General features: G+C 43.6%; 41 protein-coding genes and 1 pseudogene (1 of these 42 cut by a window edge). 13 read left to right on the forward strand and 29 right to left on the reverse strand.

Features of this window, described 5'->3' with window-relative positions; translation table 11 throughout:
• The 8 genes from TW84_RS15745 to TW84_RS15780 all read right to left on the reverse strand — a co-directional run.
• Nucleotides 1-907, reverse strand: the 5' portion of a protein-coding gene (locus tag TW84_RS15745) for a hypothetical protein (protein WP_045976586.1). It extends 239 nt beyond the left edge of the window; only the first 907 of its 1,146 coding nucleotides appear in the window; its start codon is at nucleotides 905-907; the stop codon falls past the left edge of the window.
• A gap of 120 nt (nucleotides 908-1,027) precedes the next feature.
• Nucleotides 1,028-1,912, reverse strand: coding sequence for an HpcH/HpaI aldolase/citrate lyase family protein (locus tag TW84_RS15750; protein ID WP_045976587.1), 885 nt, complete (start codon nucleotides 1,910-1,912; stop codon nucleotides 1,028-1,030).
• Complete coding sequence (locus tag TW84_RS15755) at nucleotides 1,909-3,009, reverse strand: cysteine protease StiP family protein (protein ID WP_052707933.1); 1,101 nt, start codon at nucleotides 3,007-3,009, stop codon at nucleotides 1,909-1,911. Before TW84_RS15755 ends, TW84_RS15750 begins: the two co-directional genes overlap by 4 nt.
• 5 nt (nucleotides 3,010-3,014) lie before the next feature.
• Nucleotides 3,015-3,764: an HAD family hydrolase gene (locus TW84_RS15760; protein ID WP_045976589.1), complete on the reverse strand. Its 750-nt coding sequence runs from the start codon at nucleotides 3,762-3,764 to the stop codon at nucleotides 3,015-3,017.
• Nucleotides 3,764-4,843, reverse strand: a complete 1,080-nt coding sequence (locus tag TW84_RS15765) for a phosphoribosyltransferase domain-containing protein (protein ID WP_045976590.1) — start codon at nucleotides 4,841-4,843, stop codon at nucleotides 3,764-3,766. Before TW84_RS15765 ends, TW84_RS15760 begins: the two co-directional genes overlap by 1 nt.
• Nucleotides 4,844-5,506: 663 nt before the next feature.
• Entirely contained in the window at nucleotides 5,507-6,820 is a 1,314-nt protein-coding gene (aceA, locus tag TW84_RS15770) for an isocitrate lyase (protein ID WP_045976591.1), read from the reverse strand.
• Nucleotides 6,821-7,042: 222 nt separating this feature from the next.
• Complete coding sequence (gene aceB / locus TW84_RS15775) at nucleotides 7,043-8,689, reverse strand: malate synthase A (RefSeq protein ID WP_045976592.1); 1,647 nt, start codon at nucleotides 8,687-8,689, stop codon at nucleotides 7,043-7,045.
• Nucleotides 8,690-9,329: 640 nt separating this feature from the next.
• Entirely contained in the window at nucleotides 9,330-10,235 is a 906-nt protein-coding gene (locus TW84_RS15780) for a hydrogen peroxide-inducible genes activator (RefSeq protein ID WP_045976593.1), read from the reverse strand.
• A 199-nt stretch (nucleotides 10,236-10,434) separates the two neighbouring features.
• Between TW84_RS15780 and TW84_RS15785 the strand changes: the two genes are divergently transcribed.
• Together TW84_RS15785 and dapD are read left to right on the forward strand one after the other, a co-directional pair.
• Nucleotides 10,435-11,043, forward strand: coding sequence for a peroxiredoxin (locus TW84_RS15785; RefSeq protein WP_019274128.1), 609 nt, complete (start codon nucleotides 10,435-10,437; stop codon nucleotides 11,041-11,043).
• 342 nt (nucleotides 11,044-11,385) lie between these two features.
• On the forward strand, nucleotides 11,386-12,417 hold the full coding sequence (gene dapD / locus TW84_RS15790; protein WP_019274127.1) for a 2,3,4,5-tetrahydropyridine-2,6-dicarboxylate N-succinyltransferase: 1,032 nt from the start codon (nucleotides 11,386-11,388) through the stop codon (nucleotides 12,415-12,417).
• Nucleotides 12,418-12,517: 100 nt separating this feature from the next.
• On the opposite strand, the gene TW84_RS15795 is transcribed toward dapD, so the two are convergent.
• The gene (locus TW84_RS15795; protein WP_045976594.1) at nucleotides 12,518-13,702 is read right to left on the reverse strand and encodes an NnrS family protein; all 1,185 of its coding nucleotides are present in this window, start codon (nucleotides 13,700-13,702) and stop codon (nucleotides 12,518-12,520) included.
• Nucleotides 13,703-13,928: 226 nt separating this feature from the next.
• Between TW84_RS15795 and TW84_RS15800 the strand changes: the two genes are divergently transcribed.
• Together TW84_RS15800 and TW84_RS15805 are read left to right on the forward strand one after the other, a co-directional pair.
• Entirely contained in the window at nucleotides 13,929-14,231 is a 303-nt protein-coding gene (locus tag TW84_RS15800; RefSeq protein WP_006959770.1) for a PTS fructose transporter subunit IIB, read from the forward strand.
• Entirely contained in the window at nucleotides 14,228-15,004 is a 777-nt protein-coding gene (locus tag TW84_RS15805; RefSeq protein ID WP_045976595.1) for a PTS sugar transporter subunit IIA, read from the forward strand. The genes TW84_RS15800 and TW84_RS15805 overlap by 4 nt, the downstream gene beginning before the upstream one ends.
• Here the strand turns inward: TW84_RS15805 and TW84_RS15810 are convergent.
• On the reverse strand, nucleotides 15,001-15,843 hold the full coding sequence (locus tag TW84_RS15810) for a helix-turn-helix transcriptional regulator (RefSeq protein WP_045976596.1): 843 nt from the start codon (nucleotides 15,841-15,843) through the stop codon (nucleotides 15,001-15,003). The two genes, TW84_RS15805 and TW84_RS15810, sit on opposite strands and share 4 nt — an antisense overlap.
• 339 nt (nucleotides 15,844-16,182) lie before the next feature.
• Between TW84_RS15810 and TW84_RS15815 the strand changes: the two genes are divergently transcribed.
• Both TW84_RS15815 and TW84_RS15820 read left to right on the forward strand, forming a co-directional pair.
• Nucleotides 16,183-18,078, forward strand: a complete 1,896-nt coding sequence (locus TW84_RS15815; RefSeq protein ID WP_045976597.1) for a fructose-specific PTS transporter subunit EIIC — start codon at nucleotides 16,183-16,185, stop codon at nucleotides 18,076-18,078.
• Nucleotides 18,079-18,199: 121 nt separating this feature from the next.
• Nucleotides 18,200-18,754 carry a gamma-glutamylcyclotransferase family protein gene (locus TW84_RS15820; RefSeq protein ID WP_045976598.1) on the forward strand — a complete coding sequence of 185 codons (555 nt, stop codon included), beginning with the start codon at nucleotides 18,200-18,202 and terminating at the stop codon, nucleotides 18,752-18,754.
• Nucleotides 18,755-18,785: 31 nt separating this feature from the next.
• Here TW84_RS15820 and TW84_RS15825 read toward each other — a convergent pair whose 3' ends face one another.
• From TW84_RS15825 to TW84_RS15840, 4 genes are all read right to left on the reverse strand, one after another.
• Entirely contained in the window at nucleotides 18,786-19,388 is a 603-nt protein-coding gene (locus TW84_RS15825) for an outer membrane beta-barrel protein (RefSeq protein ID WP_045976599.1), read from the reverse strand.
• Between the two features lie 494 nt (nucleotides 19,389-19,882).
• The gene (gene ahpF / locus TW84_RS15830) at nucleotides 19,883-21,475 is read right to left on the reverse strand and encodes an alkyl hydroperoxide reductase subunit F (protein ID WP_045976600.1); all 1,593 of its coding nucleotides are present in this window, start codon (nucleotides 21,473-21,475) and stop codon (nucleotides 19,883-19,885) included.
• Between the two features lie 198 nt (nucleotides 21,476-21,673).
• Complete coding sequence (gene ahpC / locus TW84_RS15835) at nucleotides 21,674-22,231, reverse strand: alkyl hydroperoxide reductase subunit C (RefSeq protein WP_045976601.1); 558 nt, start codon at nucleotides 22,229-22,231, stop codon at nucleotides 21,674-21,676.
• 378 nt (nucleotides 22,232-22,609) lie between these two features.
• Entirely contained in the window at nucleotides 22,610-23,518 is a 909-nt protein-coding gene (locus TW84_RS15840; RefSeq protein WP_045976625.1) for a LysR family transcriptional regulator, read from the reverse strand.
• A 104-nt stretch (nucleotides 23,519-23,622) separates the two neighbouring features.
• Here TW84_RS15840 and chrA point away from each other — a divergent pair, with 104 nt between their 5' ends.
• Nucleotides 23,623-24,768, forward strand: coding sequence for a chromate efflux transporter (gene chrA / locus TW84_RS15845; protein ID WP_045976602.1), 1,146 nt, complete (start codon nucleotides 23,623-23,625; stop codon nucleotides 24,766-24,768).
• 46 nt (nucleotides 24,769-24,814) lie between these two features.
• On the opposite strand, the pseudogene TW84_RS15850 reads toward chrA, so the two are convergent.
• Nucleotides 24,815-25,333, reverse strand: a pseudogene (locus TW84_RS15850) (tetratricopeptide repeat protein); the annotation flags it as partial.
• Nucleotides 25,334-25,453: 120 nt separating this feature from the next.
• On the opposite strand from TW84_RS15850, the gene TW84_RS15855 reads away from it, so the two are divergent.
• The 3 genes from TW84_RS15855 (at nucleotide 25,454) to TW84_RS15865 (ending at nucleotide 29,012) form a co-directional block, all read left to right on the forward strand.
• Nucleotides 25,454-26,191, forward strand: coding sequence for a helix-turn-helix domain-containing protein (locus TW84_RS15855; RefSeq protein WP_045976603.1), 738 nt, complete (start codon nucleotides 25,454-25,456; stop codon nucleotides 26,189-26,191).
• A gap of 133 nt (nucleotides 26,192-26,324) precedes the next feature.
• Nucleotides 26,325-28,010, forward strand: coding sequence for an AMP-binding protein (locus TW84_RS15860; protein ID WP_045976604.1), 1,686 nt, complete (start codon nucleotides 26,325-26,327; stop codon nucleotides 28,008-28,010).
• A 93-nt stretch (nucleotides 28,011-28,103) separates the two neighbouring features.
• Nucleotides 28,104-29,012 carry a LysR substrate-binding domain-containing protein gene (locus TW84_RS15865; protein ID WP_045976605.1) on the forward strand — a complete coding sequence of 303 codons (909 nt, stop codon included), beginning with the start codon at nucleotides 28,104-28,106 and terminating at the stop codon, nucleotides 29,010-29,012.
• On the opposite strand, the gene TW84_RS15870 is transcribed toward TW84_RS15865, so the two are convergent.
• Nucleotides 29,009-29,215, reverse strand: a complete 207-nt coding sequence (locus TW84_RS15870; RefSeq protein ID WP_045976606.1) for a DUF1127 domain-containing protein — start codon at nucleotides 29,213-29,215, stop codon at nucleotides 29,009-29,011. The genes TW84_RS15865 and TW84_RS15870 overlap by 4 nt on opposite strands.
• 98 nt (nucleotides 29,216-29,313) lie before the next feature.
• Here TW84_RS15870 and TW84_RS15875 point away from each other — a divergent pair, with 98 nt between their 5' ends.
• A complete protein-coding gene (locus tag TW84_RS15875; RefSeq protein ID WP_045976607.1) occupies nucleotides 29,314-30,246 on the forward strand; it encodes a LysR substrate-binding domain-containing protein in 933 nt (310 codons plus the stop codon).
• 409 nt (nucleotides 30,247-30,655) lie between these two features.
• Here TW84_RS15875 and fusA read toward each other — a convergent pair whose 3' ends face one another.
• From fusA to trmJ, 12 genes are all read right to left on the reverse strand, one after another.
• Nucleotides 30,656-32,743, reverse strand: a complete 2,088-nt coding sequence (gene fusA / locus TW84_RS15880; RefSeq protein ID WP_045976608.1) for an elongation factor G — start codon at nucleotides 32,741-32,743, stop codon at nucleotides 30,656-30,658.
• Between the two features lie 227 nt (nucleotides 32,744-32,970).
• On the reverse strand, nucleotides 32,971-33,399 hold the full coding sequence (ndk, locus tag TW84_RS15885; RefSeq protein WP_045976609.1) for a nucleoside-diphosphate kinase: 429 nt from the start codon (nucleotides 33,397-33,399) through the stop codon (nucleotides 32,971-32,973).
• Between the two features lie 52 nt (nucleotides 33,400-33,451).
• Nucleotides 33,452-34,750: an aminopeptidase PepB gene (gene pepB, locus TW84_RS15890; RefSeq protein ID WP_045976610.1), complete on the reverse strand. Its 1,299-nt coding sequence runs from the start codon at nucleotides 34,748-34,750 to the stop codon at nucleotides 33,452-33,454.
• Nucleotides 34,751-34,911: 161 nt separating this feature from the next.
• Entirely contained in the window at nucleotides 34,912-35,106 is a 195-nt protein-coding gene (gene iscX, locus TW84_RS15895; RefSeq protein ID WP_045976611.1) for a Fe-S cluster assembly protein IscX, read from the reverse strand.
• Nucleotides 35,107-35,278: 172 nt separating this feature from the next.
• Nucleotides 35,279-35,617 carry an ISC system 2Fe-2S type ferredoxin gene (gene fdx, locus TW84_RS15900; RefSeq protein WP_006959826.1) on the reverse strand — a complete coding sequence of 113 codons (339 nt, stop codon included), beginning with the start codon at nucleotides 35,615-35,617 and terminating at the stop codon, nucleotides 35,279-35,281.
• A gap of 12 nt (nucleotides 35,618-35,629) precedes the next feature.
• On the reverse strand, nucleotides 35,630-37,483 hold the full coding sequence (gene hscA / locus TW84_RS15905; RefSeq protein WP_045976612.1) for a Fe-S protein assembly chaperone HscA: 1,854 nt from the start codon (nucleotides 37,481-37,483) through the stop codon (nucleotides 35,630-35,632).
• Nucleotides 37,484-37,502: 19 nt separating this feature from the next.
• Nucleotides 37,503-38,018: a co-chaperone HscB gene (hscB, locus tag TW84_RS15910; RefSeq protein WP_045976613.1), complete on the reverse strand. Its 516-nt coding sequence runs from the start codon at nucleotides 38,016-38,018 to the stop codon at nucleotides 37,503-37,505.
• Nucleotides 38,019-38,073: 55 nt separating this feature from the next.
• Nucleotides 38,074-38,397, reverse strand: a complete 324-nt coding sequence (iscA, locus tag TW84_RS15915; RefSeq protein ID WP_045976614.1) for an iron-sulfur cluster assembly protein IscA — start codon at nucleotides 38,395-38,397, stop codon at nucleotides 38,074-38,076.
• Nucleotides 38,398-38,464: 67 nt separating this feature from the next.
• Nucleotides 38,465-38,848, reverse strand: a complete 384-nt coding sequence (iscU, locus tag TW84_RS15920; protein ID WP_045976615.1) for a Fe-S cluster assembly scaffold IscU — start codon at nucleotides 38,846-38,848, stop codon at nucleotides 38,465-38,467.
• Nucleotides 38,849-38,898: 50 nt separating this feature from the next.
• Nucleotides 38,899-40,113 (reverse strand): IscS subfamily cysteine desulfurase, encoded by a 1,215-nt coding sequence (locus TW84_RS15925; protein ID WP_045976616.1) that lies wholly within the window; start codon nucleotides 40,111-40,113, stop codon nucleotides 38,899-38,901.
• Between the two features lie 29 nt (nucleotides 40,114-40,142).
• The gene (gene iscR, locus TW84_RS15930; RefSeq protein WP_045976617.1) at nucleotides 40,143-40,649 is read right to left on the reverse strand and encodes a Fe-S cluster assembly transcriptional regulator IscR; all 507 of its coding nucleotides are present in this window, start codon (nucleotides 40,647-40,649) and stop codon (nucleotides 40,143-40,145) included.
• Nucleotides 40,650-40,767: 118 nt separating this feature from the next.
• Entirely contained in the window at nucleotides 40,768-41,493 is a 726-nt protein-coding gene (gene trmJ / locus TW84_RS15935) for a tRNA (cytosine(32)/uridine(32)-2'-O)-methyltransferase TrmJ (protein ID WP_045976626.1), read from the reverse strand.
• Nucleotides 41,494-41,671: 178 nt separating this feature from the next.
• Here trmJ and suhB point away from each other — a divergent pair, with 178 nt between their 5' ends.
• Nucleotides 41,672-42,475, forward strand: a complete 804-nt coding sequence (gene suhB / locus TW84_RS15940) for an inositol-1-monophosphatase (protein WP_045976618.1) — start codon at nucleotides 41,672-41,674, stop codon at nucleotides 42,473-42,475.
• A 171-nt stretch (nucleotides 42,476-42,646) separates the two neighbouring features.
• Nucleotides 42,647-44,173, forward strand: coding sequence for a phospholipase D family protein (locus tag TW84_RS15945; RefSeq protein WP_045976619.1), 1,527 nt, complete (start codon nucleotides 42,647-42,649; stop codon nucleotides 44,171-44,173).
• Nucleotides 44,174-44,214: 41 nt separating this feature from the next.
• Here TW84_RS15945 and TW84_RS24975 read toward each other — a convergent pair.
• Nucleotides 44,215-44,421 (reverse strand): hypothetical protein (locus tag TW84_RS24975; RefSeq protein WP_205622498.1); only part of this gene is annotated, 207 nt, incomplete at its 5' end.

A 44,421-nucleotide genomic window follows, 5' to 3' on the forward strand; every position in this document is an offset into this window, starting at 1 on the left:
TTAACTTTCTATCCCAACGCTTCAACGCTTCTTTATTTCCATCCCTAAATAGCTCAGGTAAATCCCTGTTTATTTGGCTATCTATTCCGGAGCGGCTTTCGATAATTAATGTGAGCGCAATAATATTTAGCCTTACTTCACTCTGTAATTTCGATAGTTCCTGACACCATTTTCGAAATTCATCCAAAGTTGTATGCGTTTCATTTAAATTATCAAATATTCTATTTATCCTAAGGTCAATACGGTCACTAACACTATCGAATTCAAACTTAAGCTTACGTATCTTTTGTTTCTTACTGCCTAAAAAACTAGATATTTTTGTCGATATTTTATTTGGATTAAATATGTTTATATCAATGCTTTTCGCTAATTCAATGATAACCTTACCCAATTCAAGGATTCGGTCAACTTTACCTATCTTTGCGTAATCGGACAAAAACCCCTGTACATCTTGGAATCGTTTTGAAAGCTGGCTACCAAACTCAATTTGACACGAAGGGTCATCGAAATTTATTGCAGACTTAATATTACTTATGATCAAATGCTCTCCTTTAGAAAGCACTAATCCGTTAAACTCTTTTTCACAGAGTAACTCAATTCTTTGTATCAGAGATTCATCAATATCGACAACATCACTCTGAATCGATTTAATTTTATTACTAAACAAGACTGATGGTTTTCTATCAACACCTTGGTTAGAGGAACCGTTTTCTGATTTGATCGAGTCTTTCAATGACTCTTCGCTTGCAGCTGACTCATCGTTTTTATTTCTCGAAGAGGCAACGCCAAAAAACTGCTTTACCTTTGGGCTACCCGAAGAAGATTGAAGTGACGAGGAGGAGTCATCTTCAAGGTTCTGGCTTTTATCCGATTTACTTGCCACTTTGTGATGAAAAGTCTTTATCATATAAAATATTCTTCTTCAGTAACAATCAACAAAATAGTTCACTTGATTGTTTATTATTTATAAATAATGATTAAATTTTTGATTGTAACTGAATTTAATCATTGGCTCCTAAAAGCTGCTTCAGTAATAATTAAAAGAATTCGCTAAGTGTTTCGTTCTTTGGGCCCAGTTTCGGTGGCACGCCGTTTCCATCATCTGTCCACTCATTTGATAAATTGCTGGAGAGCTTTGATCTAAGATTGACTCAGCTTGTTTTATGTAACCACTCGAGTAGTCATGAAAAAAATTCTCAATCACAGTGACTTGTTCTGGATGTATTGCCGTCTTACCAAAAAAACCAAAATTCAGATCCATACGAAGCTCCTTTTCAAGAGTCACTCTATCTTCCAAAAAATCAAAGACAGGTGCAGAAAGTTCATATCCATGAGGTCTAAACGTAATAATCAATTGCTCTATGATGATTCGCAAAGGCGTGTCATAGATAGTCTGTCCAGGCATTCGTTTAATCCCAAGAATATTGAATAAGTCGTTCCCACCTATTCTTAGGCATATAATACGGTCTTTGATTGAGTTGAGTTGCTCTCGAATTAGTACCAAATTTTTCGGACACATCACTTCTGAAGATTCAAGTGTCGGCATGACTTTAAATGGATGAGAAGAGGAGATTAAGACATCATGATATTCATTTAAGGTTGTTAGATCATACTTGGGCAATACAAAGCCATCAATCTTTTCAATTCCATCGAAACCCAATATTTCTTTTAGTACCAAAGCATTTCTTGGCCGAATAAAACGCTTAAATTTAGAGTTATCTTCTAACACTAACAATGCATTTCTTAGGTTATCTAAGCTCAGTTTTAGTTGATCGTCCGATACTGCATCTTCAGTACAAAACACCATACTCTTAGAGCCTAAACCGTTTGACATTATCTGACTTAACTTGTCATGAGTACAAGGTGTATATAAAGTAGCTCCAAGTGAAAAGTACATATTTTCTTGCATCATTCAGCACCTTTATTCATGGTTTTAATGATTGCGCAGGCTTCAAATAAAAGTTTTTTCTGTTCAACAACTGTAACATTTTTTTCTTTGGCTAATAGAATCAAGTGTTGTACCTTAGGGCTATCTAGAGAGCGTAATATTAATAGTGAAGGGACTCGTCTGAGCATTACTCGAGTTGACTCCGCAATCCCTGGTTTCATATAGTTAATATCTGATATAGCATGAATTCGCTTCATATTGTCTATAAAGGCCTTCATTTTCTCTTGACGCACAGTATTGTTTTCTAATACATCAGCGCTATGCTCTGATTCTTTATTAAACTCAAAGACAATCTGGTCAATAAACCATTGAGAGTGATCATCATCAGCTAGATGATGATTAACTACACAGCCATGAAATCTACCAGTGCTTTTAGATTGCCAAACGCTTCGCGATATCAACCCTGAGACGGTGGAATTGAGCATAGATGAAGGAATGGGGTAATCTTCATCAGTAGCACAAAAGTCAGCACAACCACCACTGTCTGAAATAACATACAAATCGTCTGGAATCAGGGTATTGTTGTCTAAATTATATCGCTCAATGGATGACTTTAGCTCTCGAGTTATCACCCCTTTCGCCGTCCAACCGTCAATAAAGGTGAGCGAATGTGATGCTATATTTTTATCTTTAATCAAGTAATCTAAGGCGTTGGTATCAATACCTCGATCTCGAATAATACTGATACTGTAATGACGAACCTCACGGTTATAGTGCAATTCCAATGCCTTTTTAAGCAATACTCCAATTGGCGTACCAGCTCTAGCCAAAGATACAAGAACTATCTCTCCTGGCCTATTTCTATCAATAATTTTAGCCAGCGTTAAGATATGTTGGGCTAGCTTTCTCTTGTACTTTTTCGTAAAAGTAAAGAAAAGTTCATTGTATTTATCTGTTGGCTTTACTTCTTTACTGAGCATTTCAGAGTAATGTCGCTTTCCTGATTGAATTAGCGTTTCTTTATCTTCTATGTCACAGTAAACGGGATCGATGATATCCAGCAAAAATTCACAATCTTCTCTGGTATAACTCCCGGTAATGGGTTCATTTAAGTTATGCATTTTCATTACCATGATACACTGTTAGAGATCTGACTATTGGTCGGCATCAATGCGAAGTCCGCTTTTTTCATAAACGGCAAATCTGACAAGCTATCTCCTAAACTGACCAAAAGAGTATTATTATCTAGGGAATGTGATTTAATTAAATACTCAACAGCGCGAGTCTTTCTCGTATAAGGTGGTAGTAATGCCATATTACGACCATTAATATGGATTTTAAGTTGTAGTTCAATGCTCTCTAATAGGCTGGAAACTTGATCAAATACTAAGTCATAATCCGTACCTTCCTGACATTTGATACAGATATAACAATCTAATTCACCTTCAGATACTACATAACTAGCCGCTGAAAATTCAGCGCTTTCGATCAATTCATTAATGCATCTACTCAAATCATGTAATGATGTTGACCAACAAGATAGAGAAAATTCATCACACTGATACTTCATCCATTCTTTATCAATATTTCCGTCGGCATCAACGATCAGTGCACCATGAGATACAATTTTCCAAGAGTTGAATAACTCTGTTAGATTTACTCTATTTAAAGTTTCGAGACTTCGCCCTGTAACAGGAATAATATTGCTGTTTGAATGGGAAAAGATATCTAGTAGCGCCTTCTGCTTTGGCGATATAAATGAACGCGGATTTCCATCAATATCCAATGCGGCAACAGCAAGTGTGGTCCCCGGAGGATGTTTTTTTTCCGTGGCAATCAAACAGTCATCAATATCTGTAAACAGTATCGTTTTCATCAATGTGTAACCAGTAAATTTTTCAGTGGATATAACTTGGCAAACTGATGGATTTCTCTCTGCGATTCATCTTCTATTAAATGCACAGCAGCTCGCTCTTGATCATCAAAATTGTAAATGTAATGTTCAACACTACGTTCATCTATCCGAAAAGCGCGCTTAGTTTCAATCGCATCCCCTAGCATTATTGGAGAACGGGATGTCGACTGAAACACAACATCTCCACCTTGTTGTTCTGCCTGCTCTGCAATGAGAAATGGCAGATACAAGTGTTCTCCATCACCAACCACAGTAATAGGTTTAGAAATATCAACCCTAGGTATGTCACCTTGAAAAGGCATCTCAATTGCAAAGCGGCCTAAATCCTTTCTAGAATTGGCTTTCGAAAGCCCCTTATCGACGTTGTCTGGTAATTTAAGTGCAAGGTTTGAGTCAGCATCAAATTCAAAACTCCCCTCCAAAAGTGATGTGAATTTTACAGAGGTAAACCAATCCTCGAATTGCTGTTTACTCGTTTCATCAAGCCAATTAACGAGTGAGACAATCACGACTTGTTTAAGATTGGGAAGCTTATCAAGTAATTTGTCTCCCAAAAGTTTGAGAGTTCGACCTGTAGAAATTTCATCATCAACGAGTATCAACCTCTGACAAGCAATAATCTGAGGAAGCAACTCCGCCTTCGGCTGATAAAAGATATGATCTACTGCGTGACTATGCGCTTCATCTAACGTAAACCATATCGGCTCCGGTGTATCCGTTCTTGTCGTGTGTTGGTAAAACACTGAAGCTGACTGCTTTTTAGACAAACTATCAGCAACACCTGCACCTAGCCCTGTCGCCGTTTCAGCCATACCAACCACAAATGTTGGGCAATCTTCATCGATTGGTTCAATCAGCATGTCGTAGCTGGCTCTCATTTCTTTCGGTTTAACGGGTAAGTGCTTACCTAGGACTTTGGAAACAAACAAGAAGCCTCTTTTAGGATTTTCTCTAGATGCAAAGGATAAAAGTTCATCGAGTGGAACCGTTTGCTGTTTCACTGATACATTTAACGTCCCATTTCTTATTTTAAATTTCATCGCGATTCACTACATTTCAATTCTGACAGGTTTATGATGATGCAAGGTAAAAGTCATTACCGTCGAATTTCCATTGTTAAAGACATTCAGTTTCTAATAATGGTCATTCTATGAAATGCAGAGTCAGCGCACTTTTCACACTAAATTTTTACGTCAGCATGCTCTCGACTCACTGACGCTAAGAAGCCCTATCCAGCGTCTAGGTTACTAGCCACCTTGACACTATTAATAGATTTGCATCTAAAAGTCTCAAACTTATAAGAAGTGATAGTTTTTGACCCTGCTGGGCAATTTTAGCGATGTCAATAGCTGAACGGTATTCGAGTAATGCAATATAGTTATTTTAACTATCAATTTAGTCAAAATGACTAAATAACATAGTAAATACACTTACTCTTTACCTATAAAATTGATATTAAAAGTCAAACTGATGAAAACAAGAAATAAAACTTCAACTCAATATTGGAAGGCTTATAACATTTTTTGTTTACAGAGGAGGAACGCCATAAAAACATCTATCCATCGCAAAAAAGCGACTGGCGTGTTCTTAGGCAATGGCGGTAAGAAATAAAAGAGTGGCTGATGTTCATCAGCCACTCTACGACAAGTCTATGGTTTTCCGTGTGGTTTGTCCCTAATATACCTATTCACGTACTAATGATACTAGAACTGATCCTCTTCCGTTGACCCCGTCAGAGCCGTAACCGATGAATTACCACCTTGGATAGTGTTGGTCATCTTATCAAAGTAACCTGTACCCACTTCTTGCTGATGTGCAACGAAGGTGTAGCCTTTCTCTGCTGCCTGGAATTCAGGGCGCTGTACTTTTTCAACGTAGTGGCGCATACCCTCACCTTGTGCGTAGTCATGCGCAAGTTCGAACATGTTGAACCACATGTTGTGAATGCCCGCTAATGTGATGAACTGATACTTGTAGCCCATGTCAGATAGTGCTTGCTGGAACTTAGCAATAGTTTCTGCATCCAAGTTCTTCTCCCAGTTGAACGAAGGAGAACAGTTATATGCAAGCAGCTGGTCTGGGTATTCAGCGTGAATCGCTTCTGCGAACTTACGCGCTTCTTCTAAACACGGTGTTGCCGTTTCACACCAGATGAGGTCAGCGTATGGTGCGTAAGCTAGACCGCGGGAAATCGCTTGATCAATGCCAGCACGTACGCGGTAAAAACCCTCTTGAGTACGCTCACCTTGAATGAAGTCTTTATCGTATGGGTCACAATCCGACGTTAGTAGGTCTGCCGCGTTTGCATCCGTACGAGCGATTACCAGCGTCGTGGTGCCTGCTACGTCAGCAGCGAGACGAGCTGCTACCAACTTCTGAACCGCTTCTTGAGTAGGTACGAGAACTTTACCACCCATGTGACCACACTTTTTCACTGATGCAAGCTGATCTTCAAAGTGAACACCTGCCGCGCCAGCGTCAATCATCGACTTCATTAGTTCGTATGCATTGAGTACGCCACCAAAACCGGCTTCTGCGTCTGCAACGATTGGTAGGAAATAGTCGATACCGCCTTCATCAGCAGGAGACTTACCGCCAGACCATTGGATTTGGTCCGCACGACGGAACGAGTTGTTAATGCGCTTAACCACTGAAGGCACTGAGTCAACCGGGTAAAGTGACTGGTCAGGGTACATAGTCGATGCAGTATTGTTATCTGCCGCTACTTGCCAACCTGATAGGTAAATCGCTTCAATACCCGCTTTCGCTTGCTGTACTGCTTGACCACCGGTCAGTGCACCCAAACAGTTTACGTAACCTTTCTTAGCATCACCGTTGACCAAAGACCACAGTTTGTCTGCACCACGCTGAGCAATTGTGTTGGCTGGCACCATTGATCCGCGCAGTTCCACGACTTCTTCTGCTGTATATGGACGTTTTACATTTTTCCAGCGTGGGTTGGTTGCCCACTCTTTTTCAAGAGCTTCGATTTGTTGGCGGCGAGTTAAATTCGTCATCGGTCTATCCCTCTATTGATGTGCGCTACTATTTATTGACAATACGGGCGCTGTTTTTATTTTTTCTCTGGCGGTACATCCATCTCCGCCTTAGAACATTCACGTTATTGTTTGAATATTTCGTCATTCCTTATAGTGAGGAACGAACGTAGTAAGGAATCTATATACGCTGTTTGAGATCCCCAACTCGGTCGTACCTCCCTCTTGAGGATGACAGAGTCGTTAGTCCAAGAAGTCATATCCTGGGACGGTTAAGAAATTGGTCAGTTCATCACTGGTGGTGAGCTTAGCCATTAGCTTGGCGGCTTGTTCAAATCGACCCGAGTCATAACGCTCTTGGCCAATCTCACTTTTCACCACTTCGATCTCTTCTGTTAAGTACTGCTCGAATAGCGGTTTGGTCACCGTTTGTCCGTTATCGAGTGATTTGCCATGCTGAATCCATTGCCAGATCGACGCTCGGGAAATTTCTGCCGTTGCGGCGTCTTCCATCAAACCGTAGATAGGGACACAGCCATTACCAGAGATCCAAGCTTCAATGTATTGGAGTGCCACTCGAATGTTGTGGCGCATGCCCTGCTCTGTTCGTTCTCCTTGGCAAGGCGCAAGCAGATCATTGGCAGTAATCGGCGCGTCATCCGAACGAGAAACATCAAGTTGATTAGTTCTCTCGCCCAGCACACTGCCAAACACTTCCATTGCCGTGTTGGCTAAACCAGGGTGCGCCACCCAAGTACCGTCATGGCCGTTATTTGCTTCCAATGATTTATCGTTTTGAATTTTGTCGAGAACCTTTTGATTCTCCTGTGGATCTTTTGCTGGAATGAATGCTGCCATTCCCCCCATTGCAAAAGCGCCACGACGATGACAGGTACGGATAAGTAAACGCGAATAAGCATTTAGGAACGGCTTATCCATGGTTACAACCTGACGGTCCGGAAGAACACGATCTGGGTGCTTTTTCAGTGTTTTGATGTAGCTAAAGATGTAATCCCAGCGTCCACAGTTAAGACCCACAATGTGCTCTTTAAGCGAAAATAGGATCTCATCCATTTCAAACACGGCTGGCAGTGTTTCAATCAGCACAGTGGCTTTGATAGTGCCTGTATCTAGACCAAAGTAATCCTCAGTAAAATGAAACACTTTGCTCCACCACTGCGCTTCTTTATGCGATTGCAGTTTTGGTAGGTAGAAGTATGGGCCACTGCCCTTTTTCATTAACGTGCTGTAGTTATTGTAAAAATAAAGCGCAAAGTCGAATAAAGCTCCCGGAATGATCTCACCATTAAAGGTCACGTGTTTTTCTTTTAGGTGTAAACCACGCACTCGGCAGATCAAAACCGCAGGATCATCCTTCAACTCATATTGCTTACCATTAACTGGGTTGGTGTAACTGATCTCGCCATCTACTGCGTCACGCAGGTTGATTTGACCATCTAACACCTTATCCCAAGCGGGGGACATCGAGTCTTCAAAGTCCGCCATGAACACTTTCACGTTCGCATTCAGCGCATTAATCACCATTTTACGGTCAGTAGGACCGGTAATTTCTACGCGGCGGTCTTGTAGATCTTGAGGAATCCCGAGAATTTTCCAGCTACCTTCTCTAATATCTTGTGTATCTTCGAGAAAGTCTGGCAGTTCCCCAGCATCGATACGTGCTTGCTTTTCTTCACGTTGAGCAAGTAGTGTATCGGTCTCGCTGGCAAACTGAGCACACAGAAGAGATAAAAAGGTTTGGGCTTCAACAGGGAAAATAGCCTGATGTTCTGGTGAAAGGGTACCAGTCACTTCAAGCATGCCTTCTTGATGTAAGGTTTCTTGGGCTTCGGCTGTTGTTTTTTCTCTATCTGGTGTGTTGGCAAGCATATTCTCTTCCTTTAACGCTCCGATACAACGATGACTGTTATGGGTTGTATCAGTGGTTGCTCTAACTTTTGAAGAGTTACATTTGTAACTATAAAACAACAACCAAATATCCTAATTGATCACTGTCTTCTTCGTTTTTTTGTCTTGTGAGCTCTACCTTGGCTAACCTAGTTTGCCTTTTCAATCTAGACATAAGCCTCACAGAACCTTTATTTAAACTACACCAACATGCGATAGAGCAAAAGTCCTAAAGTAGCCTATCGACTAAATTCAAAGTTTTATTCCGCTGCCTATAAGTTGTTGATTTTGATCACCAAAATGTAACCAGTTACGTAATTTAATTACAGTAAAATTAGAGCTGTAAAACCGTTTCAAACACGCGTTTAACTAACGAGTGAATTAGGCATCGCTTTAACAGACAGGGGATTTCGTGGCTATTACGGAGGCGGGTCAAACAGAATATTTTTAGTGAGCTGTAAAATTGACACTGTGAAATTTCACAATTTAATGAAAGCTTCATCAAGATTTCTTTGTAAAATTTTACAAGTCAAAGTTCACCAACAGAATAAAATGCTAAAAAGCACACTAAAACCAGTGTGCTTTTGGAAGGTACCAGCGAGATTTGGTCTAATACTTATCGCTAAAGCAGCTCTGACACGACTTGTGCCAGTTGATTAAAAGTATTCACTCTTGAAGAGCTAGGACGCCAAACTAGCCCAATATGGCGGTGTGCTTGCTGCCCAGGAGCATCAACAACCACTAAGTTCTGATTATCAATCAACCCGTGTTCGATGGCCATCTGGGGGATAAAAGTAGTTCCTAACCCATTGGCAACCATCTGAACTAAGGTATGTAAACTGGTTGCAGAGAATGGATTAATCTTCTCTTTCTTAGTCAGCTGGCAGGCAGAAACGGCATGTTCTGTTAGGCAGTGTTCTTTTTCTAGTAAGAACACAAATTCATCAGGTAAATCATCGTACTTAATCGGGGTCTGAATCGCGTCGGCCTGATTACGGCTGATGATCATCCGAAATGGATCATTGCCGACGATTTTGCTTTCCATGCCATCTATATCAACTGGCAAAGCTAAGATAAGTACATCTAATTCACCGTGGCGCAGTGCCGCTAGTAAATTGGTTGTGGTGTCTTCTCTTAGCAATAAATTCAGTAAAGGGAAGCGCTGGTTCACTTCCTGCACCAAATCACAGAGTAAAAAAGGCGCAATGGTTGGAATACAGCCAACACGCAATTGCCCTTCCATTTCATCTCCCTGACAAAGACGACCAAGTTCAACCAGATCTTGCCCTTTTGCCAGAAGTTCACGCCCTTGCTGTACTACCTGCTCTCCCGCCAGTGTAAACACTAATGGGCTTTTCTTATCTTTTTTTTCATAAAGAGGACAGCCAATCAACTCTTCAAGGTTTTGAATGCCCTTACTGAGCGTTGATTGGCTAACAAAACACCTTTCAGCTGCCTCACTAAAGTGACGTGTTTCGTGTAAGGTGATGAAGTAATGTAATTGCTTGAGGCTAGGCCACTTATTCATAATTCTGTATGTAACTCTGACTCATCCAGTGATCGGGGTAATAGTTTAGCTATTATCGTTTTTTTCGATTAACTCAATCTATTTATTTCGCTTTTTTCAATACTACAATCTGTACTATAGTTTGTCGCGCACAAACACGGACCAAACCAGAAACTCAACGCTTGGTTTGGAACTAACCATATATTTTAGGAGCAAAAAAATGGTACTAGTCGGTCGTCAAGCCCCAGATTTTACTGCTGCAGCTGTTCTAGGTAACGGTGAGATCGTTGATAACTTCAACTTTGCAGAGTTCACTAAAGGTAAGAAAGCGGTTGTTTTCTTCTACCCACTAGATTTCACTTTCGTTTGCCCATCTGAGCTAATCGCTTTCGATAACCGTCTAGCAGATTTCCAAGCTAAAGGTGTTGAAGTAATCGGTGTTTCTATCGATTCTCAGTTCTCTCACAACGCATGGCGTAACACTGCTATCGAAGATGGCGGTATCGGTCAAGTTAAGTACCCACTAGTTGCTGACGTTAAGCACGAAATCTGTAAAGCATACGACGTTGAACACCCAGAAGCGGGCGTTGCTTTCCGTGGTTCTTTCCTAATCGACGAAGAAGGCGTTGTACGTCACCAAGTTGTTAACGACCTACCACTAGGCCGTAACATCGACGAAATGCTACGCATGGTTGACGCTCTAAACTTCCACCAGAAGAACGGTGAAGTATGTCCTGCACAGTGGGAAGAAGGTAAAGCAGGTATGGACGCATCTCCAAAAGGTGTTGCAGCGTTCCTATCTGAGCACGCAGAAGACCTAAGCAAGTAATTTTGCTTTCGCACCCAAGCTCAACGGGTGTCTTGGTTGGACAATATAAAGCTAAAAAGCAAACGCCAATCAGTTTAAAGTAAAGTCTTTATTTAAAGAGCCCGAAACTCAGTTTCGGGCTCTTTTTATTTTGCTTCCACACTCAATGACTATTATCGCTCTCACAACTTCCCTATATAGATAAAAAGACAAGATATCGCTAAAGAGACAAAACGTATCGACCTAAAGACTTTATCTGTTTCTGCTCTTTAAAGTCGAAAAAGCTCTCTTTATGATGAACTCAACTGATTTGGAGGAAGAGATCACTCTTCCAGACTGACGATTACTACACGGAGATTCAACATGGCTTACTTTTCTCTAGCCTTTGGTACGGCAACCAAAAACCGCGATGGAAAAATCATTGAAGCATTTTTCCCGAACCCAGTTCTTAACCCGTCTGACGCACTGGTAGATGCAGTCGCAAAAGTAGCAGGTTACGAGCAAGGCAACCAAGCGATCGAAATCTCTGCGGCACAAAGTGCAGAACTTGCTGGTGCATTCGAAGCAAACGGTGATGCTGCAAACGCCTCATTCGCAGCTAAAGCAGCGGAGTCTTCACAACCGCTAGTACTTGTTGTTCTTGCAGCAGATGAGAAGCCAGCTTCTGTTGCTGAAGGTTTCCTGAAGCTTCAACTGATCTCTAACCGTCTAGTTCAACCTCACGGTACTGTACTTGACGGTATCTTTGGCCTACTGCACAACATTGCGTGGACCAACGAAGGCCCTATCGATCTGCCAGAACTGGCTGATCGCCAAATTGAAGCACGCCTAGCAGGCCGCAATCTATCTGTCGATTGTGTCGATAAATTCCCTAAAATGGTTGATTACGTGGTACCTGCTGGTGTGCGTATCGCTGATACTTCACGCGTTCGCCTTGGAGCTCACGTTGGTGAAGGCACAACCGTTATGCATGAAGGTTTCATCAACTTCAATGCAGGTACAACTGGTGTGAGCATGGTTGAAGGCCGTATCTCTGCTGGTGTTGTGGTTGGTAACGGCTCTGATATTGGTGGCGGTGCTTCAATCATGGGTACACTGTCTGGTGGTGGTTCAGTTGTCGTTTCTATCGGTGAAAGTTCACTGCTAGGCGCAAACGCAGGCCTTGGTTTCCCGCTGGGCGATCGTTGTACTGTTGAGTCTGGTCTGTATGTCACTGCGGGTGCTAAGGTTCGTATGCTGGATTCAGAAGGCAACGAAGTGGAAGTGGTGAAAGCACGCGACCTAGCTGGCGTGTCTGATTTACTGTTCCGTCGCAACTCAGTGACTGGTCAGATTGAATGTCTGGCGAACAAAACTGCAGTAGAGCTGAACTCTGAGCTACACAGCAATAACTAAGCTGGAAGCCGAACAGAAAAAGGGTTGATGTGTAAGCATCAACCCTTTTTATTTTTCTGCTAAGTGGATCGATCTGCACGCGAATACAGCCGTCACCTACTTAACCTGGATGACCGTCAACTCTCGCTTTTAGCAACATAGGGCCAAACTTAATCACATACAGAGTAAACGCCAGCACCCACAACAACCCGCTGATATCGATCATCAACATCATTTGAGCTGGCCAAAGAAACACACCAAGGCTACGAACTACCGCAGCAGCCGTCAGCATAGCGAACGCTAACGCCATATTTGGCCCCTGATAAATTGCTCGCCCAGTATGCCCCATGGTTACACGGGCTATCATCGCCAGTATCAAACCACCGAGCGCTCCAATCGCAAACAGATGCAACATATTGTGGCCCGCAAATGGGTTATCGAGTAAACCTCTTAATAATAGGCTGACCGGAATACACAAGTAAGCTAAGTGCAGTGCCCACACTAACGGCTCTTTAACGGTACGCCACGGCTGCCATCTCATCACACGTACTAAATGTGCTAAACCAGAAATGACCATCAGAGGAGGCCCTAGCTGAGCAAAAGTGACAGGGAAAAAGCTCACAATAAATAAACTGACCAGCGGTAGGTTTGCCGTCCATTCAAGCCAAGTCATCGGCTGTGGTTTCTCAAAGTTAAATCGCCGTGCTGTGAAGAATGGAATCACTCGCCCGCCCATCACCGACAGTAAAATCGTAAACCACCACAACATTGCCTGCCAGACCGCTGAAGAAGGAAACGGCGGCATCCCCTTAATGGTCGCGTAGCTGGCGAAGTTCGCTACAATAGCGAGAACAAACAAGGGCACAAAGAATAGATTTTTCCACCCTTTGGCTTTGATCACTCGAGTGCCAACTTCATACGCTGCAAAAGCAATAAACAGAGCCTCAATAGTTGAAATCAACCACAAAGGTGCAGGTGTCCAGAACAGCACGCGCGGAAGCAACCACAAACCAACCAGTACCGCCAATCTATGATGCTTGGTGCCATTGATTCCAGTCCAGTTTTGGACTGCGGTCAAGACAAACCCCACCACAATAGCCATCGAGAAACCAAACAACATCTCATGCACATGCCACCACAAAGCTGGCACTCTTAACGCCGCAGGCTGGCCGTTTTGAAACATCCATACCCACAAGGCTACAGCAATAACAGCATAAACGGCCCCAAGCAAAAAGAAGGGCCGGAATCCCAAACGTAAAATCGGCGGAATGGCTTCTTCGACTTTTTTGTCAGTAATATTGAGCACAATGGTCACTCCAAATATTGAATCTAAGTATCTAACAGCAATATTTATTCCAGTGTTAAATCAACTGAAATTCAATACTTTAAAAAAAATCATGTCTTTATGACTCCGAAAAATAAGGTCATAAAGACACATAAGAGTAATAGAGATACAAATTTTGAAGATATGAATCATTGACCCAAGTCGTCAGAAGTTGACAATAACCCTCCTGGACATAGTGAGGTTTTAGATGAAAATTGTTGCTGTTACCGCCTGCCCTACCGGTATTGCTCATACTTACATGGCGGCCGATGCATTGAGTAAAGCTGCACCTAAAAAAGGCTTGCAGATCAAGGTCGAAACTCAGGGTGCAATGGGGATTGAAAACCCTCTCTCCGCTCAAGATATCATGCGCGCAGATTTGGTTCTGATTGCTTCAGATATAGAGATAGAACAGCGTGCGCGCTTCACTGGTTGTAAAATCCATGTTGTTACCATTGAAGAAGTTTTGACCAATGTTGATGCCGTTCTCGACAGGTGCAAATCACTGTGATTGAGCGTCGAATTACGTTCGTTCTCCCCGAGGATGGATTTGCCAGTTGGAAAATCAATCGACTCAAGGCCTTGAGCGGGATGTTTCGCTCGGTGGTCGTGTTACTTAATGTCACCAAGTGGGAAAGAGCAAATATCGAGCACCCTTTGCAAATCATGTCGTTGGGCAGTCAGGAGTTCGATTTATGTCAGATACACATTGAAGGCTCCGATGCAGAATTGGCCTGCATGGTGTTTACTAATTTCATCAGCGATCAGTTCACCTTGGTCAATACTGCGCATAAGAGTAACCAATTAACCAATATTGCGCTGCTCAGCAATCTACCTACTTTTCATCTCGATTTTCCACTTAGCTACTTACACCATCACAGTGAGATTGACACTAAGTCAGCGGCATTCAGCCTCGCGACAAAATGCATTACCAGCTCAAACCCTGCTCTGATATGCGAACAGTTTGCTCAGCGAGAGCTGACCTCTTCAACCGCTATCGGGCATGGTATCGCCCTTCCTCACATCATGAGTGAAGCGATTGATATCCCAAGTATCAGCATTGTATCGCTGACAGAAGAATTAGACTGGAACTCTCCAGTTCAGGGTGGCGTCAGTATGATCATCGCTATCGCTCTACCACATAACGCTTCACGTGATGTCTTGCTAGCCTTTACGCGCCTGACTCGCTCATTGCTGGATCCAGACTATTGTCAGTTGCTGCGCACCAGCCACGAACCACAGGCGTTAAAAGCACTCCTTACTCATAAGTTGGCACAAGCCTAGCTCGCCCGATACTCGCTCGGCGTCATACCGACTTTGTTCTTAAACACCCGAAAAAAATAGTTGGCATCTGCGTAACCACAACGGTTCGCCACTTCCTGTAGACGGAAGTCATAGCGCTTGAGCATAAACTTAGCACGGTCAATTCGAACCCAGGTGATGTAGTCGGCCAGTGTCATATGCCCTTGTTGGCGAAACAAGCGCGACAAGTGATTGGGAGAAACGTTAAAACGCGAAGCGATCGATGTACGGGTAATCGCACGATGAAAATTCTCTTGAATATAAATACAAATCCCTTGGTAAAGATCTTCACTGTGGCTTTTCGAACGGCCATCAGGCTTTTGTAGCATTGATTGGCAGTAGCTGAGCAGAGCCACCAGCAAATGTTCATCCATCGGAGCTTTTTGAGGTTCCTGCGCTAACGCATTCAATGCCTGCAAAATATGATCGACAGCATGCCCAGTTCGGGTCGGTACAGAATATTTCTGGATGTCATAGAAACCGCTTTCCCCTGCACGTTTGCTCACCAAGCTAAAACCTAACTGGCGACGGCCAAACAGCAAACTCAGTACCGAGCATTCGTTCTCCCAGTTCGGTTTATTCCAACAGTTAGGAGGAATATAGAGTGCGTCTCCACTCAATACGCTAATGTCCGCAATTCCTTGTTCAGGATCTTCAAGTTGATTGAGGTACTCGCCACTTAAAACGAGCTCAAGCCGCGGAAAGTTCACCTGATAACTAAAAGCCGGGGGTGTGAGTTTGTCTGCAGCAAACCAGATACGACTAAAATGCTCCCGTTCATGAATAACATTATCGAGTAAATCATGGAATATATGACTCATAGCCCCTCTCAAATAATCACTTTTCGTGACTTCCATCAACAAAAAACATATAAAATCGAGGTTACTATACTCTAGTTTTTATGATTTGTATTTTTCCTTTCAAAGATATGAACACTCAATAAAAACAATAAATATATGATATTTAATGATTAATTGAAAACAAAATAAACTAATTACACTTAAATCAATAATTGAGTTCGATCACACTCTAAATCTATAGTTACAATAATCCAGTAAATGCATTTCTGGTACACTAAAAATCCTTGACTGAATAACCCACAATTATCCTCAGATAAAAAACAAGTTCCGCACAGATCGGAACCAATCGGGGTAAACGAGATGATCACAGACTTAATCAATCAAGAGTTGATTTGCTTAGATCTCCAAGCAACAACCAAGCAAGAAGTATTCGAAGAACTGATCGAACTGCTGAACAACAACCACCGCATCAGTGACAAAGCGCAATTCCTCAACGACATTCAGGCTCGAGAAGAGATTGGCAACACAGGCTTTGAAGATGGCGTTGCGCTGCCTCATGCTAAAAGCGCTGCAGTTTCCCAACCTGCTGTCGCGATTGGTATTAGCCGCCAAGGGATAGAATACGGCGCAGAAGACGGTCAGCCGAGTAAACTATTTTTTATGATTGCCTCTCCTGATGGAGGTGCCGACCACCATATCGAGGTGCTGGCTGAACTCTCTTCAAAACTGATCGAAGAAGGTTTTATCGAACGTTTTATGCAGGCCAATTCTGCTGAAGAAGCGTTAGAATTACTGCTCGCCAAACCACAAGATCTGCAAGATAACCCAGAAGCCGATCAAGGCTTTTTAATCGGTGTTACCGGCTGCCCAGCAGGCGTTGCGCACACATACCTAGCTGCCGAAGCCTTAGAAAAAGGCGCCGCTGAACTTGGCTATCAAATCAAGGTCGAAACCAATGGTTCTATCGGGGTCAAAAACACACCGAGCTCAGAAGAGATAGCTAATGCTGACGCTATCATTGTCGCCTGTGACAAACAGGTTGATATGAATCGTTTCGCGGGAAAAAAGGTCATCACGACAGGCGTCAAAGCCCCTATCAGCGATGCTAAGGGTTTAATAGAAAAAGCGCTACAAGCACCACTCTATACAGCGAGTGAAGAAAGCCAAACGACTGAAACAGCCTCTTCGAATGCCCGTAGCGATTTATACCGTTACCTGATGAACGGCGTTTCACACATGATTCCATTTGTGGTCACAGGTGGCCTGCTGATCGCTCTCGCGCTGGCCATTGGTGGCGAGCCAACGTCTGCGGGTATGGCAATCCCTGAAGGCAGCATGTGGCAAAAAGTTCTCGATGTCGGTGTGGTGTCGTTTACCTTAATGATCCCTATCTTAGCGGGCTACATCGCCTATGCGATTGCCGACCGTCCGGGTCTCGCACCTGGATTAATTGGCGGTTGGATTGCGAACAATGGTTCTTTCTATGGTGCAGAAGCTGGTACAGGTTTTATCGGCGCCATCGTTGCAGGCTTACTGGTTGGCTATTTTGTCAAATGGCTGACGAGCATCAACTACCATAAATTTATTCAGCCATTAGTGCCTATTATGATTGCACCAATCTTAGGTTCTTTGTTTATCTCCAGCCTGTTTATCTTCGTCATCGGTGCACCTATTGCAAGCTTAATGGATGGCCTGAACGCGATGTTAGTCAGCATGAGTACTGGCAGTGTGATTCTGTTGGGTATTGTCTTAGGTGGTATGGCTGGTTTTGATATGGGTGGGCCGTTCAACAAAGTCGCATTCTTGTTCTCTGTCGGAATGATCGCCAGTGGTCAGACGCAATTTATGGGCGCTATGGCGTGTGCGATTCCTGTAGCACCTCTTGGTATGGGTTTAGCCACTTTCCTTGGTCGCAAATTCAATCTATTTGAAGAATCAGAAATCGAAGCTGGTAAAGCGGCTGGCGCCATGGGCTTGGTCGGTATCTCAGAGGGCGCGATTCCATTTGCCGCGCAAGACCCAATGTCTGTGATACCTGCTAACGTGCTTGGCTCTATGGTAGCGGCCGTAATGGCATTCTCATTTGGTGTCACCAATAGCGTCGCGCACGGTGGGCCTGTTGTCGCATTGCTTGGCGCAATGAACCTACCACTGATGGCACTGCTTTGCATGGCGGCGGGTACATTCGTGACCGCCCTGACCTGCATTTCACTTAAGAAGATGCGTAAAGCGAAAGCACAGCTAGCAACTGCTTAATCATTTGAGCACTTTAAGCGCGATCCCCTATTTTGCGCGCTATTCAGACCCCGTTTTTACGGGGTCTTTTCTTTTGTGGCAAAAACCTTTAGGTTGTTTGTTGAACACAGAGGAAAAATACATGGCAATTTACATCTTTGGTTACGGCAGTTTAATGAACTCCGCATCGAGACAACTGACAGGAAAAACCGCGCAAGCTTTGCCCGCCATTGTTCATGGCTTCAAACGCTACTGGGGTAAAGTGGATGACAGTTATATCCTTTCACCACTGGTAGTAAATAAAGGCGAAGGATTAGTCAATGGAGTACTACTCGAAATCAGCGAAGATGAGCTGAGTGAATTTGATGTTCGCGAGCGAGGCTACCATCGAGTGGAAGTGCCCCATTCACAGCTTGAGTGTGATAACCCTTTTCATGCCAATGATCAGGTTTGGATGTATATCAAAGACAACCCAGAACCACCATGTAACCTGAGCCCTATCATGCAAACCTATATCGATACCGTATTAGCAGGCTGTCTGGAAATTTCCGATCAGTTTGCCAAACAATTTATTGAACACACCATCGGCTGGCACTTCCCGACGGAAGATGACCGGCATGCGCCTAAGTATAGCAACCTCGCGGGTGTAGAAGCACACCATTATCCACTGATTGATAAACTAATAAAGGGAGCATAATGCTCCCTTTTCAATTCGCTAATACAAGTGGTTAGAACTTATAGTCTAAGCCTAAGAACAAAGTGTCCATATCGAAGTCTGCATTATCGTACTCAGCCGTTGTTGTTCGATATCCAGCATTAATGCTCCAATTATTATTGAATGCGTAGCCTGCTTCAACACCATAAAGCACTGAAGAGCCAGAAGCCTCAGAACCGTTGGACTTGTTTTCACCACCAACACCACCGATTCCAAAGATTCCACCTAGATAGAAACCTGAATGGCCAAAGTAGTACTGAGGTTTCACATTCAAGTTGAACGCTGAAAACTCAAGGTTATTCACCGCAGTATCACCTTTCAGGGCAATATCAAAAGACCCGTAATGCGCGTACTCAGCTTCTAGACCAACCACAAATGAGTCAGCGATATGGAAGTTATAGCCAATTGCTAGCGCCGCACTGGTAGATGACACCTCACCTGCAGAGCTCGCCCCATCCCAGTTTGTCGCATTAACATCTGTATCAATTATGTCTACACCTAGATACCAGCCATCATTTAGGTAACCACGTTCTGCCTGCTGTGCATCTACGTTTTCCGCACCCACTGCTTGAAATGAAACTGCAGCGACTAGAGCTGCGAGTAACTTCTTTTTCATTATTATTCCCATATATTTTGAATATACATCACAAAATTTCTCGCGCGACTATAGGGAACTCAATAAAAAACAAAACCATCATTAAACGATATATTGATCAAGATCTCATTAATAAAACAAATACGAACAATTGTCGTACAACCTTAGTAGAAAGGGGGGGACAAGAGCACACAATATGACGACAACAATGCCAATATACCTAAGCAACACCCGGTGAGCAGACACTTGTTGATAGTTACGCCATAGCAGTTAACGTTTTGAGCATCACTAACCTCCACACTTCTCGATTGGCGGAATTGTGTCTTCGGCTTAATCTTAGTCACAATGCTGACTGAGCAGCGCAGTCACTGATTCATCATCGTTATACTAAATACTACTATCAGCGTAATGTTCACTGACAATGCAATAAAATGAAAAAACCACCATGTGGTAAAAGCTCATGGTGGTGTCGAAAAGCCGACAAATGTTTGCAAATGAGTATAGACAGTGACTTTCTATAACATTTCCGCTACCTTTTGGGGCTCAGGTGTACGAATCAAGTAGTCAAAGGCCCCTAAGCTTGCTTTCGCTCCTTCACCCATAGCGATGATGATTTGCTTGTAAGGAACAGTGGTTACATCTCCGGCAGCAAAGACACCTTTCATTGATGTTGCACCATGAGCATCAATTTCAATCTCACCACGTGACGATAGCTCAACATGAGTACCTTTCAACCATTCGCTGTTTGGCATCAAGCCAATCTGGACGAAAATGCCCGCGAGTTTAATTTGTCTCAACTCGCCAGTGTGACGATCTTTGTATTCCAGACCTGTTACACGGTTACCGTCACCCAATACGCGGGTAGTTTGTGCCATCTTGATGATGTCTATATTCGGTGTTGAGTTCGCTTTGTCGATCAGTACTTGGTCAGCACGTAGTGTGTCGGCAAACTCAAGAACAGTCACATGCTCTACGATGCCAGCGAGATCAATCGCAGCTTCAATACCTGAGTTACCGCCACCAATGACCGCAGTCTTTTGACCTTTGAATAGAGGCCCATCACAATGCGGACAGTAAGCCACTCCTTTATTACGGTATTCTTGTTCACCCGGAACCTTCATCTCACGCCAGCGAGCCCCGGTACTGGTAATGACAGAACGTGCACGTAAAACCGCACCACTTTCTAGCTCTAGATGGATATATCCGTCTGCTGTCTGTTCTGCATCGACAATATTCGCTGCACGCTGCTCCGTCATCACCTCTACACCGTAATCTTTGACGTGCTCCTCTAAGCTCGCCACCAGCTTAGGCCCCGTGGTTGTTTTCACTGAGATAAAGTTCTCTATCGCCATCGTGTCCATCACCTGACCACCAAAACGTTCCGCAACGATGCCAGTACGAATGCCTTTACGTGCCGCATAGATTGCGGCTGAGGAACCAGCAGGTCCTCCTCCTACAACAAGAACATCAAATGGCGCTTGTTGAGTCAGATTTGCCGCTTTTTTCTCTGCAGCACCGGAATCTACTTTATTGAGAATTTCAGCTAGTGACATGCGCCCTTGACCAAATAGTTCCCCGTTAATAAAGACACTGGGTACCGCCATGATATCTCGTGATTTAACTTCACCTTGGAATACCGCACCGTCAATCATAGTGGTTTTAATTAAAGGGTTAATCGCAGACATGGTATTCAATGCCTGAACCACTTCCGGGCAGTTTTGACACGATAGTGAGATAAAGATTTCAACATTCAAAGCTTGGCTTAATTGACTGATTTGCTCAATCACATCCGCTTCCAGCTTAATTGGGTGTCCACCACTGTGGAGCAGCGCCAATACAAGCGAGGTAAACTCATGTCCCATAGGTAAACCAGCGAAACCAATCGCAGTACCTTTTGTCTGGTTCACCACCTGCATAATTGGCTTACGTGAACTGGCATTATCATCACGTTTAATTTGAATTTTATCTGTCAGTGAAGCGATATCATCTGCCAATACCTCAAGTTTGCGTGCTGTTTCACTTTCGTCCAAGCTCAGTATGAGCTCAACGTCTGTTTTTAAATTTTCTAGGTATGCTTTAAGCTGCTGCTTCATCGCTTGGTCTAACATAGTCGTGCCTATCTGTTCATTCTATATAACAACAAATGCGCTCTTGCCGTGAAAAGGAATAGCAAAAAGGGTCGCAAGTTAGCGATGTTGTTTCTATTGATTTAAAGTTTGATGGCGGCACGCCAAGCCCTTTAGGAGCGCGGACATGACGTGCCTTTAATGAGGTAGAACGAAATGTTCTGACTAACCGCTAAAGTGTTAGATTTTGCCTACTAGGTCCAAAGATGGCGCGAGTGTCTCTTCACCTTCTTTCCATTTGGCAGGACATACTTCGCCAGGATTTGCTGCTACGTACTGTGCTGCTTTTACCTTACGCATGAGATCTTCTGCATCACGACCAATACCTTCCGCAGTGATCTCCATTGCTTGGATAGTGCCTTCAGGGTCAACGAGAAATGTTGCTCGGTCTGCCAGACCTTGACCTTCACGCATCACACCGAAATTGTTTGTGATTGTGCCAGTTTGGTCGCCAACCATGTAGTAGTTGATTTTACCGATCGTGTCTGAGCTATCATGCCACGCTTTGTGCGTGAAATGTGTGTCAGTTGATACAGAGTAGACCTCTACGCCGCGGCTTTGTAGCTCTTCGTAGTGATCGGCTAAATCACCTAATTCTGTTGGACACACGAAAGTAAAATCAGCTGGGTAGAAGAAGAATACGGCCCACTTGCCCTTTACATCTTGTTCCGTGATATCTACGAACTCGCCGTTTTTAAATGCTGTTGCTGAAAATGGTTTAATTTGTGTGTTGATCATGACTGTACTCTCTTATTAACTCTAGTGTTTGAACGCTGCCTTGCGTCGATGTAGATAGTTTGCCGTGACCTGGTTAATAGGTAAACTTGGACGTTTCTATTGCTCCAATAGGAAATGCCTATGGAGTTAGAGAGAAAAACCAGAGTGATGGAAGCAACAAAGGGAAGAGTAAATAACCTTACCGTCAATTTTTGGTAGTACCGCTATGACTAAGTAATGGTAAAGAAGGATCATCATCAATTAAGCTATCAGGGGCGATAGAAAATGAGCAAATCAAGTAGAATAATACGATGTATTAACGATACCGCTTAACTCCGCCTAAGTTGCACTGTATTCCGCTATCGGAGGACCGCCCTAACCCACTATCTATCAAGCCCCCTATTTCACAACACGTGTAATAATATTGCGCAACCAGATACTCTTTTCTTCATACTGGTTAGCACTAAGAAACAATAATTTAATGTCGAAATCTGGTACTTCCAAGGGAGCTGCAACCGCGGTTAAGCTGTAATTATACATTTCCAGTTGTGCAAACCTTTTCGGGATGATGCAAACCATCTTGCGGCCAATCAATAACTTCCGAATGGTCAAAAAATTTCGAGACGCTACCCCCACTCTTCGCTCGTGGCCCATTTTAGCCAGTTTTTTATCTACCTGAGTTTCTAAACTACCATCTGAGCTCACTAACGCATGTTCGACAGACACAAATTGTTCCAATGTCATAGGATTCTGGTGCTCAAAGGTAAGAGGGTCAAACAAACACAAATGCTGTTCAGAATAGAGATATTGCGAGGTGAAACGGCGACTATGGCCATCAATACTGCCAATGATTGCGTCGATATGCTCACTATCTGCTATCGCTTGGTAGTTGCTACGGTTAACATTAAAAAAACTAATTTGTGAGTGAGGCGATTCGTTTTTAATGGCATCAAATAATATCGGAGCAAAGAGCTGCTCAGCGTAATCGGTCAACCCAATTTTCCACACACCACTGTAGCTTTGAGGGTCGAAACCTTTCTTACTCAATACGTCGTTTTGAATGCTAGCCAAGAGATTATTCACAAGTGGAGCTATGTCATGGGAGCGCTGCGTCGGCTCCATACGCACCCCCACACGTTTAAAGAGAGGATCATCAAATAAAGTACGCATGCGTTGTAGTGTATGACTCATAGCTGATTGGCTGACATAGCACTCCTGAGCAGCGAGACTAACGCTTTTTGTCTCATATAACGCCTGAAAAGCGACCAAGAGATTGAGGTCAACACCTTTCCAACTAAACTCTCTCATCGTAATCCCATGCAGTTCATATGCTGTATTAAAACTATTAATTTGAATCATTTTAGTGCATTTCTTACAGTATGTGCAGTATTTGTTCTATGAGTAACCAGACAATGTTGTCTATTTTTAAAACCTTTTTTTGGCTTGGCTGGATAAGCTTCGGCGGTCCGGCAGCCCATATCGGCTACTTTCGCAATACCTTTGTTGAAAAGCTCAAATGGCTTGACGATAAAGAGTACGCACAAATTGTCGCTCTGAGTCAGTTTCTGCCAGGGCCAGGCTCCAGTCAGGTTGGCTTTGCTCTCGGTTACAAACGCGGCGGATTACCCGGCGCCTGCATGGCTTTTTTAGGATTCACCCTTCCATCAGTCCTTATCATGCTAGCGCTCGCTGTCCTCAGCAGTGAGCTAACGCAAATGTCCATATTCCAGAGTATTGTCCATGGTCTGAAGCTGTTAGCGGTTGTCGTTGTAGCAGATGCCACGTGGGGAATGTACAAGAGCTTCTGTAAAGATAGGCTATCGGTCACTCTCTGTTTAGTTACCGCCATATCACTATTGGTTTTCCCCAGTATTGCTACCCAAGTAGTGGTTCTGGTTATGGCCGCAGCTCTCGGTATAAAGTACCTGAGTAATCAAGAGCAAGAACCTCAGGCACATTTTGAACCATCGGTGTTTCCTCTTGTTCTATTTATCATACTGATTATTGGCCTGCCTTTTGTTGCTCAAAACTTACCTGCTCTGGAGTTATTCAGTAATTTCTTCCAAGCAGGCAGTTTGGTATTCGGCGGGGGACATGTTGTCTTGCCATTGCTACAGAATATTGTCGGTGATCAGCTCAGTCAGGATGCTTTCCTAACAGGATATGCTGCGGCTCAAGCAGTACCGGGGCCAATGTTCACCTTTGCTACTTACATTGGTTATGAGTTGTTACCCCATTCGCCTATTGTAGGTGCATTGATTGCCACTCTCGGTGTTTTTTTACCAGGCTTCTTACTGCTTTTAGGTGTACTGAAAAACTGGCAATCCTTAGCCAAGATGCCCAAAGTATCGGGCGCCGTAAACGGCGTAAATGCAGCCGTTGTCGGTTTATTGGTTGCCGCTCTCTATCAACCAGTCTTCAGCAGCGCGGTGATAAATTCAATCGACATTTCATTGGTTCTGGTTGGTTTTTATCTGCTTAGACAGTTGAACCTGCCTATTGTCTTAATGGTCATCTTCTTTATGGCAGCGGGCATTGCAGGTGGCTATCTTACTTAAAGACGAGGAAATACAATAAGCCAAAAGGAGAGCGTTAGCTCTCCTTTTATTGCTCAGCCACGGATGCAACTTCTGCTGCTTTTTCTTCCATTACCATTGCCAATGCTTTTTCAAGGTTTTCATTCGCTACCTTGCAATAAGAAGTTTTGCTATCAATGGTTTGCTGTAAGTATGGAATTGCCTTATCGGGCTTACCCTGCAAGATCAAAAAATACCCGACATTATTTAATGCTTCAGGTTTATCCATATGCTTAGAGAACACATTCTCAGCACGAGTAATCTCCCCTTTACCTAAATAAATCAACGCAAGGTTATTCAGTGCCTTTTCGTTGTCAGGATCTTTTTTCAATGCTTGCAAAACGAAACGTTGCGCTTTGCGATAATCTCCTGACATATAAAAGGAGTAGCTTACGTTTATCAAAGTCTTAATCGAGTCTGGCTTAATACTCAGTGCCTGCTTATAAAAAGCCTCGAAAAATTTATGCTCAGTATCTAGGTCGGCAATAACTCCGAGTCCCATGTAAGCGTATTCAGGAGAGTATTTATCGACTTTGAGGTCAACCACTTTTTAAAGTTTGACTCCGCTAGAGCCAAAATGGATAAACAAGTCATAGTTGAGATTATCCACCTCTCACCTAACCTTATTAGTAGATCACGGCAACAATCACTTGGGAATACGCTTTCTGTGGATGTGTTACATAAAGGATATTGGTTAGGCCAATCAATAAGTTACGTTGATAAAGATACGGTGAGGGATCTAGAGAGGTATTTTCATCTCCTCGACTACGGCTATGACGTTTCCGTATTGAGTGAGTCCGATATTGATTTCTGTTTTTTTTTCTATGAAGAAAATTTTGATTCTCTATTTCTAACCACTGCAAAGCTTTGTCAGAACTTACATAAGCATCTTGTCTTGCTCTATAGAGAACATCTGGACCCAGAAGTTAAGCAATTGGAAATCGTGTTTTCAACGCTTGATCTTAATGGAAAATCGGTAAAACCTTGGGCAGAAGAGCTCAGCAAGCAAGTCCACTACCAGTTCAATCAACACAAAGAGATCTTAGAGATCCATAAACTTCCGGCGATATCTGAGCAAAAGAATATCAGCAAAGACCTAGTCGAAATTCTTAGATACATTGACAAAAACCTTTCACGAACTATTCGTGAAGAAGATATTGCAGAATACTGTCATTACTCTGTTACCTATTTCTCTAAATTTTTTCATAAATCGATAGGAGTCAGCTTTAGAGACTACCTTACCATAAAAAGAATAAGTCTTGCTAAACAGTTACTTAGTGAGAAAAAGAAAGAGAAGATTTCCTTTATTGCCTTCCAATGTGGGTACAATGATGTGTCGTATTTCTCTCGTATTTTCAAGAAAAAAACAGGTCTAAGTCCAGCTATCTACCGCCAGCTCCATTAGTTTTAACGCCACGGTCACAAGTTCCTGTTCAACTCTTGCCTAATGCTTCCCTCTCTTAACTCCTGCATGCTAAAGTTAACAAGCTGTTAACAATAAAAATATCATAACTTTGCCAATAACATGGAGTTAGAAAATGATTCAGCCTAACGAGTTAAGCAAAACGACTTGTGCTCTCCCGCCACCAAATGAAATGATCCTTCGCTGGGCAGAGGAACGCCCGAATGAAGTGTATCTCAAACAAATCATTGATCGTCAATTTGTCGAATTCACCTATGCAGAGGTCGCTGACAAAGCACTGAAATTGGTTGCCGCACTGCAGGAACTAGGTCTGCAACCACGAGATAAGATTGCTTTAGTCTCAAAAAACTGCGCAGAATGGTTCATTTGTGATTTAGCGTTGATGCTGGGTGACTTTGTCAGTGTTCCCATCTTCCCAACAGCCGGAGCAGATACAATTGAATACTGCGTCACCCATAGTGAAAGTAAAGCACTGATTGGCGGTAAACTTGATGATGCTACCGCAACTCAACAAGTGCTGGATGCAATGCCAAATCTTATCAGCATCTCGCTCCCTTATGACACTGCCCCTCAATGTCAGCACAACTTTAATAACTTAATCGCTCAATCTCAGCCGAGTAAAGATCGACCAGAACATTATGATGACAAGCTAATGTCATTGGTTTATACATCAGGTACATCAGGCTTGCCCAAGGGTGCCATGCTGACCTATGGTGCTTTCAGTTGGTCAGTACAACAATTGATAAACCATATCGGTATTCAAGAAAATGACCGCCTGTTCTCTTATTTACCGCTGGCTCATATCACTGAACGAGTATATATCTTTGGTTCCTCTATCATGGGCGGGGTTACCACTGCATTCCCAGAGTCTCTTGATACTTTCATCGAAGACGTAAAAATGCAGCGCCCAACGCTGTTTATCTCTGTACCGCGTCTATGGACTTTGTTCCAACAACGTATTCAGGACAAACTCCCGCAGAAAAAACTCAATATTTTGCTCAAAATTCCTTTTGTCAATTCACTGATTAAAAAGAAACTCGCAGACGGTCTTGGTCTAGATCAGGCTCGTGTTTTGGGCTGTGGTTCAGCTCCCGTCTCGCCAGCATTACTGAGTTGGTACCATAGCGTAGGCCTCAATATCACCGAAGCTTGGGGAATGACCGAGTCCTTTGCTTACAGTACCCTCAATTATCCATTCAGAGCGGATAAAATTGGCTCAGTCGGTAATGCAGGTCCAGGAATCGAGCTTAAGATCGCGGATGATGAAGAGATCATGGTGCGCGGCAAGGGTCTGTTCTCTGGTTACTACAAAAATGATATCGCAACTCAAGAATCGTTTGATTCAGAAGGCTGGCTACATACTGGAGATATCGGTTTTATCGACGCAGATGGTTACTTGACCATCCAAGGGCGTAAAAAGGACACCTTCAAAACAGCCAAAGGTAAGTTTGTTGCCCCTGTGCCTATTGAGAAGAAGCTCTTTGAGTACAGTCGCGTAGAGATGATGTGTCTCATCGGCCTTGGATTACCCGCGCCTATCCTTTTAGTGGTACCTCACGATTTCCCTAACTTTGATCGCGCTCGCTACGAGAGAACAACGAAGAAAGTCGTCGAAAGGATGAATGCTGAATTGGAGTCTCACGAGCAGATCAAGGGAGTTCTGATGATCAAAGACCCTTGGAGTATTGAAAATGGCATCCTCACTCCAACTTTGAAAATCAAACGTCATGTCCTTGAGCAGAAATATCATGATGTAGGCCACAACTGGCCCAAAGGACAACTCGTTGTCTGGGAAGAGTAAAACATAAGGAGAGCGAAAGCTCTCCTTTTTTGCTTTTTTATCATTTGTCATTATGATGCTCAACAAAAAGGGAGCAAATTTAAAGGAATGAATATGGATGCAAGACTGCATCACCTGCCGGGCCTACGTTGTTTTGAGATAGCCGCAAGACTAAACAGTTACAGCAGAGCAGCAGAAGAACTCTTTATCAGCCAAGCGGCTGTCAGCCAAAAGATACGTCAACTTGAGGACGGATTGGGCTGTAAGCTTTTTGTCCGAGATGGACGGGAAATGCGCCTAACCGAGCAAGGAAAGATTCTCTTTAAGCATGTCTCTTTAGGTTTTGAAAACATTATCACAGGGTTAAACCAGATCCAAAGTGAGCCAATTGAAGGCCTGCTATGCGTCAACTCAACGCCCTCTTTTGCTTCAAGGTGGTTACTACCTAGGCTGTGGAAATTTTCCACTCAACACCCTAATATTCCGATTCGCATCCTTACCAGCTGTGACGCGCCAAATTTAAAACAAGGTGATGCAGATCTTGCTATCTGGCAAGGAGAACAACTCGATATAGAGAGTAACAAATCCTTCCACAAAGAGTTTTTATTTGAGGAAACGATTTATCCATTTTGTTCTCCTCATCTTGCCAAGTCGATCAATTTAAAAAAACCAGTTCAGCTTCAAGCATGCTGGTTGATTCATTATGAATCAGGTGGCTACCCTTGGGAGTCATGGTTCGCCCAAGCGGGTGTCAGTATGAGCGAGAACTCCGTTCGTTGGATGGAAGTCAGTACTTTTGACCATGCAATGAAAGCCGTGATGTCTGGTCATGGAGCTTGTCTTGCTTCTGATTCTCTCGCCAGTGATTACGTGGAGCGTGGGCTTTTAGTCAAACCTTTTGATATTGGCATGACACCGGGCATCCAGTTCAACCTTTTCTATAGTGACGACTCTCCACGCAAAAAACGTATTCAAGCGTTTGTTAACTGGCTGCAGAATGAAATCAATGAACATCAGAGTTAGTCATCCCAAAATGTCCGACGAGATTCACGTAACGCTTCTTTTTGCTCGACACCTATGTCACGTAGCATACGTTCAGACAGTTGTTCGAGCTGGTGGCGAGTACGATAATTTCGTCTCCATCTTCTAATCTTTGTTAAGAATTTCTGTTTTAAAGATAGACGAACTTCAATCGGATACATCAGAGAGTTGGTTGGATTTTCCATAACTTCACCTTGCGTTTAGTAATAATTGACTTAATAATCGGACAATATTGAATCGCTCTCAAACGATGGAATTTGACCTTTAGTTAAGGAAAACTTAAGTGAAAGATCGCCTCCCTCCTCTACAAGGACTGTATTACTTTTACACGGCAGCACAGTTGGGCAGTTTTAAAAAAGCGGCTGAACATCTGTTTGTCACTGCCGCTGCAATCAGCCAACAAATACGCCAACTAGAAGACTCTCTAGGAGTAGAACTCTTTGTACGCCAGCACCGAAGAGTACTCCTTACTGCAGAAGGGGAAATCCTCTATCAACACGCTCGAAAAGGGTTTGAACATATTCAAGATGGCGTTCGACAAATAAATACAGATCCGAATCCTAACCAGCTCTCCATTTCGACATTACCTTCCTTTGCCCAACACTGGCTTGTGCCGAGGATTGGCCACTTTAGACAGCAAAACCCAGATCTTGAACTGATGATTGAGCCCACCAGCGAGCTGGCTGACTTTCAAAACTCTAACCTTGATTTGTGCATTCGATATGGGCCTGGTGATTACCCAAACATCACTTCAGAGCTACTTATTGAAGAGTTGCTCTATCCTGTTTGTCATCCTATCTACCAAGAGCAACACGGCATATACGAACTCAGCGACCTAACTGGCGCGGACCTAATTGAAGATTATTGGCGTGACCTAGACTGGGGGATTTGGCTTAACAACGTGGGTCACAAAGCCTCTAAGCCAACACTGAAATACAATGGCTCCCACTTTGTATTAGAAGGTGCTTTAGCCGTTCAAGGCGTCGCACTCGCCAAGCATACCTTAGCTCAACGTTATATTGATGAAGGGAAGCTAGTCAGAATCGGTAATCTAGCGCAGCGTACCGACTACAACTATTTCTTGTGCGCACCACGCGCCTACTTTAAAAGAGAGAAAATCAAACGCTTCTGTGAGTGGATTTTTGCTCAAGCTGAAGAGTGTAAAAAGATCGATCATTTAGGGCTAGAAATCATCGATAGTCAAAGCCCGAGGTGAGCCAGAGCGGGAATTGGGAATTGGGAATAGGGAATTGGGAATAGGGAATTGGGAATAGGGAATAGGGAATAGGGAATAGGGAATAGGGATGATTTGCGGTGCTGAGGTTTTTTGCGCCAACCCTTTGTTTTGTCATCCCCGAGAGCGAGGAACGAGTGAGTTGGGGATCTATTGAAGCGAATTGGATACTTGATCAAATTCCCTACTCGCTCCTTCGTCACTCTATGGAATGACCCAATAATTCTCGAAGGACGTAGCCCGTTCTAGCTATCCGAAAGCGCAGCGTTCCAGCTCTCCATAGGACGAAGTCCGTTCCCGTTACCCATAGGGCTTAGCCCGTTCCCATAACAAAAAAAAGCCCCAGTCATTCGACTGGGGCTTTCAAAGCTATCTAGCGAACTCTTGAGAATTATTTCTTCTCGTTACGCTCTTTAACTTCTGCAATCACTTGCTCAGCAACGTTTGCTGGACATGGTGCGTATTGACCGAACTCCATTGAGAACTGACCACGACCAGAAGTGATAGTACGTAGGTGACCGATGTAGCCAAACATTTCCGATAGAGGAACGTCTGCTTTAATACGAACGCCTGTAGTACCAGCTTGTTGGTCTTTAATCATACCACGACGACGGTTAAGGTCACCGATTACGTCACCAACGTTGTCTTCTGGAGTGAATACGTCAACTTTCATGATTGGCTCAAGAAGTTGTGCACCCGCTTTTGGCATAGACTGACGGAATGCGCCTTTTGCAGCGATTTCGTAAGCAATAGCTGAAGAGTCAACTGCGTGGAAGCCACCGTCGAACAGCTCAACTTCTACATCTAGAGTAGGGAAGCCAGCTAGAACACCAGTTTCCATCATAGATGCGAAACCTTTCTCAACTGCAGGCCAGAATTCTTTAGGTACGTTACCACCAACAACAGTTGAAGAGAACGTGAAACCAGAGTTTGGCTCACCTGGGCGGATACGGTAGTCGATCTTACCGAACTGACCAGAACCACCAGACTGCTTCTTGTGCGTGTAGCTATCTTCAACAGCTTGAGTGATAGTTTCACGGTAAGCTACCTGTGGAGCACCTACTTCTAGCTCTACGCCGTAAGTACGCTTAAGGATATCTACCTTGATGTCTAGGTGAAGTTCACCCATACCTTTCAGGATAGTCTCGCCAGAGTCTTCATCAGTCTCAACCTGGAATGATGGATCTTCTGCAACCATCTTACCGATCGCGATACCCATTTTCTCTGTAGAGCCTTTGTCTTTCGGAGAAACAGCGATCGAGATTACTGGTTCTGGGAAGATCATTGCTTCTAGAGTACATTCATGCTTAGGATCACATAGAGTGTGACCAGTCTGAACGTTCTTCATACCAACGATAGCGATGATGTCACCTGCTTGCGCTTCAGTAAGTTCATTACGCTCATCAGCTTGCATCTCACACATACGACCGATACGCTCAGTCTTACCCGTTGCTGAGTTAAGGATAGTATCACCCTTCTTCAGACGACCAGAGTAGATACGTACGAACGTTAGTGCGCCAAAGCGGTCATCCATGATCTTGAATGCTAGTGCTTTTAGTGGCTCGTCTGCAGATACAGTCGCTACTTCGCCAGTTGGCTCACCTGTTTCTGGATCGGTTAGAGGCTGAGGGTCAACTTCCGCTGGAGCTGGTAGGTAATCTACAACAGCGTCAAGGATAAGTTGCATACCTTTGTTCTTGAACGCAGAACCACAGAACGTTGGGAAGAACGCTAGTTCACGAGTACCTTTACGGATACACGCTTTTAGTTGCTCAATAGACGGCTCTTCACCTTCCATGTAAGCTTCCATTAGATAGTCGTCTTGCTCTACAGCAGTTTCAACTAGCTCTTCACGGTACTGTTCTACATCATCAACCATGTCAGCTGGGATGTCTTTAACTTCGTAGTTCTCTGGAAGGCCAGTTTCGTCCCAAACGTAAGCTTGACGGTTTAGTACGTCTACAACACCAACGAAATCGTCTTCACGACCGATTGGCAGAGTCATTACTAGTGGGTTTGCACCAAGAACGTTTTTCACCTGGTCAACAACGTTGAAGAAGTCTGCACCCATACGGTCTAGTTTGTTTACGAAGATCAGACGAGCAACTTCTGAATCGTTCGCGTAGCGCCAGTTAGTTTCTGACTGAGGCTCAACACCACCAGAACCACAGAATACACCGATACCACCGTCAAGAACTTTAAGCGAACGGTATACTTCTACTGTAAAGTCAACGTGTCCCGGAGTATCGATAACGTTTAGGCGGTGGCCATTCCACTCACAAGTAACGGCAGCAGACTGGATTGTGATACCACGCTCAGCTTCCTGCTCCATGAAGTCAGTTGTAGACTCACCGTCGTGTACTTCACCAGTTTTGTGGATTTTACCAGTAAGCTTTAGTATACGCTCAGTGGTGGTAGTTTTACCCGCATCAACGTGCGCGAAAATACCAATGTTTCTGTACTTTGATAAATCTGCCATTGTCTTACTCTGTTTATAAGGTATAAATTGCGCGCAGAGTATATCACAATCTGTCAAGACTGATAGCTTTGCGTGCCTATGTGAATAAAAAAAACTTTTCTCACCAATACTAGCAGTAAATGGTGAGCCTTCGTGGTCAATTCAACCCGCAGCCCCAACCTTCTTAAGAACAAGAGTGCTGCTTAACGTATGGTTGCACAGCACATCAGATTAGGACTCGATTTCAATCAAGTGCGTGGGCAAATCTCTGCCTGTGGGAAGAAGAATTCAATCTCACGAGCGGCCGATTCAGGACTATCTGAACCATGCACAGAGTTGTGACGCATACTCAGCGCGTAGTCAGCACGAATCGTACCACATGCAGCTTCTTCTGGATTCGTTTTGCCCATTAATTCGCGATAACGAGCAATTGCATTTTCACCTTCAAGAACTTGGACCATGATAGGGCCTGAGGTCATGAATTCTTTTAAAGCAGGGAAAAAAGGTTTGCCTTCATGCTCAGCATAGAAACCACTCGCTTGCTCTTCGGTTAACTGAACCATTTTCGCTGCAATAATTTGAAGGCCCGCTTTTTCAATGCGATGATAAATTTCACCAATCAGGTTACGTTCTACTGCATCAGGCTTGATGATAGAAAAAGTTCTTTCTAGAGCCATAGGGTATCCTTTTATTTTCTTTGTTTTTCAGGAGGTCATTGACCTCTCACAATTATTTGTTTGCTTGCTGAATCAATAAGCCAGCCAGAGTGCGTACTCCAACACCGGTTGCGCCAGCAGCCCATTTATCTGTTGCTGATTTGCGATATGTAGCAGAACAGTCGAAATGTAACCAGCCCTTTTTGTAGTCCTCAACAAAGTAAGACAAGAAAGCAGCAGCCGTGCTGGCACCTGGAGAATAATCACCACTGCTGATATTAGATAAATCAGCAAAATTCGATGGCAACATTCCACGGTGGAAATCCGCTAACGGCAATGGCCATAGGCCTTCTTTCTCTTCTTTTGCTGCAGATAACGCCTGCTGGGAGAGTTCTTCATCAAAACTCATTAATGCATGGTAGTCATTACCTAGTGCGTTTTTAGCCGCACCTGTCAGCGTGGCACAATCAACAATCAATGCCGGTTTTTGCTCACTCGCATAAAGTAAGCCATCGGCGAGAACTAGGCGACCTTCTGCGTCGGTATTCAAGATCTCGACCGTTTTACCATTCTTGTAAGTAATGACGTCACCCAGCTTCAACGCTCGACCTGAGATCATGTTTTCAGCACAGCAAAGAATCAGTTTTACACGTTTGTTCAAGCCACGCATAATTGCCAGACCTAAGCCACCAGTGATCGTGCCCGAACCGCCCATATCTGCTTTCATTGCCGCCATAAAGCCTGAAGGTTTGATACTATAACCACCAGAATCAAAAGTGATGCCCTTACCCACAAGACATGCCCAAACGGGTGCATTCTCATCGCCTGTTGGGTTGTAATCGAGTTGCAGCATGGCAGATGTGCGCTCAGATCCGCGTCCTACCGCATAGATACCTTCCCAGCCTTCGGCCAGTAAGTCTTTATCTTTTACGATTCGAGCTTTAACCGTACCTTCTGGAGCGACCGACTTAATAAACTCAGCAGCCATAGTTGCGAGCTGACGTGGTGCGACTTCTTCAGCTGGTTTGTTAATGATGTCACGAGTGAACTCGGTTGCCTTGATTCGTGCGTCCAACTCTCTTTGAGCCGTTTCGACTAACTCAGGTAGAGCTAATGCATTGTTTTTCTTTGGTCCTCGATAACCTTGATGAAATGCCCAAACACTCTCAAGATCCCAGCCCGCTCCCTCAAGAGATACCGAAGTGATACCTTGCGAATCCATTTTACGTGCAGCGCGTTGTACAGTGCCAAGATCATCTCCTTCACCGAGGTGAATGGTTGCATCCGTTTCCGTGAATGAAAGGATTGCTTTCTCTCCCCAATGTGGTGCCGCTGGCTCTTGACTCAAAAATACTGACATCTGTGTAGACATGGTTTCTCCTTGTCTTCTTATTGGCGTTGTCCAAGCCATTTTGTTTTACGTTCGGATGTTAGCATTTTGTAGAGCTAAAATGTCAATTCGATAAAAAAACGGGCGCTAAGGCCCGTTACTTTTAGTAAAATTTGTTAACTAGAAAGACTTTTTAGCAAGCGCTAATCCATTTCATCCATCCAGCATAGAATCACTGCTTCGAGAATCTTTTCGTTAGAGCGGTTAGGCTCATCATCAAACTCATCCAACTCAGTAATCCACTGATGAAGATCGGTAAAACGTACTGTTTTAGGATCTATTTCAGGAAACTTGTCGCACAATTCGATCGCGATATCGCGTGAATCTGTCCATTTCATAACCAATTCCTTATGTGATTCTTTTTGCTCACATCAATAAATGCAGAATACTCAAAATAATTGGAGTTGCGGCTAGGCAACAAGTAAGCTCATCCCTATGAGCATAGGTGTTCTATGTAATTGGGATGAGCTCACTCAGTAAACAACGCTGCGGCTTCAAGTATGCAGAGTATTAGTGATCTTCTGAAGCGTGGTTAAGAGTGTATTTAGGAATCTCAACCACCAAGTCTTCATCCGTAACTTTAGCCTGACAACCCAATCGTGATTCAGGCTCCAAGCCCCATGCTTTGTCCAGCATGTCGTCTTCCAACTCGTCACTCTCTTCCAAAGAGTCAAAGCCTTCACGAACCACAATGTGACAGGTAGTACACGCACATGACTTTTCACACGCATGCTCGATACCGATACCATTTTTCAGCGCCACATCCAGTACAGTTTCACCAGTATCTGCTTCTAGTACCGCACCTTCCGGGCATAAATCTTCGTGTGGTAATACTATAATCTTAGGCATAACTCTTATCTCTTAAATATCATCTACTGATTGACCTGACAGTGCAGCTCGAATCGATTTATCCATACGGCGTGAAGCAAAGTCCTGACTCGCTTTATCAGTATCTTTGATTCCCTGCTCAATAGCATCCGCACTATCGCCATTACGCAGTTCAATCAATGATTCAATCGATTTAATCAGGGCTTCTCTTTCCGCTTCGGACAGCAAGTCATCACCGTCCGCTTGCATCGCAGCAAGTAACCCTTCAATGACACGATCAGCTTCTACTCGCTGTTCAGCCAGCGCACGCGCCATCATATCGTCTTTCGCGTACGTCATAGAGTCACGCAGCATGTTTGCCACTTCATCGTCACTCAAACCATAAGACGGTTTAACTTGTATTTCGGACTGAACACCAGTGCTCTTCTCCATTGCAGTGACTGAAAGAAGACCATCGGCATCAACTTGGTATGTCACACGAATATGAGCAGCACCAGCAGCCATTGGAGGAATGCCTTTTAGTGAGAATCGTGCCAACGAACGGCAGTCATCAACCAGTTCACGCTCACCTTGTACAATGTGAACACTCATTGCAGTCTGACCATCTTTAAATGTCGTAAATTCTTGCGCACGAGCAACCGGAATTGTGGTATTACGTGGAACAATTTTCTCGACCAATCCACCCATGGTTTCGATACCTAGAGATAGTGGGATTACATCAAGAAGCAACATTTCAGAATCTGGCTTATTACCCGCGAGAATATCAGCCTGAATACCTGCACCAATCGCAACAACCTCATCAGGGTCAATACTTGTTAGCGGCTTACGACCAAAGAAGTCTCCTACCATTTCTCGGACGAGATGTGTACGAGTTGAACCACCTACCATCACAACTTCTAATACTTCGTCAGCATCAACTTCTGCATCTTTTAGCGCGCGGCGGCATGACATCAGCGTTTTCTTAACGAGAGGACGAATAAGATCTTCAAATTGCTCACGGCTAACACTGCCTTTCCAACCGAAAACTTCAACATCAACGCTCTCTTTTTCAGAGAAAGCAATTTTGGTTTCAGTCGCGATGTTAAGTAACGTTCGTGTCTTTTCCGGTGATAATGGTGTTTCTAAGCCTGCTTGTTCCATTAAGTAGTCAGCAAGTAAGTGGTCAAAATCATCACCACCTAACGCAGAGTCCCCCCCCGTTGCCAACACTTCAAACACACCTTTAGAAAGGCGCAGAATTGAAATATCAAAAGTACCACCACCCAGATCATAAACGGCAATAACGCCCTCTTGGCCGGAGTCTAGGCCATAAGCAATAGCCGCTGCAGTGGGTTCATTTAGCAAACGTAAAACGTGCATACCAGCTAACTTAGCAGCGTCTTTTGTACCTGCACGCTGAGCGTCATCAAAGTAAGCAGGAACAGTAATGACAACACCGGCTAACTCTCCGCCTAATGTTGCTTCCGCTCTCTGGCCCAGCGTCCTTAAAATATCGGCTGAAACCTCAATTGGATTCTTATCGCCCGCTTGTGTTTCAAGAACAGGTAAGCCGTTATCACTCGCTTTGAATTGGTAAGGCAGATTTGGGTAACGCTGTTGAATGTCATTTAGAGAGCGTCCGAGTAAACGCTTTACTGAAATAATGGTATTAGCAGGATCTTGCTCGGCCATGGCTTTTGCCTCAGCCCCAACAGTTAGTTCTTCACCAGAGTAGTTCACTACAGAAGGCAAGATACTATGACCATGTTCATCTTTAAGAGTTGCAGCGTCACCACTACGCACTGACGCAACCAATGAATTGGTAGTACCTAAATCGATACCTGCTGCAAGTTTGTGCTCATGAGGTGCCGAGCTTTGACCCGGTTCTGCAATTTGAAGTAGTGCCATGAGTGGTCCTTGTTTTTCACTAGCCGAGGAGTTTCTCTTCTACTAGCTCGATTTCATTTTTTAATTTAGCGATGAATTTGAGTTTACGTACACGCTCAGCAGCTTGTTGCCAAAGCCCATCATTCAGTTCCTGCTCTACCGATTTCAGATGCTGCTTGTACATTTTGCTCACCTTACTTTCAAAATCGAATAGTGCTTCTTCTGGATCTGAGTTGAATGGAATCTCCTCAAGCTCTTCGCGTAATTCCATCTGTTCCATTAGAAACATAGGATCACTCATGGTTTGTTGTTCACCACGAATATCAACGCCATTTTCTGCCAGCATATACTCTGCACGAGACAGAGGTTTTTTTAAAACTTGATAGGCATCGTTGATTTCCGATGCTTTTTGCACCGCCATGAGGCGGTCTCGCTCTGAAGCACTGGCAAAGTTATCTGGATGGAAGCGTTTTTGAAGTTCACGGAATTGTGAAGAAAGAAGGCTACCATCCAGCTGAAACTGACTTGGTAGCCCAAATAATTCAAAGTAATTCATGGAGAATTCGGTCCTTGGTAATCTACCTGCAAGCTATGCCTACAAGCGCTATCAATTATACGTTGAAGCTTTCACCGCAACCACATTCACTTTTAGCATTCGGGTTGTTGAATTCAAACCCTTCGTTTAGGCCTTCTTTAACATAATCCAATTCAGTGCCGTCTAAATATACAAGGCTCTTTGGGTCAATGATGACTTTCACGCCTTCATGCTCGAATACTGAATCTTCTTCGTTAAGCTCATCAACGAATTCAAGTACATATGCCATTCCAGAACAGCCTGTCGTTTTCACACCCAAACGCAAACCGATCCCTTTACCTCGGTTTTCTAGGAATGTTCTAACGCGACTTGCCGCGGTTTCTGTCATTGTGATGGCCATACTGCACCTTAGTTAATTGATTGGCGAACGGAATGGGAGCTTTAGGCTCCCATTATATACAGATTACTTATTCTTGGTGTTTTTTCTTGTAGTCAGCAACCGCAGCTTTGATTGCATCTTCAGCAAGAATCGAGCAGTGTACTTTAACTGGTGGCAGCTCAAGTTCTTCAGCAATCTCAGCATTCTTAATTGCTGCTGCTTCATCAATGCTCTTACCTTTTACCCACTCGGTAACCAGTGAGCTTGATGCGATTGCACTACCACAACCGTATGTTTTGAACTTCGCATCTTCGATAATACCCTCAGATGTTACCTTAATTTGAAGCTTCATTACGTCACCACAAGCTGGAGCACCAACCATGCCGCTGCCTACTGCTGGGTCTTCTTTATCAAACGAACCAACGTTGCGTGGGTTTTCGTAGTGATCAATTACTTTTTCGCTATATGCCATGATTTTTACCTCGAATCCTCTATTAACTGACTTGGAATAACCTGATGAAATTAGTGGTGAGCCCACTCAACTGTATCTAGATCGATTCCTTCCTTGTACATATCCCATAGAGGAGACATGTCACGCAGTTTAGTTACTGCAGTACGAATTTGTTCAATTGCATAATCAATTTCTTCTTCAGTCGTAAATCGACCAAAAGAGAAACGTACAGAGCTATGTGCTAGTTCATCGTTTAGACCAAGAGCACGCAGCACATATGAAGGCTCTAGACTTGCCGATGTACACGCACTACCTGAAGAGACCGCTAGATCTTTAAGTGACATCAGTAGAGATTCACCTTCAACAAAGGCAAAGCTAACGTTCAGGTTGTGAGGAACACGTTGCTCAAAGTCACCGTTAACAGTTACAGCTTCTAAATCTTTAACACCGTCAAATAGTCGGTTGCGAAGCGCAAGTGCATGATCGAAATCTTTTTGCATATCTTCTTTAGCAATACGGAACGCTTCGCCCATACCAACAATTTGGTGAGTAGCCAGTGTGCCTGAACGGAAACCACGCTCATGACCACCTCCGTGCATTTGTGCTTCAAGACGAATACGTGGCTTACGACGAACGTATAGTGCACCGATACCTTTAGGGCCATAAGCTTTATGAGCAGACAATGAGATAAGGTCTACTTTCATTTCCTTGACATCGATTGGTAGCTTACCCGCAGACTGAGCTGCATCAACGTGGAAAACCACTTTACGTTCGCGACAAAGTTCACCAATAGAAGAGATATCTTGAATAACACCAATTTCGTTGTTCACATGCATGATCGAAACCAATACAGTGTCTTCACGCATTGCGGCTTCAAGCTTCTTAAGATCAATCAAACCGTTAGATTCAGGTTCAAGGTAAGTTACCTCAAAACCTTCGCGCTCTAGTTGGCGACATGGGTCAAGAACCGCCTTGTGCTCAGTTTTACACGTAATCACGTGTTTACCTTTCTTAGAATAGAAATGAGCTGCGCCTTTAATAGCTAGGTTATCTGATTCTGTCGCGCCAGAGGTAAAGACGATTTCGCGAGGGTCGGCATTCATTAGATCAGCAATTTGTTCACGAGCAGTATCTACTGCTTCTTCTGCCTGCCAACCATATCGATGTGAACGCGATGCAGGGTTGCCAAACGTACCATCCATTGTCATGTACTGAACCATTTTTTCAGCTACACGGGGGTCTACAGGACAAGTCGCTGAGTAATCTAGGTAAATAGGCAGTTTCATTCTCTACTCCAATGTAACAGGCAAACCGCTTAAGAGCGGACATTTACACCGATGGGCGCGGTGTTAGAATTCTTGTTAGAAAACCCATGGTTAACCGTAAGACCAAGATCTTGTCGGTCTGAAATTTCTAGTACTTCGTTATCCGTCATCAACTCACCAAGAGTGATGTTGTTTAAGAAGTCACTGATGCGTGAACTTAAATCACGCCAAAGAGTGTGAGTAAGGCAACGAGTTCCACCTTGACAGTCTGCTCTACCATTGCATTTGGTCGCATCAACCGACTCGTCTACGGCAGCAATCACTGTACCAATAGCAATAGAATGAGCGTCTTCACCTAAACGGTAACCACCGCCTGGGCCACGAACACTGGCCACAAGGCCCGCTTTGCGTAGCTTTGAAAATAGCTGCTCTAAGTAAGACAACGAGATCCCTTGTCGCTCTGAAATGTCAGCCAAAGGCACTGGGTTTTGTTGCGAATGCAGAGCCACATCTAACATGGCTGTAACTGCGTATCTTCCTTTAGATGTAAGTCTCATATAACACCATATCCACACTGTTTATGTGATGGCGATTCTCACATACCCGACTAAATTGGTCAAGTATATATTTGACTGTTTTAGTCAGGTATTTAACTATGATTTTATTGTGGTTAATTTACTTATTGATTTTTCTTTCAATTGAGGTCAATACACCACGCAGAATATTCAGTTCTTGCGCTTCAGGTCTGGCTCTATTAAATAGCCTACGCAGCTTGTTCATCACTTTCCCAGGCTGATCATCGCTAATAAATTGGGTCATAGTTGCCACTTTTTCAAGATGCGAAAAGAACATTTCTAACTCTTTATGTCTTGGATATTCCGCCACTTGATTAGGCTCATATTGACTCTGTTGCTTTTCCAAATATGCCATACGAACTTCATAGCTTAGTGTCTGAACAGCCATTGCCAGATTAAGAGAGCTGTACTCAGGATTAGCAGGAATACAAACATGATAGTGGCACGTCTGAAGCTCTTCGTTTGTTAATCCGGTACGCTCGCGACCAAATACTAATGCGACCTGAGATGCTTCTCCTTGTTCGACAAATTTCTTACCACATTCACGCGGCTCTAACATTGGCCATTCTAAAGTACGTGAACGCGCACTTGAACCTACAACAAGGCTACAATCAGCAACAGCCTCATTTAATGTGTTGACTATCACTGCCGATCGGACGATATCTGCTGCGCCAGCAGCAAGTGCTGTTGCCTGCTCATCTATCTCACACTGTGGATCAACAAGTACTAAGTTAGTCAGCCCCATGACTTTCATTGCTCTTGAAGCCGAGCCAATGTTTCCAGAGTGAGAGGTTCCAACAAGTACAACTTTGACATTGTTTAGCATCAGTGTTTTCCATGACGTAATTTTGAACTGCGCGATATTAACATACACCTGAGTAAAATGGTCAGACCCTTTACTGTAATAAAACCAAAAGTTCAAAAAATAACCACTTCCATTTCGGTGTTTATCTGATATACTGCCGCCCGTTTTTCTGTTCTTTAACATCCGTTGGGAAATTAGTATGCATCCAATGCTTAATATTGCTATTCGTGCTGCACGAAAAGCAGGCAACCATATTGCTAAATCTTTAGAAAATGCTGAGAAGATTGAATCGACTCAAAAAGGCGTCAATGACTTCGTCACTAACGTAGACAAAGAAGCAGAAGCTATCATTATCGATACGATCAAAGCCTCTTACCCTGATCACACTGTAATTGGTGAAGAGTCAGGCCTTCTTCAAGGTAAAGATGACGAAGTGCAATGGATCATCGACCCACTGGATGGCACTACAAACTTTGTAAAAGGTTTACCTCACTTCTCTGTTTCTATTGCTGTACGCATCAAAGGCAAAACAGAAGTCGCTTGTGTTTACGACCCAATGCTGAATGAGCTTTTCACCGCTCAACGAGGTTCTGGCGCGCAACTTAATAATGCTCGTATCCGCGTCAAGCAAGTAAAAGACCTTCAGGGTACTGTTTTAGCTACGGGTTTCCCATTCAAACAGAAACAGCACTCAGAGTCTTACTTTAAGATTATGTCAGCACTATTCGTTGACTGTTCTGATTTCCGTCGCACAGGTTCGGCCGCTCTAGACCTATGTTACCTTGCAGCAAACCGTGTAGATGGTTTCTTTGAGCTTGGTCTTAAACCGTGGGATATCGCTGCTGGTGAGCTTATAGCTCGTGAAGCAGGTGCTATTGTTACTGATTTTGCTGGCGGCACTGACTATGTAAAATCAGGTAATGTTGTAGCTTCAAGTGCTCGCGGCGTTAAAGGCATGCTTAAGCACATCCGTGAAAACGGTAATGAAGCACTACTAAAATAATCTCAAAGCTCCGTCACAGCTGAAACTTTTAGCCCACTCATTAGAGTGGGTTTTTTTGTATCTACAGGAACTAACTCTGCTATGAAGTCGCTATAGACACATAACTAAGGCAATATGTGATAAGAAAGTGATGCCTATTTTTAAAGACAACGGATGTATCGATACTAACGCATGAAGATAAAACCTCTTTTCTACTCTCTTACCCTACTTTTGATTGGTTGTGGTTCAGACCCAGACAGTGTGCCACTTTCTGAAATAGATCATTGTGATTCAATTCCACAGCATCAAGTAGAGCCCCTCTCTCATTACCTTGAGCCCTTCCAATCTAAGTTAGACAATGCAACTGGCGTATATGTTTTGGAGCAAGGTGCTGAAGCCATGATGTCTAGAGCTTGGATAACGGATAGAGCAGAGCACAGCATTGATATTCAGTACTTTATATTCTCGGTAGACAACATTGGCTTGATTGCAACAGACCACCTTGTTCGCGCGGCCGAGCGCGGAGTAACAGTTAGAGTACTAATTGATGACATCATGCTAAACGCGAAAGGCGATGAACTTCTAATGCTCGATGCCCATGAAAATATACAGATAAAAATCTATAACCCGAATGTGAACATAGGCAAGAACATCATCAATAAGCTTGGTACCTTGCTTACTGACTTCCACGGTTTAAACCAAAGAATGCATAACAAGGTATTCTTGGTCGACGACCAGATAGCCGTTACGGGAGGACGTAATATCGCGGACGAGTATTTCGGTTTTGACCACGAGTATAACTTCAGAGATCGCGACGTCTTTCTCGCGGGTAAGACGGTATCAGATGTAAAAAGCTCATTTAATGAGTTTTGGAACCATGAGTTAAGTGTAGGAGTTGAGAAACTAGTTGGTAATAACCCTTACCCTAAGAACCCTGACTTCTCCCGCCTACATTCTTACTCATGTAACCCTGAGAACTTCCATCCTGAGATAAAAGCTGAAATCGAGAAAGTGCCACAAACTTTTGACCGCTTGATGGACCAAGGACGCTTTAGATTCCTTGAGAAAGTAGAATACATCTCGGATAAACCCGGTAAAAACGATCAGCAAACTTTTCTTGGTGGTGGAAGTATTACAAGAAGCAAGTTGATTGAACTCGCAGAAAGTGCTGAGAAAAGTATTTTGATCCAGACACCTTACCTAGTCACCACGAAAGCAGACCGTAAGTTCCTTCGTCGATTAGTCGATAAAGGGGTGGAGATAAAGATCCTCACTAACAGCCTCGCCTCCAATGACAACCTGGAAGCGTTTAGCGGCTATCAAAGGAATCGTTCTGCGCTAACAAAAACAGGCGTCGAGATTTATGAGTTCAAGCCAGATGCCAAAGTTCGTCAGCGGGTCATGACTGAACATATGTTTAAACGCTTGCCCACCACGCCTATCTTTGGCTTACACGCTAAGACGATGACCATTGATGATCATATAACGATTGTCGGTACTTATAACTTTGACCCTCGTAGCGCTAACCTCAATACAGAAAGCTTTACAGTCATTTATTCACCAGAGATTACTGATGGTGTAAATACTGCAATGAGAATCGAGATGGAACCAGAAAACGCGTGGCTTATTAGCGAAGGCTTCAACCCGGATCATAAGGTCAATATCTTTAAACAGATAGGGGTAAAAATCAGAAGAATTGTTCCAAAGAGTATCCTTTAAACTGGATTCTCAATATTTGGCAGGAATAGAAAGACTCGAACTTATAACACGCGCATGTTCTGATATTCGAGGAATCCGCTGCTTTGGTTTAGCACTAACATACGAAAAAGCCTCAGCATTTCTGCTGAGGCTTTCGAATATGGCAGGTGTAGAAAGACTCTAACTTCTAACACGCGCATCTTTGATAGTGGCGGAATCCGCTGCTCGTTCATAGCTACAAAAGAAAAGGCTCTAGCATTTCTGCTAGA

The sequence above is a fragment of the Vibrio neptunius genome (assembly GCF_000967495.1).
GTDB classification, from domain to species: domain Bacteria; phylum Pseudomonadota; class Gammaproteobacteria; order Enterobacterales; family Vibrionaceae; genus Vibrio; species Vibrio neptunius.

Bases quoted from the DNA above. Each gene is read 5' to 3' on its own strand.
- TW84_RS15785 (WP_019274128.1), top strand. From the start codon at position 10,435: ATGGTACTAGTCGGTCGTCAAGCCCCAGATTTTACTGCTGCAGCTGTT.
- TW84_RS15820 (WP_045976598.1), top strand. From the start codon at position 18,200: ATGGCAATTTACATCTTTGGTTACGGCAGTTTAATGAACTCCGCATCG.
- ahpF (WP_045976600.1), bottom strand. From the start codon at position 21,475: ATGTTAGACCAAGCGATGAAGCAGCAGCTTAAAGCATACCTAGAAAAT.
- ndk (WP_045976609.1), bottom strand. From the start codon at position 33,399: ATGGCTCTAGAAAGAACTTTTTCTATCATCAAGCCTGATGCAGTAGAA.
- TW84_RS15765 (WP_045976590.1), bottom strand. From the start codon at position 4,843: ATGAAATTTAAAATAAGAAATGGGACGTTAAATGTATCAGTGAAACAG.
- fdx (WP_006959826.1), bottom strand. From the start codon at position 35,617: ATGCCTAAGATTATAGTATTACCACACGAAGATTTATGCCCGGAAGGT.
- TW84_RS15800 (WP_006959770.1), top strand. From the start codon at position 13,929: ATGAAAATTGTTGCTGTTACCGCCTGCCCTACCGGTATTGCTCATACT.
- TW84_RS15945 (WP_045976619.1), top strand. From the start codon at position 42,647: ATGAAGATAAAACCTCTTTTCTACTCTCTTACCCTACTTTTGATTGGT.
- TW84_RS15815 (WP_045976597.1), top strand. From the start codon at position 16,183: ATGATCACAGACTTAATCAATCAAGAGTTGATTTGCTTAGATCTCCAA.
- hscA (WP_045976612.1), bottom strand. From the start codon at position 37,483: ATGGCACTACTTCAAATTGCAGAACCGGGTCAAAGCTCGGCACCTCAT.
- TW84_RS15760 (WP_045976589.1), bottom strand. From the start codon at position 3,764: ATGAAAACGATACTGTTTACAGATATTGATGACTGTTTGATTGCCACG.
- ahpC (WP_045976601.1), bottom strand. From the start codon at position 22,231: ATGATCAACACACAAATTAAACCATTTTCAGCAACAGCATTTAAAAAC.
- iscA (WP_045976614.1), bottom strand. From the start codon at position 38,397: ATGGCCATCACAATGACAGAAACCGCGGCAAGTCGCGTTAGAACATTC.
- TW84_RS15755 (WP_052707933.1), bottom strand. From the start codon at position 3,009: ATGCATAACTTAAATGAACCCATTACCGGGAGTTATACCAGAGAAGAT.
- TW84_RS15810 (WP_045976596.1), bottom strand. From the start codon at position 15,843: ATGAGTCATATATTCCATGATTTACTCGATAATGTTATTCATGAACGG.
- dapD (WP_019274127.1), top strand. From the start codon at position 11,386: ATGGCTTACTTTTCTCTAGCCTTTGGTACGGCAACCAAAAACCGCGAT.
- TW84_RS15780 (WP_045976593.1), bottom strand. From the start codon at position 10,235: ATGAATAAGTGGCCTAGCCTCAAGCAATTACATTACTTCATCACCTTA.
- suhB (WP_045976618.1), top strand. From the start codon at position 41,672: ATGCATCCAATGCTTAATATTGCTATTCGTGCTGCACGAAAAGCAGGC.
- TW84_RS15860 (WP_045976604.1), top strand. From the start codon at position 26,325: ATGATTCAGCCTAACGAGTTAAGCAAAACGACTTGTGCTCTCCCGCCA.
- TW84_RS15750 (WP_045976587.1), bottom strand. From the start codon at position 1,912: ATGATGCAAGAAAATATGTACTTTTCACTTGGAGCTACTTTATATACA.
- TW84_RS15825 (WP_045976599.1), bottom strand. From the start codon at position 19,388: ATGAAAAAGAAGTTACTCGCAGCTCTAGTCGCTGCAGTTTCATTTCAA.
- iscU (WP_045976615.1), bottom strand. From the start codon at position 38,848: ATGGCATATAGCGAAAAAGTAATTGATCACTACGAAAACCCACGCAAC.
- fusA (WP_045976608.1), bottom strand. From the start codon at position 32,743: ATGGCAGATTTATCAAAGTACAGAAACATTGGTATTTTCGCGCACGTT.
- aceA (WP_045976591.1), bottom strand. From the start codon at position 6,820: ATGACGAATTTAACTCGCCGCCAACAAATCGAAGCTCTTGAAAAAGAG.
- iscR (WP_045976617.1), bottom strand. From the start codon at position 40,649: ATGAGACTTACATCTAAAGGAAGATACGCAGTTACAGCCATGTTAGAT.
- aceB (WP_045976592.1), bottom strand. From the start codon at position 8,689: ATGCTTGCCAACACACCAGATAGAGAAAAAACAACAGCCGAAGCCCAA.
- pepB (WP_045976610.1), bottom strand. From the start codon at position 34,750: ATGTCTACACAGATGTCAGTATTTTTGAGTCAAGAGCCAGCGGCACCA.
- trmJ (WP_045976626.1), bottom strand. From the start codon at position 41,493: ATGCTAAACAATGTCAAAGTTGTACTTGTTGGAACCTCTCACTCTGGA.
- chrA (WP_045976602.1), top strand. From the start codon at position 23,623: ATGTTGTCTATTTTTAAAACCTTTTTTTGGCTTGGCTGGATAAGCTTC.
- TW84_RS15925 (WP_045976616.1), bottom strand. From the start codon at position 40,113: ATGAAACTGCCTATTTACCTAGATTACTCAGCGACTTGTCCTGTAGAC.
- TW84_RS15870 (WP_045976606.1), bottom strand. From the start codon at position 29,215: ATGGAAAATCCAACCAACTCTCTGATGTATCCGATTGAAGTTCGTCTA.
- hscB (WP_045976613.1), bottom strand. From the start codon at position 38,018: ATGAATTACTTTGAATTATTTGGGCTACCAAGTCAGTTTCAGCTGGAT.
- iscX (WP_045976611.1), bottom strand. From the start codon at position 35,106: ATGAAATGGACAGATTCACGCGATATCGCGATCGAATTGTGCGACAAG.
- TW84_RS15865 (WP_045976605.1), top strand. From the start codon at position 28,104: ATGGATGCAAGACTGCATCACCTGCCGGGCCTACGTTGTTTTGAGATA.
- TW84_RS15840 (WP_045976625.1), bottom strand. From the start codon at position 23,518: ATGAGAGAGTTTAGTTGGAAAGGTGTTGACCTCAATCTCTTGGTCGCT.